Genomic DNA, 57,671 nt, shown 5'->3' on the forward strand with positions numbered 1-57,671 from the left:
GTTCGGGGACTGGTCCCCGACGAGGGCCCGCACACTGCGGGGTGTTTCGCCTGTGCGGCGGGGCAGGGTCCTGGTCCGTCCTCAAGCGCCGGACCGGCTGGATGTGCTCGGGTCGTCGTCGGCGAGGCTGAGTTTTCCGGGTTGCCGCAGGGGCGGACAGGTTCCCGGGCACATGGCATGTGCGGCCCCTCGTCGGGGGCCAGCCCCCGAACCTCCGCGCCTCAAACGCCGGCGGGGCTAGATTTTGTGCGGGTCGACCCGGCCCCGGGTGGTGGTGCGGGTTGGCGGGGCCTCCGGGCTCACCTCCTCGGGGTCGGCGAGCGTACTCACGAGGTTGTGTGCGGGGCGGGCTCCGCCGATCCCCTGCGGGGGCGACCCTGCACCCCCGCCCACGGACCACGCGAGGCCGGACCATACCCCCGGCGGGGGGGAAGAAGGGTGCGGGACCCCGTACCGACGCGGGCGGGCCACCGGGACCCCGGACGAGCGCAAGGAATCCGTACCGACGCGGGTCGGGCAGCGCGAGGCCACCCTCGCGCAGGTGCGGGCCACGCGGCCCCGGACCCCGGACGATCGCACCCCGCCCGCATCGACGCGGGCCCCGCAGCGCGAGGCCGCCCCCGCCCGGGCGAGGGCTCCGCGCGCGGGAGGTGCAGGGGGCGCACCCGGATCGGGGCCCCATAACGCGCCCGGAGGTGAGAGACTATGCAGAGGGGCGCAAAGGTAGCCGTAAGTCGCCGGTTTCGAGGGCGCGAGCACGGGGCATGAGCCGAAGGCGCCGCGGGCAATGAAGCCCGCTCTGCGAAGATCCTGTGGATCCCATTCTGTTCGACGGCCGCCACGCACTGTCACCCAAGGTGTCCGCATACTGGAATGACTAATCCGCTTCCCGAGATTGTCCCCATCATGTAATCTGCACGAAATTTCCGCGGAGGGCCAACGTCGTCCCTCGGCAATCACCATGCCACGACGACGACGGGAGAGCCGATGCGTGCCGACGCCTGGTCGCCCATGGACGGTCGCCCCGCCCCCCAGGGGATGTACGACCCCCGCAACGAACACGATGCCTGCGGCGTCGGGTTCGTGGCCACCCTGACCGGTGTTGCCAGCCATGAGCTGGTGGAACAGGCGCTGACCGTGCTGCGCAACCTGGAGCACCGGGGTGCCACCGGCTCCGAGCCCGACTCGGGTGACGGGGCGGGAATCCTGCTCCAGGTCCCGGACGCGTTCCTGCGCGCGGTCAGCGGTCTGGAGCTGCCCGGGGCGGGCGCCTACGCGGTCGGTATCGCGTTCCTCCCGGAGGAGGGCACGGACGACGCCGTCTCACGGATCGAGACGATCGCGGAGGGCGAGGGCCTGCGGGTCATCGGCTGGCGCGAGGTCCCGGTCACGCCCGATCTGCTCGGCAACGGCGCCCGCGCCACCATGCCGGTTTTCCGCCAGCTCTTCGTGGCCGACGCAAGCACGGACGGGAGCACGGACGGAGGCGCGGACGGAAGCGCCGACGGCCGCACGGACGGGACGCCCGCCACCGGTATCGACCTCGACCGCAAGGCCTTCGTCCTGCGCAAGCGCGCCGAGCGCGAGGCCGGCGTCTACTTCCCGTCGCTCTCCGCCCGTACCGTCGTGTACAAGGGCATGCTGACCACCGGCCAGCTGGAGCCCTTCTTCCCGGACCTCTCCGACCGCCGGTTCGCCACCGCCGTCGCCCTGGTCCACTCGCGGTTCTCGACGAACACGTTCCCGAGCTGGCCGCTGGCCCACCCGTACCGCTTCGTCGCCCACAACGGTGAGATCAACACCGTCAAGGGCAACCGCAACTGGATGCGGGCCCGGGAGTCGCAGCTGCTCACCGACGCCTTCGGAGCCGGCGAGCTGGACCGGATCTTCCCCGTCTGCACCCCCGACGCCTCCGACTCCGCCTCCTTCGACGAGGTCCTGGAGCTGCTGCACCTCGGTGGCCGTTCGCTGCCGCACTCGGTGCTGATGATGGTCCCCGAGGCGTGGGAGAACCACGACTCGATGGACCCGGCCCGGCGGGCCTTCTACCAGTACCACTCCACGATGATGGAGCCCTGGGACGGCCCCGCCTGCGTCACCTTCACCGACGGTGTCCAGGTCGGCGCGGTCCTGGACCGCAACGGTCTGCGTCCGGGTCGCTACTGGGTCACCGACGACGGCCTGGTCGTCCTCTCGTCCGAGGTCGGCGTGCTCGACATCGACCCCGCCAAGGTGGTCCGCAAGGGCCGGCTCCAGCCGGGCCGGATGTTCCTCGTCGACACCGCCGAGCACCGGATCATCGAGGACGACGAGATCAAGGCCGGGCTGGCCGCCGAGCACCCCTACCAGGAGTGGCTGGAAGCCGGGACGATCCAGCTGGAGGACCTGCCCGAGCGGGAGCACATCGTGCACACCCACGCCTCGGTCACCCGCCGCCAGCAGACCTTCGGTTACACGGAGGAGGAGCTGCGTGTCATCCTCGCGCCGATGGCGAGGACCGGCGGCGAGCCCCTCGGCTCCATGGGAACCGACTCCCCGATCGCGGCGATCTCCGAGCGCCCCCGGCTGCTCTTCGACTACTTCACCCAGCTGTTCGCGCAGGTCACCAACCCTCCGCTGGACGCGATCCGGGAGGAGCTCGTCACCTCCCTGCGCTCGTCGCTGGGCCCGCAGGGCAACCTCCTGGAGCCCACCGCGGCCTCCTGCCGCAGTGTGACCCTCCCCTTCCCGGTGATCGACAACGATGAGCTGGCCAAGCTCATCCACATCAACGCCGACGGCGACATGCCCGGGATGAAGGCGGTCACGCTCTCCGGCCTCTACCGGGTCAGCGGCGGCGGCGACGCCCTCGCCGACCGGATCGACGCCATCTGCGCCGAGGCCGACGCGGCCATCGAGGACGGCGCCCGGCTGATCGTGCTCTCCGACCGCCACTCGGACGCCGAGCACGCCCCGATCCCCTCCCTGCTCCTCACCTCGGCCGTCCACCACCACCTCATCCGCACCAAGCAGCGCACCCAGGTGGGGCTGCTGGTCGAGGCGGGCGACGTCCGCGAGGTCCACCATGTCGCGCTGCTGATCGGCTACGGCGCGGCCGCCGTCAACCCGTACCTGGCGATGGAGTCCGTCGAGGACCTGGTCCGCGCCGGAACGTTCATCCAGGACATCGAGTCCGAGCAGGCCCTGCGGAACCTGATCTACGCCCTCGGCAAGGGCGTCCTGAAGGTCATGTCCAAGATGGGCATCTCCACCGTCGCCTCCTACCGCGGCGCGCAGGTCTTCGAGGCCATCGGCCTGGCCGAGGGCTTCGTGGAGAAGTACTTCAACGGCACCACCAGCAAGATCGGCGGCGCGGACCTCGCGATCGTCGCCGGCGAGGTCGCGGCCCGCCACGCCAAGGCGTACCCGGTCTCCGGGATCGCCCCGGCGCACCGCGCGCTGGACATCGGCGGCGAGTACCAGTGGCGCCGCGAGGGCGAGCCCCACCTCTTTGACCCGGAGACGGTCTTCCGCCTCCAGCACTCCACCCGCAGCCGCCGCTACGACGTCTTCAAGCAGTACACGGACCGGGTGAACGAGCAGTCCGAGCGGCTGATGACGCTCCGTGGCCTCTTCGGCTTCCGCTCCGAGCGGGACGCGATCCCGCTGGACGAGGTCGAGCCCGCCTCCGAGATCGTCAAGCGGTTCTCCACCGGCGCCATGTCGTACGGCTCGATCTCCCGCGAGGCCCACGAGACGCTGGCCATCGCCATGAACCGGCTGGGCGGCAAGTCCAACACCGGCGAGGGCGGCGAGGACCCGGAGCGCCTGTACGACCCGGAGCGCCGCTCCAGCATCAAGCAGGTCGCGTCCGGCCGCTTCGGTGTCACCAGCGAGTACCTGGTCAACGCCGACGACATCCAGATCAAGATGGCGCAGGGCGCCAAGCCCGGCGAGGGCGGCCAGCTGCCCGGCCACAAGGTCTACCCCTGGGTGGCGAAGACCCGGCACTCCACCCCCGGCGTGGGCCTGATCTCCCCGCCGCCGCACCACGACATCTACTCCATCGAGGATCTCGCCCAGCTGATCCACGATCTGAAGAACGCCAACCCGAAGGCCCGGATCCACGTCAAGCTGGTCTCCGAGGTCGGCGTCGGCACGGTCGCCGCGGGCGTCTCCAAGGCCCACGCCGACGTGGTCCTGATCTCCGGCCACGACGGCGGCACCGGCGCCTCCCCGCTCACCTCGCTGAAGCACGCGGGCGGCCCCTGGGAGCTGGGCCTCGCCGAGACCCAGCAGACCCTGCTCCTCAACGGGCTGCGGGACCGGATCGTCGTCCAGACCGACGGCCAGCTCAAGACCGGCCGCGATGTCGTGATCGCCGCCCTGCTGGGCGCCGAGGAGTTCGGCTTCGCCACCGCGCCGCTCGTCGTCTCCGGCTGCGTCATGATGCGCGTCTGCCACCTCGACACCTGCCCGGTCGGCATCGCCACCCAGAACCCGGTGCTGCGCGACCGCTTCTCCGGCAAGGCCGAGTACGTCGTCAACTTCTTCGAGTTCATCGCCGAGGAGGTCCGCGAACTCCTCGCCGAGCTGGGCTTCCGCACGCTGGAGGAGGCCGTCGGCCACGCGGAGCTGCTCGACACCGAGCGGGCCGAGCGCCACTACAAGGCCCAGGGCCTGGACCTCGCCCCCCTCTTCCATGTGCCCGAGCTGCCCCGGGGCGCGGTCCGCCACGCCCTGATCGAGCAGGACCACGGCCTGGCCAAGGCGCTCGACAACGAGCTGATCGAGCTGGCCGCCGACGCGCTCGCCGCCGAGTCGGCCGAGAGCGCCCGGCCGGTCCGCGCCCAGGTCCCGATCCGCAACATCAACCGCACGGTCGGCACCATGCTCGGCTACGAGGTGACCCGGAAGTTCGGCGGCGCCGGACTGCCCGACGACACCGTCGACATCACCTTCACCGGCTCGGCCGGCCAGTCCTTCGGCGCCTTCGTGCCGCGCGGAGTCACCCTCCGGCTGGAGGGCGACGCCAACGACTACGTCGGCAAGGGCCTCTCCGGCGGCCGGGTGATCGTCCGCCCGGACCGCGCGGCCGACCACCTCGCCGAGTACTCCACCATCGCGGGCAACACCATCGCGTACGGCGCCACCGGCGGCGAGATCTTCCTGCGCGGCCGCACCGGCGAGCGGTTCTGCGTCCGCAACTCCGGCGCCACCGTGGTCTCGGAAGGCGTGGGCGACCACGGCTGCGAGTACATGACCGGCGGCCACGCCGTCGTCCTCGGCGAGACCGGACGGAACTTCGCGGCCGGCATGTCCGGCGGTGTCGCCTACGTCGTCGACCTCGACCGGGACAACGTCAACTCCGGCAACCTGGCCGCCGTCGAGTCCCTGACCGACACCGACCGGCAGTGGCTGCACGACGTCGTGCGCCGCCACCACGAGGAGACGGGCTCCACCGTCGCGGAGAAGCTGCTCGCCGACTGGCCCGCCGCCGCCGAGCGCTTCAGCAAGATCATCCCGACCACCTACAAGGCAGTGCTCGCCGCCAAGGACGCCGCTGAGCTGGCCGGTCTCTCCGAGCAGGAGACCACCGAGAAGATGATGGAGGCGGCGATCAATGGCTGACCCCAAGGGCTTCCTGACCACCGGGCGCGAGGTCGCCAAGACCCGCCCGTGCGGCGAGCGCGTCAAGGACTGGAACGAGGTCTACGTCCCCGGCTCCCTGCTGCCGATCATCAGCAAGCAGGCCGGCCGCTGCATGGACTGCGGCATCCCGTTCTGCCACAACGGCTGTCCGCTGGGGAACCTCATCCCCGAGTGGAACGACTACGCCTACCGCGAGGACTGGTCCGCCGCCTCCGAGCGGCTGCACGCCACCAACAACTTCCCGGAGTTCACCGGGCGGCTCTGCCCCGCGCCCTGCGAGTCGGCGTGCGTGCTCGGCATCAACCAGCCCGCCGTCACCATCAAGAACGTCGAGGTCTCCATCATCGACCAGGCGTGGGAGGCCGGGGACGTCACCCCGCAGCCCCCGGACCGCCTGTCCGGCAAGACCGTCGCCGTCATCGGCTCGGGCCCGGCCGGGCTCGCCGCCGCCCAGCAGCTCACCCGCGCCGGCCACACGGTCGCCGTCTACGAGCGCGCCGACCGCATCGGCGGACTGCTGCGCTACGGCATCCCCGAGTTCAAGATGGAGAAGGTGCACATCAACCGCCGCATCGAGCAGATGCGCGCGGAGGGCACCAAGTTCCGTACGGAGGTGGAGATCGGCCGGGACATCGACGCGGCCCAGCTGCGCCGCCGGTACGACGCGGTCGTCATCGCCGCCGGTGCCACCGTCTCCCGCGATCTGCCGGTCCCGGGCCGGGAGCTGAACGGCATCCACTTCGCCATGGAGTACCTGCCGCTCGCCAACAAGGTCCAGGAGGGCGACTTCATCGCCCCGCCGCTCACCGCCGAGGGCAAGCACGTCGTCGTCATCGGCGGCGGCGACACCGGAGCCGACTGCGTGGGCACGGCCCACCGGCAGGGCGCCGTCTCCGTCACCCAGCTGGAGATCATGCCCCGGCCGGGCGAGGAGCGGAACGCGAACCAGCCCTGGCCCACCTTCCCCATGCTCTACAAGGTGACCTCCGCGCACGAGGAGGGCGGCGAGCGGGTCTACTCCGTCTCCACCACCCGCTTCGAGGGCGACGAGGACGGCAACGTCCAGGCCCTGCACCTGGTCGAGGTCGAGTTCAAGGACGGCAAGCTGGAGCAGAAGCCGGGCACCGAGCGCCGGATCCCGGCCCAGCTGGTCACCCTCGCCATGGGCTTCACCGGCACGGACCGCTCCAACGGCCTGGTCGAGCAGTTCGGCCTGGAGCTGGACGCGCGCGGGAACGTCGCCCGCGACGACGACTACGCCACCAACGTCGACGGCGTGTACGTCGCCGGTGACGCCGGCCGGGGCCAGTCCCTGATCGTCTGGGCCATCGCCGAGGGCCGCTCGGCCGCCCGCGCGGTGGACCGCTTCCTCACCGGAGCCAGCGATCTGCCGGCCCCGATCCGCCCGACCGACCGTGCACTGACAGTCTGACAGTCTGACTGTCTGACCGACAGCGTACTGACCGCTTGACCGCTTGACCGCGTCGCGCGGCCGGCCGGACCCCCGGCCCGCCGCGCGCGCCCAGACGTCCCGTACAACGGCGTACGGAACTGGGTACGGCGCCTGCTGCGTCCCCGACCGGACCCGGGCAGGCGCCGTACCGCTGTCCCGTGCTGTTCCTGTCGATACGGGTACGGGGTCACACGCCGGCCCGCCGGGCCGGCGCCTTCGGGGTGCCGCCCGTGCCGCCCGTGCCGTCCACCGGGGCCACTCCCGCCGCGGGGCCCGGCCGCAGCAGCCGGTGGCGGCCTCGCCCCGCCGCTCCCTCCAGCACAGCACGTACTCACGGGGAGGGGAACCGGGCCGGCCGCCACCACCCGGCGGGACCGCAACGTATGAAGGCCCGTGCGGAAGGCCGCCGGAAATTCCGACAGAAGGTGGCTGCTTTTCGCGGTGGGATGGACCCATGAGCACGAACCCCGCCCCCGCCTCCGTATCCGTGACCACCGGGACCCCCGCCCGCTCCTGGGCCGCCTTCGCGCGCGCCGAGCCCGCGCTCGCGACCGCCGTCCGTGACCGGTTCGCCCGCCACCGCCACCATGTGCTCGCCACCCTCCGCAAGGACGGCTCGCCGAGGGTGAGCGGTCTGGAAGTGGACTTCCGCGACGGAGAGCTGTGGCTCGGGATGATGCCCGGCTCCCTCAAGGCCCGTGACCTGCTCCGGGATCCCCGTCTCGCCGTCCACGCCAACCCCGGGGACGACGAGTCCCTGGCGGACGGCCTCCCGGAGAGCGGCGATGTCAAGATCTCCGGCCGGGCGGTGGAGGTGACCGATCCGGCGGTGCTGGAGGCGTACGCGGCCGCCGTCGCCCACCCGCTGCCCTTCCACCTCTTCCGGGTGGAGCTGACCGACGTGGTCCGCACCCGGGTCGAGGGCGACCGGCTGATCGTCGGCCGGTGGCAGCCGGGGGAGCCGGTGGTGACCCGGAGCCGCGCCTGAGGCCCTGGCCGGCCGCGCCCGGGACACCGGCCGGCCCGGGTCGTACGGGGGCCGGCCGGTCACCCCGCCGAGCCGGGCGCTTCGGCCCGGTCGGCCGCGTACGCGTCGAGCACCACCCCCCGGCACACCGACGGCGTCCCCCACGCGTCCCGCAACGGCCGCGCCTTGCGCAGCCACAGCGCGAGATCCAGCTCCTCCGTGTACCCGATCGCGCCGTGCGCCTGGAGGGCCGCCCGCGCGGCGGCGTACGCGGCCTCGCCCGCCGCCGTCTTCGCCGCCGCGATGTCGCCCCGCGCCCCCGTGACGGCCGCCCCGAACACCAGCGGACGGGCGAACTCCAGCCCGATCAGGACATCCGCGAGCCGGTGCCGTACCGCCTGGAACGAGCCGACGGGCCGGCCGAACTGGCGGCGCTGACGCACATACGCCACCGTCCGCTCCAGCAGCGCGAGACCCACCCCGAGCGACTGCGCGGCGGTCAGCAGCCGGGCCAGCTCCCCGGCGCGGGCCGCCGCCCGCACCACCCCCGGCCCCGAGGCGAGGAGCGCGCCCCCGGCGGCAGGCCGCGCCCGCCGCCGTACCGGATCGGCGGAGATCCGCAGCGGACCGTGCCCGGGGGCCGCCCGCAGCACCCCGGAGCCCGGGCCCGCCTCCTCCACCACCAGTACCGTTTCGGACACGTCCGGATCCAGCGCGTACCCGCTCCCGCCCGGCAGCACCAGCGTGACCGGCGCACCGGACGACACCCCCGCCACCAGCCGCCCGACCGCCTCCCCGACGGCCGTACCGGTGCCGGTGGCGGCGCCGGTGAGCAGGGTGCCCGCCGCCGCCGTCTCCACCACCGGCCCCGGCACCGCGTACCGCCCCAGCTCCACGAACGCCGTCACCAGCTCCACCGGCAGCACACCCGCCCCGCCGTGCTCCTCCGGTACCGCGAGCGCGAAGAGCCCCGTGGCCGCCAGCCGTTCCAGCAGCGCACGGCCCGGCGCCGGGTCCCCGGCCGCCCAGGCGCGCGCCACGGCCGGTACCCGCGCCGCCGTCAGCAGCTCCGCCAGCGTCCGCCCGAACGCCGTCTGTTCCTCCGTCGGCAGAAAACGCATCAGCGGCGGTCCCTCTCCAGGCCGAGCAGCCGCTCGGCGACGATGTCCCGCTGGATCTCGTTGGTCCCGGCGTAGATCGGACCCGCCAGCGCGAAGACGTACCCCTCCGCCCACGCCGTGTCGGCGAACTCGGCCCCCTCGCCCAGCAGATCGAGCGCCGTCTCGTGGAGGGCGATGTCGTACTCCGACCAGAAGACCTTGTTCAGACTGGACCGGCCGGCCGGAGCCCCGCCCTCCGCCACCCGGGCCGCCTCCGCCCACGCGAACAGCTCGTACGCCCGCGCCCCGGCGACCGCGTCCGCGACCCGGTCCCGTACCCCGGCGGGCGAGCCGGCCGCCCGCCACGCCGCCACCAGCCGCCGCGCCGCCGCCCGGTACCGCCCCGGGGCGCGGAGCATCAGCCCCCGCTCGTGCCCCGTGGTGGACATCGCGATCCGCCACCCCCGGCCCGGCTCCCCGATCACGTCCGCGTCCGGTACGAAGACCCGGTCCAGGGAGAGTTCGGCGAACGCGGGCCGCCCGTCGAGCCGCCCGATCGGCCGGACCGTCACCCCCGGCGCGGCCAGGTCGAACATCAGATACGTCAGCCCCTGGTGCGGCTTCGGCGCCGCCGGGTCCGTACGGAAGATCCCGAACGCGCGGTCGGCGAAGGCGGCCCGCGACGACCAGGTCTTCACCCCGCTGAGCAGCCAGCCGCCCGGCGCGCGCACCGCCCGCGAGCGCAGCGCGGCGAGGTCCGAACCGGCCTCCGGCTCCGACCACGCCTGCGCCCAGACGACCTCGCCGCGCGCCATCGGCGGCAGCACCCGGGCCCGTTGCTCCGCCGTCCCGTGCTCGAAGAGGGTGGGCGCGAGCAGGGTGATCCCGTTCTGCGAAACCCGGCCGGGGGCGCGCGCCGCCCAGTACTCCTCCTCGAAGAGCAGCCGGCGGACGAGCCCGGCGCCCCGTCCCCCGTACTCCCCGGGCCAGGACACGGCCGACCAGCGGTCCGCCGCCAGCTCCGCCTCCCAGGCCCGGTGGGCCGCGAACCCCTCCCGGGTCTCCAGTGACGGCAGCGGCTCGGAGGGCACATGCCGGGCCAGCCACTCCCGGGCCGCGTCCCGGAAGGCCAGGTCGCCGGGGGAGAGGTCCAGATCCATGGGTACGCCCATCCTTCCCTAACAAGTGTTTGGTAGGTTAGCGTGGGGCCGTGACGGACGACAGGGCCACGACGGGCGGGGACGGGGCCGGGGGCGTGAGCGGCGCAGGCACGGGAAGCGGCGCGGATCCGTACGACCGCACGGCGGCCCGGCCCGTACCGGGACACGGACTGCTCATCGGACGGACCGCCGCGATCACCGCCGCCGCCGGATCGGGCATCGGCGGCGCGACCGCCCGCAGATTCCTCCAGGAGGGCGCCCGGGTCCTCGTCGGCGACGTCCACGAGCGCCGCCTGAGCGCCACCGGCCGGGCGCTGGCCGCCGAGTTCGGCGCCGACCGGGTCCGCTCCCAGCCCTGCGACGTCACCGACGAGGAGCAGGTACGGGCCTTCTTCGCCCGGGCGGCGGCCGAACACGGCGGGCTCGACATCGTCGTCAACAACGCCGGCCTCGGCGGCACCGCGACGCTGGTCGAGATGGCGGACGAGCAGTGGCACCGGATCCTCGACACCACCCTCACCGGCACCTTCCGCTGCGTCCGCGCCGCCCTGCGCGCCTTCAGGGAGAGCGGCCGGGGCGGGGTGGTCGTCAACAACTCCTCCGTCGCCGGCTGGCGCGCCCAGGCCGGCCAGGCCCACTACGCCGCCGCCAAGGCCGGGGTCATGGCCCTGACCCGGTGCGCGGCCGTCGAGGCGGCCGCGTACGGGGTACGGGTCAACGCGGTCGCGCCCAGCCTCGCCATGCACCCCCACCTGGTGAAGGTGACCTCAGCCGAACTCCTCGCCGACCTGACCGCCCGCGAGGCGTACGGCCGGTACGCGGAGCCGTGGGAAGTGGCCAACACCATCGTCTTCCTGGCGAGCGACTACTCCTCGTACCTCACGGGCGAAGTGGTCTCCGTCAGCAGCCGGCACCCGTAGAACAGGCCGACATGTCCGGCGGTCATCCGCACCCCCGCGACAGGCGGAGAATGGTGCCGTGCCACAACGAAAGACCCAGCCCCAGCGGGCGTCCGCCCCCGGGCGCCGCCGTGAACTGCTCTCCCTCGCCGCCGAGGTGTTCGCCGCCCACGGCTACGACGCGACCACCGTCCGCCGGATCGCCGACGAGGCGGGCATGCTCGCCGGCAGCCTCTACTACCACTTCGACTCCAAGGAGTCGATGCTGGACGAGATCCTCTCCACCTTCCTCGACGAGCTGTGGGAGGGGTACGACACCGTGCTCGCCGCCGGGCTCGGCCCCCGGGAGACCATCGAGGCGCTGGTCACGGAGTCCTTCCGGGAGATCGACCGGCACCGTGCCGCCGTCGCCATCTACCAGAAGGAATCCCGGCAGCTCGCCGCCCAGCCCCGGTTCCGCTATCTCACCGTCTCCCAGGAGCGGTTCGAGCGCGCCTGGCTCGGCACGCTGGAACGCGGGGTGGCCGACGGGTGTTTCCGGGCCGACCTCGACGTCCGGCTCGCCTACCGGTTCGTCCGCGACACCGTGTGGGTGGCCGCCTCCTGGTACCGGCCCGGCGGCGGCCACACCCCGGAGGAGATCGCCCGCCAGTACCTGTCGATGGTGCTGGACGGGATCGCCGTACGGGCCTGAGGGCGCCCGCCCGGGTCCGGCACTCCCCTTCCCCGGAACGGGTGACGGACCCGGTCCGGCCGACCCGAGGAGGCCTCATGGGTGAGGCGTACATCGTCGAAGCGGTCCGCACCCCGGTGGGCAGACGGCGGGGCGGGCTCGCCGCCGTCCACCCCGCCGACCTGGGCGCGCATGTGCTCACCGCGCTCCTGGAACGCTCCGGCGCCGACCCGGCCGCCGTGGACGACGTGATCATGGGCTGTGTGGACGCCGTGGGGCCGCAGTCCGGGAACATCGCGCGGACGGCGTGGCTGGCCGCCGGGCTGCCCGAGGAGGTGCCCGGCGTCACCGTCGACCGGCAGTGCGGATCGTCCCAGCAGGCCGTCCACTTCGCCGCGCAGGCGGTGCTCTCCGGCACCCAGGACCTGGTGGTCGCGGGCGGGGTGCAGAACATGTCCCAGATCCCCATCGCCTTCGCCGCCCTGGGCGCCACCGAACCCCTGGGGCTGACCGACGGCCCCTTCGCGGGCAGTACGGGCTGGCGCGCCCGCTACGGCGACGCGCCGGTGGACCAGTTCCACGGCGCCGAGCGGATCGCGGCCGAGTGGGGCATCACCCGGCGCGACCAGGAGGAATTCGCGCTGACCTCGCACCGGCGGGCCGTCCGCGCCCTGGACGGCGGGCGCTTCGCGCGGGAGACGGTCCCATACGGGGAGGTCACCGCCGACGAAGGGCCGCGCCGGGACACCGACCTGGAACGGATGGCGGCGCTCCCCCCGGTGCTGCCGGGCGGGACCATCACGGCGGCCTGCTCCTCGCAGATATCCGACGGCGCGGCCGCGCTGCTGATCGCGGGCGAACGGGCGGTCCGGGACCACGGGCTCACCCCGCGGGCCCGGATCCACCATCTGTCGGTCCGGGGGGAGGACCCGCTGCGGATGCTCTCCGCCCCGATCCCGGCCACCGCCCACGCCCTGCGGAGGACCGGACTGAAACCGGCCGACCTCGATCTGGTCGAGATCAACGAGGCGTTCGCGCCGGTGGTCCTGGCCTGGCTGAAGGAGACCGGCACGGATCCGGAACGGGTGAACGTCAACGGCGGCGCCATCGCCCTCGGCCATCCGCTGGGGGCGACGGGCGCCCGGCTGATGACGACGCTGGTGCACGAACTGGAGCGGGTGGGCGGCCGGTTCGGGCTCCAGACGATGTGCGAGGGCGGCGGCCAGGCCAATGTCACCATCGTCGAACGCCTCTGACGCCTCTGACGCCTCTGACGCCTCTGACGCCTCTGGGTCTCTGACGCCGGGTGCCGGGCCCGGTCGGCGGGATCAGACGCCGGAGCGCTCCGGCAGCCCGATCGGGTTGGGGAAGCGGAGGGTCCGTGCCACCGTCCGCGCCAGCGGCTCCAGCGCCCGGTGCAGCCGCCCGGTGTCCACCCCCGCCCAGGGCCGGGCCGCCGCCCGGTCCGTCCCCTCCTCGATCTCCGTGAGCAGCGCGCGGCCCGCGTCCGTCGCCTTCCCCTCCGGGGTGAGCAGCCCCCGCTCGGCCAGCCGCTCCACCGAGGCGTCCCACTCCTCGTCGCTCCACCCCCGGTAGGGCTGGAGTTCACTGCGCGGCAGGTCGATGCCGACCCGCAGGGCCAGGATCTCGCAGCCGTCGAGATCGGCCGCCACCTGCGCCGCGACATGGCCGTCCCCCCGGTGCTCGCGCAGCACCGTGGCCGTGTGCCAGAGCAGGTCCAGCGGGTCCTTCGGGACTTCCAGGGCCGCGTTGGCGGCGGCCAGCGGGCGGCCGGTGAGGTCGGCCGCCTCCGCCGCCTCCGCGAGCAGCCCGGCGGCCTCCGCCACCCGCTCCTCCTGGTCCCCGAGGAGCCGGGCCAGCGCCGCGCGGGCCCCCGCCCTGCGCACCTCCAGGGTCTGCCCGGGGGTGACGACGTCCCAGACCGCGGGCAGGGACTGGGCCACCATCGACGGCGCGAACGAGCAGAAGGCCGCGGCGACCGGCCGGGGCCCCGTCACGCCCAGCGGAGCGGACCGCCCGGCGAAGTAGCCGCGCCAGAAGCCGCGCAGACCGGCGTCCTCGAAGGCCGTCACGGCCTCGGGCGAGAAGTAGGTGACGGCGTGGACCGGCTCGAACAGCGTCCACAGCTCACGAGGGGTGACTGCCGTGGTGTCAGCGGTAGTTGTCATGACTGGCATTGTGCCGAAATCAGTGATCAGGGAAACACCTTCGGTCACAGCGGCGGGAATACGGTGGCAATACGAAGGAGAAGGCCGCCTTCATGGACAAAAGGGGGACCGACAAGGACAGAAGGTTGCCGGGAACGCGCGCTGGGGCGATCCCACGGTCGCCTGGCTGCGGACGTCGTACGCACCGGGCCCGGCGATCGCCGCCCCTCCGGCTGTGCCCTCCCGCCGGGGTCATTCCGCGCCGGCTCCACCTGCTCCCGCGTCATCCGCTCCGTCCGCCCGGCGGCCCGGCAGTCCCGCCGTCACCCGCTCCGCCTCCGCCATGATCGACGCGATCAGCTCGGCACAGCTCGGCAGATCCTCGATCACGCCCGCCACCTGCCCGGAGGCCATCACCCCGAGGTCGGCGCGCCCCTCCACCATCGCGGCCCGCAGCAGCATCGGCGTATTGGCCGCCAGCAGCACCTGACCCCAGCTCAGCTCCCCGCCCCGGCGCAGCGCCCGCCCCTCGCGCAGCAGCGCGGGCCACGAACGGCCCGACAGCCGGCGGAAGGCGGCCGCGTGCCGCAGCGACCGGAGCAGGGTGCGGGCGGGGCCCTGTCCCTCCAGCGAGCGGACCAGCGGGGTACGGAGCATCCGGTGCGGCACTCCGTCCACGGCCGTCGTGACCGTCACATCCCGGACACCGGCGGCCAGATATCGCGCCTTCACGGCGTCGGGGACCGTCGAGTCCGACGTGAGCAGGAAGCGGGTGCCCATGGCGACGCCGGCGGCGCCCAGCGCGAGGGCCGCGACCAGTCCCCGGCCGTCCCGGAAGCCCCCGGCGGCGATCACGGGGAGCGGTACGGCGTCCACCACCTGGGGCAGCAGGACGGTCGTCGCGACCTCGCCGGTGTGACCGCCGCCCTCGGCGCCCTGCACGATGACGGCGTCGGCGCCCCATGCGGCGACCTTCTCCGCGTGCCGCCGGGCCCCGACGGTCGGGATCACCACCACGCCCGCGTCCTTCAGTTCGGCGATCAGCTCCCGGGACGGCGCCCGCGCGAACGACGCGACCCGTACGCGCTCCTCGGTCAGGACCCGCACCCGGTCGCGGGCGTCGTCGGCGTCCGCGCGGAGATTGACCCCGAAGGGGGCGTCGGTACGGGAGCGGACCTCGCGCACCGCCCGCCGCAGCTCGTCCACGGACATCGTCGCCGAGGCGAGGATGCCCAGCCCGCCCGCGCGGGCGGTGGCGCCGACCAGCCGGGGGCCGGCCACCCAGCCCATCCCGGTCTGGACGACGGGGTGCCGCACGCCGGTGAGCCGGGTCAGGGCCGTCTCCATCCCGCCCCCTGCCTCCCTGGTCACGGCCGGGCCCCGAGGGCGCGGTCCCGGAGCCCCTGCGGATCGATGACCCCTCTGATCAGCTCCAGCTCCCCGGCGGTGGGCTCGCGGGTGCACGGCACGTCGTCCGGGACGTCGAGGGGGAAACCGGTGGCCTCCCGGACCTGCGCCGCCGTCACCCCCGGGTGGAGCGAGAGAGTCCGCATCGCGTGGCCGGGGGTGTCGAAGTCGAAGACCCCGAGGTCGGACACGACCCGGTGGATCCGGTGGAAACGGGTGGCGCTGGGGCCCGCCGCCCGCGCGCTGTCGTAGCCCACACCGCACACCAGGTCGACGCGGGGGACGAAGACCCGCGCCGAGTGCCGGGGGATCCAGTAGCTCACCGGGTGGTTGAGGGTGTTGACGGGCGCCCCCCGCACCCCGAGCAGCTGACGGGTCGGCCGCTCCCAGTCGCCGACGCAGGAGATGTTCTGGTTGCCGTGGCGGTCGAGCTGGCTCGCGCCCATCATCACGTGCCGCCGCCCGCCGGTGACCAGCGTCAGATGACGACGGTACGGAAGCCAGCCCTCCGTCCCTCCGCCGGCGTCGAGCAGCCTGGCCTCGCCGTCCGTGAGCAGCAACTCGGGGGCGAAGGTGGCACGGGCGAGCCGCGCCCCCATGGCGGGGATCGCACCGATCGGACTCGCCAGCACCTCACCCGCGCCGCGCCAGACCTCGGCGCAGGCGACCACGCAGTACTCGGCGCGGGACACCTGCCCCGCCGGGGCGATCGTGCGCGCCGCGGCGCCGCCGGGTTCCCCGCTCATGGCCGCCCCTCCTGCCGCCAGGCCCTGACGGCCGTCCGGTAGTCGTCCTCGTCCCCCTGGAGGAAGCGCCCCGCGAACTCCTCCCAGGGTGTGGCCGCGTACATCCGCAGAAACCTCTCGTCGGTGTCGTGGTCCGGTACGCAGGAGGTGAAGTGGGCGCCGCCGGGAATCTCCGCCACGCCGGTGACGGAGTGCCGGCTGACCAGCAGCGTCTGCGGTACCGCGGCGGCGAAGTCCTCCACCAGCCGCTCGCAGGAGACGTAGGCGTCGTCCGCCGCCTCGCAGAACAGGTCGTCGAAGTACGGATCGGGGCCCAGGTACTGGGCGTTGCCCCGGCGGTCGGCGCGGTTGAGGTGCACCAGCGCCGCGTCCATCCGCAGCGCGGGCGCGGCGACGAAGACCTCGCCGTCCTCGTAGGGCGAGGTCACCGTGCGCAGCTCCGGGTTGATCCGCATGACGTCGGAGCCGATGCCGGTCCGTACCGGCAGGAAGGGCAGCCGGTTGGCGGCGGCGGTGAGCCCCCACAGGAACATCGCCTCGTCGATCTCGGTGAGCGCGAGGGTGCCGCCCTCGCGGGCCGCCCGGTAGTGCGGTTCCAGCAGTACGGAGTCCAGGGTGACGAAGGGGGTGACCAGCCGGCGGATCCGGCCGGCGGCGGCGAGGAGGCCGACGTCGGGGCCGCCGCAGGAGATCACGGTGAGATCGGTGACGGGCGACCGCAGCAGCGCCCGGACCAGCGCCATGGGTTTGCGCCGGGCACCCCAGCCGCCGATCCCGACCGTCATGCCACTGCGCAGCCGCCCGGCGACCTCGTCGGCGGTCATGGTCTTGTCCCTCACGGAGCACTCCCTTCGCCGCGGGTGTGCCTGACGGCGGGGGAGCGGCCCGCCGGGTATCCCGTCTGCTGTCCGCCGGTACGGGGGTGCTTTGCCTGGGGCGCATCGGTGCGGGGCTCGTCCGCGCGGGGGCGGTCCGTCCGGATCCCGTCGGCCCGGGGCGGGTCGTTCCCGGGCCCGTCCCGGTTGTCGCCCGCCCGGCGCTCGTTGGTGCGAGCCCGGTCCCCCGGGGGCCTGTGCCCGGGATCGTCCGAAGGGGTCCCGTTGGTAGGGGAGTGGCCTGCCCGGGTTCCGTCCGCCGGGGCCCCGTCCTGGGAGCCGTCCGCCAGGGTGCTGCTGGTGCGGGAGTCTTCCGCCTGCGGTCTCTCCGAGGTCCCGGTTGCCCGGGGCTCGGCGGTCAGGGCCCCGTCCGTCTGCTGCCCATCGGTACCGGGGTGGTCCGGCGGGGGCCGCTTGCTCCCGGGCCCGGCGCGGGAGTCGTCCACCGGGGTTTCGTCGGCCCGGGGTCGCCTCGCCTGTGAACCGTCCGTCGAAGTCCCGTCCGTCGGGGGCTCGTTGATACGGGGGCCTTCCGCCCGGGGCGTCTCCTGGTGTCCGTCGGTCCGGGGACGGTCGGTTCCGGACCCGTCCCGGTTGTCGCCCGCCCGGCGCTCGTCGGTACGAGCCCCGCCCCCCGGGGGACCGTCGCCCCGGGGCCGGTCCGTCCGGGGCCCGTCGGCCGGTGTCCCGTCCGCCGGGGGTCTGCCCTGGGAGCCGTCCGCCAGGGTGCTGCCGGCGCGGGAGTCTTCCGCCTGGGGCCCCTCCCGGGTCCCGGTTGCCCGGGGCTCGGCGGTCAGGGCCCCGTCCGTCTGCTGCCCGCCGGTAGCGGGGTGGCCCGGCGAAGGCCGTTCGCTCCTGGGCCCGGCGCGGGAGTCGTCCACCTGGGTCTCGTCGCCCCGGGGCCGGCCTGCCCGGAATCCGTCCGCCGAAGTCCCCTCTGCCGGGGGCCCGTCGGTACGCGAGCCTTCCGCCCGGGGCGTCTTTCGGGCTCCGGCTGCCCCGGGCCCGCCCACCGGGTGCCTGTGCCCGGGAGTGTCCACAGGGGTCCCGCCGGTACGGGAGTGGCCCGCCCCGGTTTCGGCCGCCGGGGGCCCGCCACGGGAGGCGTCCGCCAGGGTGCTGCCGGTGCGGGAGTCGTCCACCCGGGTCTCGCCGGCCCCGGGCCGGGCCGCCCGTGAACCGCCCGCCGGGAGCCCGCCCCCGGAACCGTCCGCCGGAGCCCCGTCGGTACGGGAACCCGCCGCCCCGGGCGGCCCCGCGCCCCCGCCGAACGTGCCCCGCACCCGCCCCGCCACCCCGCTGAGCGCCGCCTCGAAGGTGAACCCCTGCTCGAAGCGGTAGTCCCGGCGCACGTCGACGGGGTCGATGCCGTTGATCGCCGCCTTCGCCAGCCGGATCAGGGTGCCGTCCTTGCGGGCCATCTCGGACGCCAGCTCCAGCGCGGCCGCGGCCAGCGCGGCGCGCGGGACCACCCGCCAGGCCGAGCCGTACCGGTGCAGCTCCCCGGCGGTGACGGTCCGGGAGGTGTAGTAGAGCGTCCGCATCAGCTGTGGCGGGACCAGCCGGGCCAGATGGGTGGCCGCGCCCAGTGCGCCCCGGTCCAGCTCCGGCAGGCCGAAGACCGCGTCGTCGGCGGCGACGATCGCGTCCGCGCAGCCCGCCAGGCCGATCCCGCCGCCCAGGCAGAAGCCCTGGACCGCCGCGACCACGGGCACCTCGCACTCGTACACGGCGGCGAACGCCTCCGCGCAGCCCCGGTTGGCGCTCAGCAGCGCCCCGTGCCCCGGGTCCCGCTGGATCTCCTTGAGGTCCACCCCCGCGTTGAAGCCGCGCCCGGCCGCCGCCAGTACCACGCACCGGGCCGACGGGTCGCGGCCCGCCGCCCGGACCGCGTCGGCGAGCGCGTGCCAGCCGTGCGCGGGAAGGGCGTTGACGGGCGGATAGTCGGCGGTGACGAGTCGGACGCCGTCGGCCGGTGCCGTGGTGGAGACACCCATGGGCGCATCAGCTACCTTTCCACCAAACGTTTGTTAGGTGGAAGGTAGCAGCGGATGGAGCTGGACGGGAGGGTCGTCGTCGTCACCGGAGGCACCCGGGGTGTCGGCGCGGGCATCGCCGGTGCCTTCCGCCGCGCGGGCGCCCGGGTCGTGGTCTGCGCACGCCGCCCCCCGGACCCCGATCCGGACGCCCCGTGGCCCGGCGGCGGGGGCCACCGGGACTTCCACGCCGTCGACCTGCGCGACCCCGCCGCCGTCGAGGAGTTCTTCGCCACCGTCGCCCGGCGGTACGGCCGGCTGGACACCCTCGTCAACAACGCGGGCGGCACCCCTTTCCGCCCCCTCGCCGAGGGCGGCCCGGCCCGGCACGCCCGGGTGATCGGGCTGAATCTCATCGCTCCGCTCACCGCGTCGATCGCCGCGTACCGGCTATTGCGAGCCACCGGTGGCTCGATCGTGATGGTCGGCAGCGTCAGCGGCGGACGGCCGTCACCGGGGACGGCCGCCTATGGCGCGGCCAAGGCCGGGCTGGAGGGCCTGGCCCGCTCCATGGCCGTGGAGTGGGCTCCCGAGGTACGGGTGAACACCCTGGTCCTCGGCATGGTCCGGACCGAGGCCGCGGCCCCGCACTACGGCGACGAGGCCGGGGCCGCCGCCGTCGGCCGCACCGTCCCCCTCGGGCGGCTCGCCGAACCGGACGAGGTCGGCGAGGCCGCCGTCTTCCTCGCCTCCGGCCGCGCCGCGTACATCAGCGGAGCGGCGCTCCATCTGCACGGTGGCGGGGAACGCCCCGCCTTCCTCGACGCCGCGACGGCCAACGGAGCGTCCGGGACACCCGGTACGGCCGGGACGCCCGGTACGGCGGCCGCCCGGACCGTCGACCGGACCGCCGACAAGGAGGCATGAGATGGCCGGAATCTGTAGGGAACGGGTGGTCGTGGTGACGGGCGCGGGGCGGGGACTCGGCCGCGCCCACGCCCTCGCCTTCGCCGCCGAGGGCGCCCGGCTCGTCGTCAACGACCTGGGTACGGGCCTGGACGGCGCGGGCGCGTCGGTGGGCCCCGCCCACGCCGTGGCCGACGAGATCCGCGCGGCCGGCGGCGAGGCCGTGCCGCACACCGGCGACATCGCCACCGGCGCCGGGGCCGCCTCGCTCGTCGCGACCGCCCTGGACGCCTACGGCCGGCTGGACACCCTCGTCAACAACGCCGGCTTCCTGCGCGACCGGATGCTCGTCAACCTCGCCGAGGACGACTGGGACGCCGTCCTCCGGGTGCACGCCAAGGGCCACTTCCTCCCCCTGCGGCACGCCGCCGCCCACTGGCGCGCGGAGGCGAAGGCGGGCCGTCCGGTCGCCGCCCGGGTCGTCAACACCACCTCCGGCGCCGGCCTCCTCGGCAGCGTCGGCCAGGGCAACTACGCCGCCGCGAAGGCCGCCGTCGTCGCGCTCACCCTCGTCGCCGCGGCCGAGCTGACCCCGTACGGCGTCCAGGTCAATGCCATCGCCCCGGCCGCCCGCACCCGGATGACCGAGGAGGCGTTCGCCGGGCTCACGGCCCGGCCCGAGGACGTCTCCCCGCTGGTCGTGTGGCTGGGCTCCGCCGACTGCGCCGGCGTCACCGGGAGGGTCTTCGAGGCGGAGGCGGACCGGATCACCGTCATGACGGGCTGGCGGCCGGGACCCACCGCCAGGGCCCCCAGGCCAGACGGACCCACCGCCAGGACTCCCCGCGCTCACGGCCCGGCCACCGGTCCCGGCCCCGGCCCTGGCCCTGGTCCGCACTGGACCCCCGCCGGCGCCGGCGCCGCCGCCCGCGCCCTGCTCGCCCGCGCGGAGCCGCCCCTTCCGGTCTACGGGACCCGACCCCCGTCCCCATGAGGACCCCCATGAGGACCCCCATGAGGACCGCCATGAGGAGCCCCATGCCCCCGGCCCCGGCCCCGTACTCGACTCACCGCTCGGGCCGCTCAGGTGTCGCACTCCAGGAGCGACCGGCAGAGCCCGCACCGCGCCCGCACCCGCCCCCGTACCGGAACCCGGATCCGCTGCCGGCACGTGGGGCACGGAAAGGAGACGCACGGCCCGCCGTCCCCCCGCTCGAAGGCGTAGCCCAGGTCGTCCCGCCCGGCCGCACGCCCCCTGTCCCGGGCGTAGCGGCGCCGGTCCGCCCAGCCCGCCCCGGCCAGCGGCGGCCGGCGCAGATCCGCCAGGGCGAGGCTCCGCCCCCTGGTGTACGCGGTGTACGCCTGCGGGCTCGTGAACCACGGCGAGGGGTCCTCGTCGAACACCAGCGCCCGCTTGGCGAGCACGTAGCCGAACTCCTCCGGCGTCAGATAGCCCAGCTTCTGGCTGCTCACCCGGGACTCGCGGAAGGCGTCCAGCAGCAGCCAGCCCGCCCCCAGATAGGTGGTCGCGGTGTCGGTGAGGATCTCGTTGTCCCGGGTGCCCGGGAACGACAGGCCGAGCCGGTGCAGCAGCACATGCGTGATCTCGTGGGCCAGCGCCGCGCCGATGTCCCGCCGATGCGTACGGAAGCGGTCGTTCAGCTCGATGAAGTACTCCGGTCCGGCCGTCAGTTCCACGCTCGCCGCGTGCCGCATCTCCCGGAAGCTCACGATCATCCGCGCCTCGGGCAGCCGCAGATGCCGCGCCAGCGCACCGGCCACCCGCTGCGCCCCCAGGTGCAGGTCCTCCCCGTCGTCGAAGGCGGCGTCCACCGGCGGCACGCTGAGGCCGTACGCGAGCACCCCGTCGGGGCTCAGCCGCCGGTACAGCGCGGTGAGGGCCGCGCGCACGGTGTCCAGATGCGGATAGCCGTGCACGACATCGCCGTCACCCCCGCGCGCCACCATCTTCCGCACCCCCTGAACGACGGCCGGGCCCGTTCCACTGTACGGCGAAGGGGCGCCGGAACCCCGAAATCACCCGGGCGGACGCGGTGTTGACGGGTGGTCCGGCCGGGTCCGCCGGGGGCCGTCCGGGGCGCTGTCGCGGCGCCCTCTCCCGTACCCCCGCATCCCCCTGGCCGAAAAACGCTCCTTGTGGCCCGGGTCACCCGCTCCCCATAATCCCGATCATCAGATTGTCGGGCTCATGTCAGATGGCGGGTCCGCCGACCCTGTCATGTCTCCGTCGGCCCGATGCTTCCACCCCCCACGAAGGGCGATCCGTTGAAGCTTCTCCGTACGCTCAAGAGGTGCGCCGCCGCCGGTGCGGTCGTGCTCGCCGCCATCAGCCTCCAGCCCTCCTCCGCCTCGGCCGCCGCCTCGTCCTCCCCGACCCCGCCGGTCGTCGGCGGCACCCGCGCCGCCCAGGGCGAGTTCCCCTTCATGGTCCGGCTCTCCATGGGCTGCGGTGGCTCCCTGCTCACCCAGCAGATCGTGCTGACCGCCGCGCACTGCGTACCCGCCACCGGACCCAACACGGGCATCACCGCCACCGCCGGAGTCGTGGACCTCAACAGCTCCGCGGCCATCCGTGTCCGGTCGACCTATGTGCACCGGGCCCCCGGGTACAACGGCACCGGCAAGGACTGGGCCCTGATCAAGCTGGCGCAGCCGATCAACCTGCCCACCCTCAACATCGCCGAGACCAGCGCCTACGACAACGGCACCTTCACCGTCGCCGGCTGGGGCTCCGCCCGCGAGGGCGGCCCGCAGCAGCGCTACCTGCTGAAGGCCACCGTCCCGTTCGTGTCGGACGCCTCCTGCTCCTCCTCCTACCCGGAGCTGGTCGACAGCGAGGAGATCTGCGCGGGCCTCCCCCAGGGCGGGGTCGACACCTGCCAGGGTGACTCCGGCGGCCCGATGTTCCGCCGCGACAACGCCGGGGCCTGGATCCAGGTCGGCATCGTGAGCTGGGGCCAGGGCTGCGCCCGGCCGAACTACCCCGGTGTGTACGCCGAGGTCTCCCACTTCGCCGCCGAGATCAAGGCCACGGCCGCCGCCCTGCGCTGACCCGGCCCCGGACCCGGACGCTGATCCGGCTCCGGACCCGGACCCGGACGCGCAGGTGAACGTGAACGTGAACGGCTGACGGCCGGGCGGCCCGCTGACGCGACCGCCCGGCCCCCAGGCCCACCACTCACCGCCCACCGGCAGGGGCAGGTGCCGGACCTCCCAGGAGCCCCCCCCGAACTCCTCGGAAGTCCAACACCTGCCCCTGCTTTGTCCATGGGCCCCACCCGCCTCCACCCGCAGATTGTTCCTACGAGGACCTGCCCGGAGGAGAAGACGCGTGGACGCGAACGATGCCCGCCCGAGCCGCAGAACCGTGGTGGCGGCCACCGCCCTGGCCGGAGCGGGCACCGCGCTCGGCACCGCCGGGCAGGCCCTCGCCGCCCCCGCCAGGACCGCCCGGCTGCGCTCCGCCACCCTCGACGTCCTGGTCGACAGCGGCTTCCCGCGCGTCGTCTCGTACACCGACCGCGCCACCGGGGCGGTCCTGTACGGGCAGGAGCGGCCCATCACGTCCGTACTGATCGACTCCGTCGCCCGCACCCCCGGCGGTGTCGCCGCCCGCATCCGCGCCGACCGCGCCGCGTACACCCTCTCCTTCGGCCCCACCGAGATCGACGTCGAGATCCGGGTCACCGACAGCGTCGTCCACTGGCGCGTCACACGGATCGCCGACACCGACGCCCTGCGGGTCGGCACGCTCCGGATCCCCGATCTCGCCCTGCTCTCCGTCCGCGCCGACCAGCCCGGGGCCACCCTCCACGCCGCCCGTATCCACCTCGACAAGGCGGCCGACGGCGACACCCTGGTCGCACTGACCCCCGACACCCCCGCCGAGGCCCGGCCGACCGGCTGCGCCTACGCCGTCGTCGCCCACGACCGGCTCGGCGGCGCGATCGAGACCAACACCGTCTGGGACAAACCCTCCGGCGCCGACGGCACCACCTGGGAGAACGGGCGGCTCTGGCGCCAGGTCACGACGGGCGAGGGCGGGGTCCGGGCCCAGCTCGTCCCCGGCCAGTGGACCCACCGGGCCGCCACCGCCCCCGCCGGCGCGACCGAGCCGCTCCCGTACGCGACCGTCGTCATCACCGGCGACCGCAACGACGACGGCGTGGTCGACTGGCAGGACGCCGCCATCGCCTTCCGGGACATCATGGTCGACCCCCTCGGCTGGGACGAACAGCATCTGCGGGTCGTTCCGCACATTCCGTTCAACTTCGCGTCGCAGGCGACCAACCCCTTTCTGGCCACTCTCGACCAGGTGAAGCGGATCCATCTCGCCACCGACGGGCTGCGGCAGTACACCCTCCTCAAGGGCTACCAGTCGGAGGGGCACGACTCGGCCCACCCCGACTACGCGGGCAACCACAACAAGCGCGCGGGCGGCCTCGCCGACCTCAACACCCTGCTGCGCGAGGGCAGCCGCTGGAACAGCGACTTCGGCGTCCACGTCAACTGCACCGAGTCCTACCCCGTCGCCCACGCCTTCTCCGAGACCCTGGTCGACAAGGACAACGAGCAGTGGGACTGGCTCGACCAGTCGTACCGCATCGACCAGCGCCGCGACCTCGTCAGCGGCGACGTCGTCCGGCGCTTCGCCGATCTGCGGGCCGAGACCCACCCCGCCCTCAACACGCTCTACATCGACGTCTTCCGGGAGTCGGGCTGGACCTCCGACCGGCTCCAGCGGGAGCTGCGCGCCCAGGGCTGGCAGATCACCACCGAGTGGGGCCACGGCCTGGAGCGGTCGGCGCTCTGGGCGCACTGGGCCACCGAGACCGACTACGGGCCCGACACCTCCCGGGGCATCAACTCGAAGCTCATCCGGTTCATCCGCAACCACCAGAAGGACGTCTTCGCCGACAAGTGGCCCACCCTGCTCGGCATCCCCCGCACCGGGAACTTCGAGGGCTGGGTCGGCAAGACCGACTGGACCGTCTTCTACCGGCTGATCTGGACCGAGTCCCTGCCCGCGAAATACCTCCAGGCCCACCCCGTCAAGAGCTGGGGCGAGCACGAGATCACCTTCTTCGGCCCCACCTCCGTCCACGACCACGGCGGCACGCGGACCATCGTCACCGACGGCCGCACGGTCTACGAGGGCGGCACCTACCTCCTCCCGTGGGAGCCCAGGCGCGCCGGCGACCCCTCCCGGCTCTACCACTACAACCCGGAGGGCGGCACCACCACCTGGCGGCTGCCGCGCGGCTGGGAGCGCCGCTCGTCCGTCGCGCTCTTCCGCCTCACCGACCAGGGCAGGGTCTTTGAACGGACTCTCCCGGTCCGTTCAGGGCGGATCACCGTCGAGGCCGAGCCGGACCAGCCGTACGTCGTCCACCGCACCCGGTCGGTGCCCCGGCCCGAGCCCCGGTGGGGGCAGGGCACCCCGCTGCACGACCCCGGCTTCTCCTCCGGCACGCTCGACGGCTGGCAGGTCAGCGGCCCGGCGTCGGTGGTCCGCAGCCCCCTCGGCGACCACGAACTGGTCATCGGCGCGGGCGCCGCCTGCGCGGTCGGCCAGCGGCTGCGCCGGCTCAAGCCCGGCACGTACGCGGCCTCCGTCCAGGTCGAGGTGGGGGAGCGGGCGGGCGAGCTGCGCCGGGCCGCCCTGGAGGTCCGTACCGCCGACGGCGTCGAAGCCGTCAACTGGACCGACATCTCCACCGCCGTCAACCACGTCGCCGCCGACCGCAAGCACGGCACCCGCTTCCAGCGGATGTTCACCTGGTTCACCGTCCCCGAGGGCGGCGGCCCGGTCCATCTCACCCTGCGGGCGGCGGCGGGCGACGCCCGGGTCCGCTTCGACAACGTCCGGGTCGTCCCCGGCCGCCCCTGCGTGCGGCCCGGCACCGTCGTGTACGAGGACTTCGAGAACGTCCCGCAGGGCTGGGGCGTCTTCGTCAAGGGCGACGCGGGCGGCGCCACCGACCCGCGTACCCACATCGCGCAGCGGAACGCCCCGTACACCCAGCGCGGATGGAACGGGAAGGCGATCGACGACGTGATCGACGGGACCGAGTCCCTGAAGTCGCGCGGCGAGAACCAGGGGCTCGTCTACCGGACGGTGCGGCACCTGGTCCGCTTCGCACCGGGCCGCCGCTACCGGGTCGCCTTCCGCTACCAGAACGAGCGCCCGGACCAGTACGCCTGGGTCACCGGAGTCGACGACCGCGAGCTGGACCGGGTGCCGGTCCCGGTGGCGACCGCGCCGACGCGCTGGGAGTACGAGTTCACCGCGCCCGGCGCGGGCGAGGCGTGGGTGGGGCTGCGGAAGACCGGGGACGCGTGGGGCGCCGAGTTCGTCCTCGACTCCTTCGAGGTCCGCGAGGTCTGACCGCCGCCGAGCCCCCGAGCCCCCGCCGATCCCCCCGAGCCCCGCCGATCCCCCCGAACCGCCCTGTCCGTCCGCCACTTCCCCCCGGGGCGGACGGACAGGGCCCTTCCGGTTCCTTTGACGTCCACGGGTCCCGGTTCCGCGCTGTCACGCGCAGGGGGCCGTGCCGGGGGCGGCGAGGCAGATCTCGCCGCCGGCCTCCTCCAGCTCCAGCACCCAGACCTCGTTCGCCCCCTCCCGCAGGACCGGACCCGGGACGAAGAGCGACTCCTGCGCGCCCACCCACCAGTACCGGCCCAGACAGTGGCCGTTGACCCAGGCGAAGCCCCGGCCCCAGCCCGGCAGGCTCAGCCGGGCGTCACCCGGCGCGGGCACGGTCAGCGAGCCCCGGTAGAGCCCGGCCGGCCGGTCCCGGGGCGCCTCGCCGAACGCGAGCCCCGCCACCGCGACCGGCACGAAGGACGACAGCCGCAGCCCCCGGGCGCGCACCCCGTGCAGATACTGCCGCTCGTGCAGCAGCCCCCCGGTCAGGCCCTTGGACTCGGCGAGCCGGGGGCCGTAGTTGACCCGGCCCAGCGACTCCACCCACAGCTCCACCCCGGCCGGGCCCGCGACGGGCTCCGGCAGCGTGTCGTGGTCCTCGCTGAGCACACCCGCCCGCACCCCGTCGACGTACACGACGGCCCGGTCCCGCAGCCCCGGGGCCCGCAGCGGATATGGCCGGCGGGGCCCCGGGATCCGTACCCGGTAGCGGACCAGGCCCCGGTCCACGTCCAGTTCCTCGAAGGACGGCGGGACGCGGCCCTCCCGCTCCGGGCCGCCGAGCGCGTCGCAGACCGTCCCCAGCGGGACCCAGCCGGCCGGCTCGGTCCGGGCCGGCGCCCCCAGCACGGGCGGCGCCCCGGGCAGCGGCGCCCCGGCCGCCTGCTCCGCGTACTCGGCCTGCCCGGCGCCGGCGGCGTACTCGGCGAGCACCGCGCGGAAGGCGTGGAACTTCGCCGTCGGCCGGCCCTCCTCGTCGATCGGCGCGTCGTAGTCGTACGAGGTGACCGTCGGCTCCAGCGCCCCGTCCTGGACGCTCCCGGAGCGGTTCGCCCCGGCCCAGCCCCCGGCACTCGTGCCGCCGTGCGCCAGATAGATGTTGACGGAGGCACCCGCCTCCAGGATCTCCCGCAGCGCCTTCGCGGCCTCCCCGGGGTCGCGCGCCGTGTGCTCCTCGCCCCAGTGGTCGAACCAGCCGCACCAGAACTCCATGCACATCAGCGGCCCGGACGGCCGGTGCTGCCGCAGCGTCTCGAACGCCCCCCGCGCACCCGAGCCGAAGTTCACCGTCGCCAGTTCCCCCGGCACCGAACCCGCCGTCAGCATGTGGTCCTCGGGCCCGTCCGATGTGAACAGCGGCACCCGTACCCCGAGCGACCGCAGCAGCGCGGCGATCCGGCGCAGATAGACCGCGTCACTGCCCCAGCTGCCGTACTCGTTCTCGATCTGCACCATCAGCACCGGGCCGCCCCGGTCGATCTGCCGCTCCACCACCTGTGGCAGCAGCCGGGCGAACCAGCGCTCCACCGGGCCGAGGAAGTCCTCGTCCGCCGTGCGCACCCGGCGCCCCAGCGGACCGGTCAGCCAGTGCGGCAGGCCGCCGTTCTCCCACTCCGCGCAGATGTACGGGCCCGGCCGGACGATCGCCCACAGGCCCGCCGCCCGCGCCGCGTCCAGGAAGCGGCCCAGCGCCCCGGGATCCGCGTACGTCCCCGGCGACGGCTCGTGGAGATTCCAGGGGACGTACGTCTCGACGCAGTTCAGCCCCATCGCGCGCAGCATCGCCAGCCGGTGGCCCCACTGCTCCTCGTGGACCCGGAAGTAGTGCAGCGCACCGGACAGGAGCCGCACCGGCCGCCCGTCCAGCAGAAAGTCCTTCTCACCCACGCTGAATTCCGCCATTGCCCCACCTTCGGCTCTGGCGGCGGACCGGTCCATGGACAAAGATCGGCGCTGTTTGGACGCAAACGCGCGCCGGGGCGCGGGCCGGGGCGCACCGGACCGGCCGCCGCGCCGATGACAGGACGCGGCACGACGGGCGGCATGACGCGGCACGGCGTGACGCGCGGCGACGTCACTGACGGCCGTGCCGAGGGCGGGAACAGGGGCAGAGGCGGATGTACCACACCTGGATGCGTTACTTCACTCCCGGCCCGGTCCACCACCGGCTCGGCCTGGTCTGCCTCGGCGTCGGGCTCCAGCACGGCGCGCTGCCCACCGTCGGCCCCCGGACCCTCGACCACCATGTCGCCGTGGTGATCAGCGCCGGGGGCGGCTGGCTGGTCGCTCCCGACGGCCGCCGCACCCGGATCGCGGCCCCCGCCCTGATCTGGCTGCGGCCGGGGGAGCGCCACCACTACGGACCCGACCCCGGCGGCTGGGACGAGAGCTTCGTCGACTTCGCCGGGCCCGCCGTCGCCACCTACACCGAGCTGGGCTACATCGACACCGACCGGACCGTGGTCCCGCTCTCCGACCCCGCCGGGCCGCGCGCCGTCATCGGCCGCATCGCCCGCGCCGCCCGCCGGGGCAACCCTCTCCTTGAGGTCGAGACCTCGGCCGCCGTCCATGAACTCCTCGTCGCGCTGCGCCGTGCCCGCGCCGACACCAACCCCGCCGGGGACCCCGTCCTCTCCGCCCTCGCCCGGGACGCCTTCCTGCCGCTGTCCGTCGCCGAGCACGCGGCCCGCCACGGCATGACCCCCGCCGAGCTGCGCGCGGCGGTCCGCCGGGGCGCCGGCTGCTCCCCCAAGGACTATCTGCTCTCCATCCGCCTCGGCCGCGCGAAGGAGCTGCTCGCCGCCACCGAACTGCCCGTCGCGGCCGTCGCCCGCCGGGTCGGCTACGAGGACCCCGCCTACTTCTCCCGGCTCTTCACCCGCCGGGTCGGCGTCCCGCCCGTCCGCTTCCGGGAGCAGCAGGGGCGTACGGTCCCGGGCGGCTGGAGCGACCGCGTCCCGGACCCCGAGCACCCGCCGACGATCGCGACCCGGGCCACGTAAGCTCGACGACCATGACCACCAGGGACATCGACGAGAACGTGCGGGCCGAGCTGGACCGGCTGCGGGGAAGTATCGACAACATCGACGCGGCCGTCGTCCATATGCTCGCCGAACGCTTCAAGTGCACCCAGCAGGTCGGCATGCTCAAGGCCCGCCACCACCTGCCCCCGGCCGACCCGGCGCGCGAGGCCCGCCAGATCGAGCGGCTGCGGGAACTCGCCGAGAGCGCCCGGCTGGACCCGGCATTCGCGGAGAAACTGCTCAATTTTATTATTGCGGAAGTGATCAGGCACCACGAGACACTCGCCGCCCACGCGGACCCGGAGCCCGGCCCCGGCGCGTGAACCGGGGGACCGGGACCGGTGGGTGAACCCGGAGTCGCCACTATCACCGGCCCGGTGTCTGGTGCGGGCCGAGGTCCCGGCGGAAGGATGGGAGGGGACGGGCTCCGATCGTGTCCGACCCACCGCGAGGATCACCCATGAAGCTGATCAAGCGCGCCCAGTGGGGCGCTCCCCCCACTTCCGCCGCCGCCCCCATAGCCCGGACGCGGGGGGTGAAGGTGCACTACCTGGGCACCGCGTACGCCTCCCGGTCGCACGACCGCTGCGACGACAAGGTCCGCGACATCCGCCGCGCCCACCTCGACCACCCCACCGAGGACTACAGCGACATTGCGTACAACCTGCTCGTGTGCGAGCACGGCCATGTCTACGAGGGCCGGGGCGCCAAGCGCCGCACCGGGGCCAACGGCACCGCCGCGCTGAACTCCGCGCACTACGCGGTCTGCGCGCTCCTCGGCAACAGCGGACTGGTCAAGCCCACCCCGGCGATGCTGGACGGGATCCGGGACGCCATCGAGTACCTGCGCGAGCACGGGGACGCCGGGACGGAGATCAAGGGCCACCGCGACGGGCACGCCACCTCCTGTCCGGGGGACGAGCTGTACGCGTGGGTGAAGCGCGGCGCACCCCGCCCGGACGCCCCGGGCAAGCCCGAGCAGCCCACGAAGCCGCCGACCAAGCCCACCAAGCCGGTCAAGCCGGTCAAGCCGAAGCCGGTCGCGTACGAGCCCTTTCCCGGCGCGTCCTTCTTCGCCCCCGGCCGCCGCAGCTCCGTCATCACGGCGATGGGCCGGCGCCTGGTCGCCGAGGGCTGCGGACGGTACGAGGTCGGCCCCGGGCCCCAGTGGGGCGAGGCCGACCGCCGCTCGTACGCCGCCTGGCAGCGCAAGCTCGGCCACACCGGCAAGGCAGCCGACGGCATCCCCGGCAAGGCGTCGTGGGACCGGCTCAAGGTCCCGAACACCTGAGCCGACATCCGACCCGACCTGACACCCGACCCGACCCGACACCTGACCTGACACCCGACCCGACCCGACACCTGACCCAGGCCCCTCATCCGACACCTGGATCCACCGGCCCCGGGTGCCCCGCCCGCCCCCCGGACACCCGTCCTCGCCGGGGGCCCGGCGGCCCCGCCACGTGGCCGCGCTCACAGCCCGCCCCATTCCCCGTGTGCTCGACCGCCCCCATCAGGCAGCATGGCCTCCATGTCCGTACTCACGCGCGATGAGGCGCAGACCCGTGCCCAGCTTCTCGACGTCCACCGGTACACGATCGCCCTCGATCTGTCCGGTGGAGCAGGCACCCCTCCCGATCCGGCCGCAGGCGGCGAGACCTTCGGCTCCCGGTCCGTCATACACTTCACCGCCCGTGCGGACGGGGACACCTTCGTCGAGCTGAAACCGGCCGCACTGCACTCCATCACCCTGGACGGACACCCCCTCGACCCCGCGCTCCTGGACGGGAACCGCTTCCCCCTCACCGGCCTGGGCGCCGGGGAGCACGAGCTGACCGTCGTCGCGGACATGCGCTACTCCACCACCGGCGAGGGCATGCACCGCTTCACCGACCCCAGCGACGGGGAGGTGTACGTCTACACCCAGCTCTTCATGGAGGACGTCCAGCGGGTCTTCGCCGCCTTCGACCAGCCCGACCTCAAGGCCGTCTTCGAGGTGACCGTCACCGCCCCGGAGAACTGGACCGTCCTCGGCAACAGCGTCGCCACCCACCAGGGCGACGGCGTCTGGACCTGCGCCCCCACCCCGCCGCTCGCCACCTACTTCGTCGCCGTCGCCGCCGGCCCCTGGCACTCCGTCCGCACCGAGCACGCCGGACTCCCCTTCGGGCTGCACTGCCGGCGCTCGCTCGCCGAATATCTGGACGCGGACACCGACGAACTCTTCGAGGTCACCCGGCAGTGCTTCGACCGCTTCCACGAGAAGTTCGACGAGCCGTACCCCTTTGACTCCTACGACCAGGCGTTTGTCCCCGAGTTCAACGCGGGCGCGATGGAGAACCCCGGCCTGGTGACCTTCCGCGACGAATTCGTCTTCCGCTCCGCCGTCACCGACACCGAGCGGCAGACCCGCGCCATGGTCGTCGCCCACGAGATGGCCCACATGTGGTTCGGCGACCTCGTCACCATGGTCTGGTGGGACGACCTGTGGCTGAACGAGTCCTTCGCCGAGTACATGGGCTACCAGATCCTCACCGAGACCACCCGCTTCACCGACACCTGGGTCGACTTCGCCGTCAACCGCAAGGGCTGGGGGTACGACGCCGACCAGCGGCCCTCCACCCACGCCGTCGCCCCCGACCCGCTGGCGGTTCCCGACACCGCGTCCGCACTGCTCAACTTCGACGGCATCTCCTACGCCAAGGGCGCGTCCGCGCTGCGGCAGCTCGTGACCTGGATGGGCGAGAAGGACTTCCTCGCCGGGATCAACGACCACTTCGCCCGGCACAAGTTCGGCAACGCCACCCTCGCCGACTTCATTGACTCCCTCGCCCGCGCCACCGACCGCGATGTGCACGCCTGGGCCGAGTCCTGGCTCCGCACCACCGGCGTGGACACCCTGCGCCCGGCCGTCACCGAGACCGGCGGCACCTGGTCGCTCGACATCGGCCGGGAGGGCGCCCGCCCGCACCGGATCACCGTCGGCGCCTACGACCTCGACCCCGTCGACCCCGAGCGGGTCCTCGTCCGGGGCCGCTTCGACCTGGACGTGCCGCAGGCCGGGCCGTCCGGGCCGCACCCCGGCCGCCGCCCCGCGCTGGTGGTCCTCAACGACAACGACACCACGTACGCCAAGATCCGCTTCGACGCGGCCTCGTGGGACACGGTCGTACGGGTCCTCTCCCGCATCCCGGAGCCGCTGACCCGCGCGGTCGTCTGGAACGCGGCCCGCGACCTGGTCCGCGACGGCGAACTCGCCCCCATGGAGTACCTGGACGCCGCCCGCGCCCAGCTGCCCCGCGAGAACGACCTCGCGATCGTCCAGAACGTCCTGGCCTTCACCGCCACCATCGCCGACCGGTACCTCCCCGCCGACCGGCGGCCCGCCGCCCTCGCCGCGATCCGGGACATCTGCCGGGCCCTGATGCGCCGCACCGAGGACGGCAGCGACCCGGGGCTGCGGCTGATCGCCGTACGCCACGCCATCGCCGCCGCCGCGCAGCCCGAGACCATCCAGGAGTGGCTGGCCGACGGCAGCGTCACCGGGGGACCCGAACTCGACCCCGAACTGCGCTGGCGCATCCTCTACCGGCTCGCCGTCCTCGGCGCGGTGGACGACCGGGCCATCGAGGCCGAACTCGACCTCGACCCCAGCGCCACCGGCCGCGAGGGCGCGGCCCGCTGCCGGGCGGCCCTGCCGACGCCCGAGGCGAAGGCCGAGGCGTGGAAGCAGCTCTTCACCTCGGACTCCCTCACCAACTACCTGCTCTCCGCCACCGCCCAGGGCTTCTGGCAGCCGGAACAGGCCGAGCTGGTCGAGGAGTACCTGCCCCGCTTCTGGGGCGCCGCGAGCGAGCTGGCGGAGCGCCGGGGCCCGGCCATCGCCGAGGCGCTGGGGCGGTACGGGTTCCCGCTCCACGCCGTCGACGCGGCCACCCTGCGGCAGGGCGAGGAAGCACTCGCCGTGCCCGGCATGCTGCCCGCGCTCCACCGCAAGCTGGCCGACCAGCTCGACGACCTCCGCCGTGCCCTCGCGGTCCGCGAGGGAGCCTGACCGCGGCTTCCGCAAGCCGTACCAGCCGTACCAGCCGTACAAGCCGCACACGCCGTACGAGCCACACACGCCATACGGGCTGTACGGGCTCTCCAGGCTGAATGCGCTGTACGGGCCGGACGCGCCGCACACGCCGTACGAACCGTCCGCCGACGCCCCGGGGCCACCGCCCCGGGGCGTTCTGCTTCCCCCGCTTCTCCCGCTTCCCCCGCTTTTCCCATGCGTCCCCCTCCGCCGGACCGACAGCCACCACCCCCGCTCCTCACCCCTGTGCCGGGCGCACCCAAAACCCCGCCGCCCCCCAGTCGTTGTGCACACGACGCCCGGCCAAAGGACCGCCCATGCCCGCCACCACCGGCTCCATCCCCGCCCCCCGCCCCCCGCTCGCCGGCGGTCGCACCGGGCCCGACGCGCTGCGGCCCCTGCTCGACACCGTGCTCGACGCGCTGCGCGGCGGCGCCGCCGACCGGGGCGGGCCGCTGCCCGCCGGGGGCCCCGACGCCGTCGCCGACCGGATCCGCCGGGCCGTCGGCGACGTGCTCCCCGAGCGGGGCGTGGGCGCAGCCGAGGCACTCCACCGCCTCGTCCACGCGGTCGCCGCCGGGTCCGCCGACCCGGCCGACCCCGCCTGCGCGGCCCATCTGCACGCCCCGCCGCTCGCCCTCGCCACCGCCGCCGACCTCGCCGCGTCCGCGCTCAACCCCTCCCTCGACTCCTGGGACCAGGCCCCCGCCGCCTCCGCGCTGGAGGAGACGGTCACCGACGCCCTCGCCGCCGAGGTCTTCCCCGAGGCCACCGCCCCCGCCGCCCTCGTCACCACCGGCGGCACCGAGTCCAACCAGCTCGCCCTGCTGCTCGCCCGGGAACGCCACGCCCACCGGGCCGGCGCCGACGCGGTCCGCGTTCTCACCGGGGCCGGCGCCCATCACTCCGTACGCCGCGCAGCCTGGCTCCTCGGCCTGCCCGAACCGCTCGCCCTCCCCGGGCCCGGCGGCGGTCTCGACCCGGCGGCACTCGACGGCGCGCTCACCCAGGTCCCCGGCCCCCACCTCGTCGTCGCCACCGCCGGCACCACCGACACCGGCCTGATCGACCCGCTCGCCGATCTCGCCGACCTCTGCGCCCGCCACGGCGCCGGACTCCACGTCGACGCGGCCTACGGCGGCGGCCTGATCCTCTCCCACCGGCACCGCACGCTCCTCGACGGGCTCGACCGCGCCGACTCCGTCTCCCTCGACCTGCACAAACTCGGCTGGCAGCCGATCGCGGCCGGACTGTTCGCCGTCGCCGACCGCGACCGCCTCGCCCCCCTCGCCCTCACCGCCGACTACCTCAACGCCGCCGACGACACCGACGCCGGACTCCCCGATCTGCTGGGGCGCTCCCTGCGCACCACCCGCCGCCCCGACATCCTCAAGATCGCCGTCACCCTCGCCGCCCTCGGCCGCGACGGACTCGCCGACCTCGTCGACGGAACCCTCGCGACCGCCCGGCACTTCGCCGACCTCGTCGCCGCGCACCCCCGCCTGGAACTGTGGGACCGCCCCACCCTCGCCACGGTCCTCTTCCGCCCCCTCGGCGCCACCGACGACCGCACCGCCGCCGTCCGCCGCGCCCTGCTCACCGAGGGCCGCTGCGTCCTGGGCCGGGCCCGCGCCGACGGCCGGCTCTGGCTGAAGGCGACCCTGCTCAACCCCCACACCACCCCCGACGACCTGGCCCGCTTGACCGACCTCGTGGAAGGCAGCAACCCCCGATGAGCGCCCCGCCCCCAGCCGCCCCCGACCAGCCCCACGACCTGGTGGGCATCGGCATCGGCCCCTCCAACCTCTCCCTCGCCGCCCTCGCCCACGGCGTCCCCGGCGGCCTCGCCACCGCCTTCTTCGAACAGCGGCACCGCTTCTCCTGGCACGCCGGACTGCTCATCGACGGCACCACCCTCCAGGTGCCCTTCCTCGCCGACCTGGTCACCCTCGCCGACCCCGCGAGCCCCTGGACCTTCCTCAACTACCTGCGCCGCCGCGAGCGGCTGTTCCCCTTCTACTTCGCGCAGAACTTCCACGTCCACCGGGGCGAGTACGACGCCTACTGCCGCTGGGTCAGCGACCACGTCCCCGGCCTCCACTTCGGCCACCAGGTCGACGCCGTCCGCTGGAACCCGGAACGCGCCCTGTTCGAAGTGGACTTCACCCGGCTCGACCCCGACGGCCGGGCCGACACCCTCGGCCGCGTCCACGCCCGTAACATCGTCCTCGGCGTCGGCACCGAACCGTATGTCCCCGAACCGTTGCGGCCCCTGACCGCCGCCCACGGAGCCCCCGTGCTCCACTCCGCCGACTACCTCGACCACCGGGACACGCTGCTCGCCGCCGGACACGTCACCGTCGTCGGCTCCGGCCAGTCCGGCGCGGAAGTCTTCCTCGACCTGCTGCGCCACCGCCCCGCCGGGGCCGAGCGGCTGCACTGGATCTCCCGCAGCGCGGCGTTCGCCCCCATGGAGTACTCCAAGCTGGGCCTGGAGCACTTCACCCCCGACTACACCCGGTACTTCCACGGCCTGTCCGAACCGACCCGGGACCGGCTGATCCCCGGGCAGTGGCAGCTCCACAAGGGCATCGACGGCCGCACCATCGCCGCCATCCACGACGAGCTGTACCGGCGCACCCTGCACGGCGGCTGGCCCGACACCGTGCTCACCCCCGGGGTCACCGTCCGCACCGCCGGCCGGCTCGCCACCACCCGGGTCGAACTCCATCTGGAACACGCCCAGCAGGGCGCCCGCAGCCGGCTCACCACCGACGCCGTCGTCCTCGCCACCGGCTACCGCGACCGCCCGGTCGGCGTGCTGCTCGCCGCCCTGGAACCGTATCTGCGCCACGACTCAGGCGGCCGGCCCCGTATCGACCGCGACTTCCGGCTGGTGCTCGACCCGTCGGTGACCGGAGCCGTGTACGTCCAGAACGCCGAGACCCACACCCACGGCGTCGGCGCCCCCGACCTCGGCCTGGCCGCCTGGCGCAGCGCCGTCATCCTCAACGCGCTCACCGGCAAGGAGCCCTATCCGATGCCCCGGCGCACCGCGTTCACCAGCTTCGGCCTGGACCCCCGGGCGACATACGCCATCCCCGGCCAGCCGGCCCGCCTCACCCCGCTCGCCGGAGGGTTCGACCGGTGAGCGCCTAGAGCCCCTCGTGTGACCCTAGGGTGGGTACGGGACGGGGCCGCGCCGCTCCGTCCCGTACCGGGTCCGTGCACTGCCGTACGAGGGAGCCACCGTTGACCGCCGAAGTCCCCGCCCCCGACTCCGCTTCCGCTTCCGTTTCTGATTCCGCTCCCGCTGCCGCTTCCGTTCCCGTTCCCGTTCCCACCGCCTTCGGGACCCCCGCCGCGCCCCGGGTCGCCGTCATCGGCGAGGCCCGGCTCGACGTCGATCCGGAGATCGCGCGGATCGGGGTCACCGTCAGTGCCCGGGGCACCGACCGGCGGGCCGCGCTGGACGACCTCACCCGCCGTAACGCCGCCGCCCTGGAGCTGATCAGGTCCTACGGCGACGCGGTGGAGAAGGTGGGGACGGGCGCCTTTGCCATCAGCCCCGAGCTGACCCGCTCGGGCCGGGGCGAGCGGATCCGCGCCTACCGGGGCAGCGTGTATCTCACCGCCGAGCTGGGTGACTTCACCGAGCTGGGCGAGCTGACGACCCGGCTCGCCGATCTGGAGCTGACCCGGGTGGACGGCCCGTGGTGGGCGCTGCGGCCGGATTCACCCGCGTACGGCGAGGCCCGGCGGGCGGCGGTACGGGAGGCGGTGCAGCGGGCCCGCGCCTACGCCGAGGCCCTGGGTGCCAGGCTGACCGCGCTGCTGGAGCTGGCGGACCAGGGAGCCGAGCACCCCGTGCCGTACGGAGCCCATGACTCCGTGCTGCGGATGGCGCCCGCTGCGGTGGCGGGGAGTCTGGAGTCCGCTCCCGCGCTCGATCTGGAACCGCAGCGGCAGACCGTTCAGGCGCAGGTCACCGCCCGTTTCCTGATGACTCCGCCGCAGCTGTGACGGACCGGGACCGGGGCGGTCCGGGCCGCTGTCGAGCCGTCGGCGGAGCCTCAAGAACCGTGTCCCCCAAGGTTATTGGGGACTCATCGGAGGCCCACGTCCTACCCATGGGTAAGGCGTAGGGTCGCCCCATGCGCCGAGCGAAAATCGTCTGTACCCTCGGGCCCGCCACCGACAGCTACGACCAGATCAAGGCAGTGGTCGAGGCCGGAATGGATGTGGCCCGCTTCAATCTCAGCCATGGTTCGTACGCCGACCACGAGGAGCGGTACCGCCGGGTCCGCAAGGCGTCCGACGAGACGGGCCGCAGCGTCGGCATCCTGGCCGACCTCCAGGGCCCGAAGATCAGGCTGGGGCGTTTCCAGGAGGGGCCCGTCCTGCTGGAGAAGGGGGACGAGTTCACCGTCACCGTCGAGGAGCGGGCGGGCGACCGCACCGGCTGCGGCACCACGTACGCCGGACTCGCCGACGATGTCACCGTCGGTGAGCGCATTCTCGTCGACGACGGCAAGGTGACCCTGGAGGTGACCGCCGTCGACGGGCCCCGGGTGCGCACCACTGTGATCGAGGGCGGCATGGTCTCCGACCACAAGGGCCTCAATCTGCCCGGGGTCGCGGTCTCGGTCCCCGCCCTCTCCGAGAAGGACATCGAGGATCTGCGCTGGGCGCTGGAGATCGGCGTGGACGTGGTCGCGCTCTCCTTCGTCCGCTCGGGCCGGGACATCGAGGACGTCCACCGGGTGATGGACGAGGCCGGGCGGCGGGTCCCGGTGATCGCCAAGATCGAGAAGCCGCAGGCCGTCGAGAACATCGAGTCCATCGTGGCCGCCTTCGACGGCATCATGGTGGCCCGGGGCGACCTCGGCGTCGAAATGCCGCTGGAACAGGTGCCGATGGTCCAGAAGCGGGCGGTCAAGCTGGCCAAGCGGAACGCCAAGCCGGTCATCGTCGCCACCCAGATGCTCGACTCGATGATCGAGAACTCGCGTCCCACCCGGGCCGAGGCGTCCGACGTCGCCAACGCCGTGATCGACGGCACCGACGCGGTGATGCTGTCGGGCGAGACCAGCGTGGGCAAGTACCCCGTGGAGACGGTCCGCACGATGGGCCGGATCGTGGCGGCCGCCGAGGAGGACGTCCTCGCGAAGGGCCTGCCGCCGCTGACCGAGCGGAGCAAGCCCCGGACCCAGGGCGGCGCGGTGGCGCGCGCGGCGGCGGAGATGGGGGACTTCCTCGGGGCGAAGTTCCTGGTGGCGTTCACGCAGTCCGGGGACACGGTCAAGCGGCTCTCCCGCTACCGTTCGCCGATTCCGCTGCTGGCCTTCACGCCCGACCCGGCGACCCGCTCCCAGCTCAATCTGACCTGGGGGGTCGAGACGTTCCTCGGGCCCCGGGTGGAGTCCACGGACGCCATGGTCGCCCAGGTCGATGAGGAGCTGCTGCGGATCGGCCGCTGCCGGCGCGGGGACATCGTCGTCATCACGGCGGGATCCCCGCCCGGAGTGGCCGGTTCCACCAACCTGGTGCGGGTGCACCGCATAGGGGAGAGCGAGAGCCTGTCCGGGTAAGGGGCGGAGCAGGACGGGGCAAGGGGGGCGGGGGTGGGTCCAGGGCCCGCCCCGAACGACCGAGGGCCCCCGTCCGGGGGCCCAGGTCGTGACCTTGGAAAGAAAGGTAAAGTACCCCGGGTGGGATTCGAACCCACGCTGGATGGTGTTTGAGACCACTGCCTCTACCGCTGGGCTACCGGGGTGCCCTTGGAAACAAAGGGCTTGGGACACCCTTTGTGTCCCCACCTTACAGGAGCTGGGTAGGCTCATGGGGAGCACCCTGCCTTGGAACGAGGAGTCCCGTGACCGCCCCCGACTCGCCCCAGCCCATCGCCGACGACGACGCATCACACATTCCTCCGCTGACGACCCGCGTGGTGATCGCGGAGGACGAGGCCCTGATCCGGCTCGACCTCAAAGAGATGCTGGAGGAAGAGGGATACGCGGTCGTGGGCGAGGCCGGCGACGGTCAGCGCGCGGTCGAGCTGGCCCGTGAACACCGGCCTGACCTGGTCATCCTCGATGTGAAGATGCCCGTCCTGGACGGCATCTCGGCCGCCGAGCAGATCGCCGCCGAGTCCATCGCCCCCGTCCTGATGCTGACCGCCTTCTCCCAGCGCGATCTGGTGGAGCGCGCCCGGGACGCCGGCGCGATGGCCTATCTGGTCAAGCCGTTCAGCAAGAGCGATGTCGTGCCCGCCATCGAGATGGCGGTCTCCCGCTTCACGGAGCTGAAGGCGCTGGAGCAGGAGGTCGCCGACCTCTCCCAGCGGCTGGAGACCCGCAAGCTGGTCGACCGCGCCAAGGGCGTGCTGATGAGCGAGTACGGGCTGACCGAGCCGGCCGCCTTCCGCTGGATCCAGAAGACCTCGATGGACCGCAGGCTCTCCATGCAGCAGGTGGCCGAGGCGGTCATCCAGGACTCGGAGGAGAAGAAGGCGGAGAAGAAGGCGGCGAAGAGCGAGGCGAAGGGCGAATAGCCCCGCCCCTCGGTTTCTGCTTCCGCTTCGTCTTCGGTTCCGTCTCCGCCTCCGTCTCCGGTTCCGTCTCCGGTTTCGGTTTCGTCTCCGGATAGGTCATGGACGAGGGCCCGCACCCTGGTTCCCGGGGTGCGGGCCCTCGTACGCCCGGGGTCAGTCCTCGCCCAGGTACGCCTTCCGGACCGACTCGTCCACCAGCAGGTCCCGGCCCGTGCCGGAGAGCACGATGCTGCCGACCTCCATCACATGGCCCCGGTCCGCGAGGGAGAGCGCGGCCTGCGCGTTCTGCTCCACCAGCAGGATCGTGGTGCCCTGGGACTTCAGCTCGCTGATGGTCGCCATGATCTTCTGCATCATGATCGGCGACAGGCCCATGGAGGGCTCGTCCAGCATCAGCAGCTTCGGGCGGGACATCAGCGCCCGCCCCATGGCCAGCATCTGCTGCTCGCCGCCGGAGAGGGTGCCCGCCGCCTGCCGGCTGCGCTCCCCGAGGATGGGGAACAGCTCGTACGCCCGCTGGATGTCCCGTTCGATGCCCGCCTTGTCGGACCGGAGGAATGCTCCGAGCTGGAGGTTCTCCACGATGGTGAGCCGGGGGAAGATATGCCGGCCCTCGGGGGAGTGGGCGAGACCCAGCGCCACGATCTTGTGCGCGGGGACGCTGCCCAGGGGCTTCCCGTCGAAGACGATCCGCCCGGTCGTGGGCTTCAGCAGCCCGGAGAGGGTGCGCAGGGTCGTGGTCTTCCCCGCGCCGTTGGTGCCGATGAGGGTCACGACCTGGCCGGCCTCGACGCTGAAGGAGATCCCCTTCACGGCCTCGATCTTGCCGTAGGAGACCCGCAGGTCCTCGACCTCAAGGAGTGCGGTCACTGCCCTTCCCCTTCCGGGCCGGTGGTGCTGTCCTTGCCGGCACCGGTGCCCGTGCTCTTGGCGTCGCCGCCCTGGGCCTCGGCGCTGTGTGCCTCCGCCGCCTCCACTTCGGCGAGTTCCTCCGCGCCCGGCGCGCCCTCGAAGGGCGTACCGAGATACGCGGCGACCACCCGTTCGTCGCCCTGGACCACCTCGGGGGTCCCCTCCACCAGCTTCTCGCCCTGGACGAGACAGGCCACCCGGTCGCAGAGGTTGAAGATGAAGCGCATGTCGTGCTCGATGACCAGGATCGCGATGCCCTGGTCCCGGATGGCGAAGATCAGTTCCTCGGCCGCCCGGGTCTCCTGCGGGTTCATGCCCGCCGTCGGCTCGTCGAGCAGCAGCAGGCCGGGGTCGCTGGCGAGCGCCCGCGCGATCTCCAGCTTGCGCTGCTCGCCGTAGGGGAGGTTGCGGGAGACGTGGTCGGCCTTGTTCTCCAGGCCGACGAACTCCAGCAGCTCCATGGCCCGCGCGTGGGACGCGGCCTCCGCCCGCTTGAAGCCGGGGCCGCGCAGCAGCGCCGACCAGAGCCCTTCCTTGGTCCGGGTGTGCCGTCCGACGAGGACGTTCTCCAGGACGGTCATATTGGCGAAGAGCCGGATGTTCTGGAAGGTCCGCGCCACACCCGCCGTGGTGACGAGGTGCGGCTTCGGCGGCAGGACGGTCCCCTTGAAGCGGACCTGGCCCTCGGTGGGGATGTAGAGGCCGGTGAGGCAGTTGAAGAAGGTGGTCTTGCCGGCGCCGTTGGGGCCGATGAGACCGACGATCTCGCCCGCCCCCACGGTGAGGTCGACCGAGCGGACGGCCGTGAGACCGCCGAACCGCATGGTGACGCCGCTGGCTTCGAGCACCGGCACGGCCGGCTTGTCGGTGGTGGTGGTCGTCATGGCGTTCACGCCCCCGCCTTGGTGGCACCGGCGAACGGCTTGTCCGGCACGTCGGCCTGGTCGGACTCGTGGTATTCGAGCTGCGCCCGGCGGTTGGCGATCAGGCCCTCGGGGCGGAAGCGCATCAGGACGATGAGCGCGATACCGAAGCCGAGCAGCTGGTAGTCCTGGAGGAACTGGAGCTTCGCCGGGATCATGTAGAGCAGGGTGGCGCCGAGCAGCGGTCCGCTGACGGTGCCCATACCGCCGAGGATCACGGCGGCGAGCAGGAAGGCGGAGTTGGGCGGCACCGGTCCGGCGAACTGATACATCTCGGGCACCACGGTGTGCTGGACATGGGCCTGCACGGTGCCGGCGACGCCCGCGAGGGTCGCGCCGAGGGCGAAGGCGATCAGCTTGACCCGGAAGCCGTTGATGCCCATGGCGGTGGCGGCGGTCTCGTCCTCGCGGATGGCGACCCAGGCCCGGCCCATCCGGGAGTTCTCGGCCCGGGTGAAGACCACGACGACCAGCACCATGGCGAGCAGCATCAGCAGGTAGTAGTTGGCGTAGCTGCCCAGCTCGAAGCCGAGGATCGTGTGCGGCTCCCCGAAGTTGTAGCCGAAGAACTCCAGGTCGGGGATGTTCGGGATGCCGTTGGGGCCGTTGGTGATGTGCGGTCCCGAGACGCCGTCGAGGTTGCCCATCGCGATCCGGAAGATCTCGCCGAAGCCCAGGGTGACGATGGCGAGGTAGTCGCCGCGCAGCCGCAGGGTGGGGGCGCCGATGACGACACCGAAGACGAGCGAGACCACCGCGCCGGTGAGGACGGAGGCCCAGAACGGGAACTGCACACCGAACGCGGACGCGGTGCTTCCGGAGACGAGCGCCGCGGTGTACGCGCCGACGCCGAGGAAGGCGACATAGCCGAGGTCGAGCAGGCCGGCGAGGCCGACGACGATATTGAGACCCAGGGCCACGGTCGCGAAGATCAGGATGTTGACCGCGATCAGGGTGTACGTGTCGGTGTTCTGGGTGAAGGGGAAGGCCGCGGCGGCGACGAAGGCCGCGATCATCGTCACCTGGCGGTACTTGGCGGTGAGCGCGGAGAGCCGGGCGATCGTTCCGGACTTGATGAGTCCGGCGGCGCCGAAGCCGACCGTGACGAGGTACCCGGTGAACAGCTCGGGGTCCTCGGTGTCGATGCCGTAGGTGATCACGTACAGGCCGAGGCCGAAGACGGCCACGATGATCAGGATCTCGGCCCAGGACGGCAGCTCCCGGGGGCGGGCGGCCTTGCGGGTGTCGTCGGGGAGCAGGAAGGCGACCAGGGGTACGGCCGAGGCCGCGGCGGCGACGTAGCCGCCCGGCTCCAGATTGACCAGGCCGTCGAGTTCGACGGCGATGGCGACGACGGTGAACCAGGTGGTGGCGAACGCCCCGAGGGCGTACATCCGCAGTGCCCTGGTGCCGCCGGCGGGGGCCAGCCAGCCGAGGCCCTTGACGCCGAGCGGGGCCAGGGCGCCGGCGACGACGAGGACACCGGCCACCAGGGTGAGGATCTGGAGGCCGCCCGGGTAGCCGTACACGGTCAGGTCACCGGGGAACGCGGAGGTCCAGGTCCAGGCCAGGAAGGTGCTCGCGACGGTGGCCGCGCCACCCGCCACGGCGGCCCAGCGCAGGGCGGTGGACCGGGATTCGGTGGCGGCGGCGGTGTCTTTCGTGGTGTCTGTGGTCATGGTTCTCACGCCCGATCCGCGACGCGCTCACCGAGCAGACCCTGGGGCCTGACGAGCAGCACGAGGATGAGAAGGACAAAGGCCCAGACGTTGGACCAGGCGCCACCGCCGAGCTGGTGCATGCCGGGGATCTCTTCGATGTACGCGATCGACAGGGACTCCGCGAGCCCCAGGACGATCCCGCCGACCATCGCGCCGTAGATGTTGCCGATCCCGCCGAGGACGGCGGCCGTGAACGCCTTGAGGCCGAGGATGAAGCCCATCTCGAAGTTGATCTGGCCCTTGTCCAGGCCGTAGGCGACGGCCGCGACGGCGGCGAAGGCGGCGCCGATGGCGAAGGCCATCACGATGATCCGGTCGGTGTTGATGCCCATGAGCTTGGCGGTGTCCGGGTCCTGCGCGGTGGCCTGCATGGCGCGGCCGCTGCGGCTCTTCGAGACGAAGAGGCCCAGCGCCAGCATGCAGAGCGGGGCCAGCACCAGGACGAACGCGTCCGCGCGCTGGATCAGCAGATCGTCGGTGATCTGGAAGGCGTCGCCGCCGAACTCGGGGAAGCTCTTGTGCTTCTTCGCGTCCGGGTAGAAGCCCCAGACGATCTGCTGGAGCGCGATGGACAGACCGATCGCGGTGATCAGCGGCGCGAGTCGGGGGGCCCCGCGCAGCGGGCGGTAGGCGAACCGCTCGGCGGCGGTCGCGACGGCGACGGCCGCGACCGCCCCGCCTATGATCATGAGCGGTATGGCGAGCGTCAGCGACACACTGCTGGGGAGCCAGGTGTAGATGGTGAGGGCTCCGAACCCCCCGATCATGAAGATCTCGCCATGGGCGAAATTGATGAGCTGCACGATGCCGTAGACCATGGTGTACCCGATGGCGATGAGACCGTAGAGGGCACCCAGGGCTAGGCCGTTCGCCAGCTGTTGCGGCAGTTCGTTCACCGCAGAGCCTCCGATGAGCGTGTCGGATATGACTCCGCGCGAGGGCGCGGTCTGCGCCCTCGCGCGGCTGGTTCAGGTGTTCACGGGGCGGGGAAGCCCGGGGTCAGTCCTTGAACGTGTCGCTCTTCAGGTCGGTCCACTTGCCGTCCTTGACGGTGTAGACCGTGAGCTGCTTGTTCGTGGTGTCGCCGAACTCGTCGAAGGCGACCTGGCCGGTCACACCGGAGAAGGAGACCTGGGACATGGCCTCGGTGACCTTGGCGCGGGCGTCCTCGGGCACCTTGTTCCCGTTGGCGCCGACGACCTGCTTGACGGCCTGGATGATGGCCCAGGCGGCGTCGTACGAGTAGCCGCCGTAGGCCGCGTACGGGTCCTTGTACCCCGCGGCCTGGTAGTCCGCGATGAAGGTCTTCGCGGTGTCCAGCTTCTCGATCGGGAAGCCGACGGAGGTGGCGATGTCGCCGTCGTTGGCCTCGCCGGAGGCGCTGATGTACGCCGGGTCGTAGAGCGCGTCACCGCCCATGGTGGGGATCTTCGCGCCGACCTTCTTGATCTGGTCCGCGAGGAGGCCGCCCTCGGGGTACTGGCCGCCGAAGTAGACCGAGTCCGCCTTGGACGCCTTGACCTTGTCGGCCGTGCTGGAGAAGTCGGTCTCCTTGACGGTGACATGGTCCTCACCGGCGATCTTGCCGCCGAGGCGCTTGAACTCGGCCGCGAAGATCTGGGCCAGGCCCGCGCCGTAGGTCTGCTTGTCGTCGACGACGTAGACGTTCTTCTTCTTGGCCTCGTTGAAGAGGTACTGGGCGGCGAACCTGCCCTGGATCACATCCGTGGTGGCGGTCCGGAAGTAGGTCTTGAACGGGCGCTTCTTGTCGTCCTTGGCCCAGTTGTCGCCCTGCGAGAGCGCCGGGTTCGTGTTGGCCGGCGAGACCTGGGTGAGGTTCGCCTTGGCGAAGTCGCCCTGCATCGACTGGGCGACACCGGAGTTCAGCGGGCCGACGACGCCCAGGACGTCCTTGTCGCCGACCAGCTTCTGGGCGTTGGCCTGCCCCGAGGCGGGAACCGCCTGGTCGTCGTAGGACACCATCTTGAACTCGACGTCCGGGACCTCGTTGTTCTTGTTCGCCGTCTTCACCGCGAGGTCGACGGAGTTCTTGATGCCCTGGCCCAGCGCGGACAGGGATCCCGTCAGCGGGCCGTCGACACCGATGACCACCGTGGTTTTCCCACTGCTGCCGCCATCGGACTTGTTGTCGTCGTCGCGGGATCCGCAGGCGGTGAGCGAGAGCGCCCCCGTGGTGAGCACGGCGGTCAGTATGAGCAAGGAACGGTTGCGCACGATGAGTCCTTTCCCTGGCGCGGCCCCTCCCCTGAGGTGCCGTGTGGTCGCCGGGCCGTACGGAGGTACACGGGCCGTGCTGACAGCGCCCGGCGGCGCGGTAACTGGCCGTGACTCTAGGCGTACGCCAGGGGGAGGGGCACTACGGACGTCAGGATGTGACGTTCTTGTTATGACCTGAACAGAACTCGGTGCCGGGAGTGGGGCAAGTCGGGCGATCCGGGAAATGAAACAGGGGTTCAAAACTCCAGAACACGCAGTGCTGCTAAGGGCCTTGAGGGGATCATGGTGCTGACAGGGTCCTCGGCCTCCCGGGTGTCCGGTGGCCGCTCCGGGGAGCGGGGGGCCGGGTACGGAATGCGGATGCCGCGCCCGGGTGGTGAATACGGAGAGTCACGGTGATGGGGGTGGCGGCCCGCGCCGGGCGCTCCCGGATCGCGCCGGGACGGCCTGCGGCCGCGTCGGTTCGCACCGGTTCCCGTCGATTCCCGACGGTCGGCTCCGGGGTGCGGTCCGCGCCGGTTCGTCGGCTTTCGCCGGTTCTCGTCGGCGCGGGTCGCGGTGTCAGGGGCCGGGGGAGGGGCTGCGGTCCTCGCCGGGCGGACGCCAGTTCTGCGACCCCTCGGTCGCGCCGTTCCGGGCGGTGCACCCCTCGCGGGTCCGCCGCGCGATCAGCTCCAGGGCCGCCGTGCGCCCCCGTCGGCGCTCCTCGGTCCGAGCGGCGGCGACGATCTCCTCATGGAGGGCGTACTGCCCGTTGGAGAGGCCCTTCTGCTCCCAGTCGAGCCCGGACCAGCGGCCGCCCCGGAGGGCGTCCGCCGCCCAGTGGCCGACCAGGCGGACGCAGAGGCCGACGGCATCGGCCGTGGCGGACAAGGGAGTTGACGGGCGCTCATCCGGCGGGGCGGGAGCGCTCCCGGTGCCGGTGCAGGCGGGGAGGGGCAGGCAGAGCAGCAGGGCGACGGCGGCGGACGCGGCGCGCGGGAGCGCGGAGGGGGTGGCTCCGGAATGCCGTCCGGGCCCGCCTGGTGCCGGCCGTCCAAGGCGCATACGGCGGACGGTAGGGGCCGGGGGCCCGGCCCGGCAACCCCTCGCGGGCGGTCCGGTACGGGGCCGGGGGACCGGGGCGCGATCGCCCCGCCCGCGGCCCGGCCCCCGGACGACGGCCCCCGGCACTCCGGCGGCCGGCCCGCGCCGCCGGCCCGCCGCTCGGCCCGCGGGCGCCGTGCGCAGGCCCCGCTGTCGCTGTGCGTAGGGGCCGGGCGGGGTGAGGGGAGGGCTCGGGAGGGGGCCGGGGGGTGCTGGGGAGAATGCGGTCGACGTCCGGGGGAGGGGGGGGCCGCGGTCGGCGTCCGGCGAGGGCCGGCCGGGGCCCTGCCCTCGCCGGATGCCGGAAGGCGGGCCGGGCGCCGGGCCGGGCGGCTCAGCTCCCGCCGTGCGCCCGCCCGCCGTCCGGCGCGGGCGCGTCCCGGAGCAGGCAGGTGAGGCGCGCGGTGCAGACCCGCTTCTCCCGCTCGTCCGTGATCACGATCTCGTAGGTGGCTGTCGACCGCCCCCGGTGCAGCGGCGTCGCCACCCCCGTGACCAGGCCGGACCGTACGCCCCTGTGGTGGGTGCAGTTGAGGTCGACACCGACCGCGATCCGGGTGCTGCCACCGTGCAGCATCGCGCCGATCGAGCCCAGCGTCTCCGCCAGCGCGGCGGACGCACCGCCGTGCAGCAGCCCGTACGGCTGGGTGTTGCCCTCCACGGGCATCGTTCCGACGACCCGCTCCGCCGAGGCCTCGACCACCTGGACGCCGAGCCTGTTGCCGAGATGCCCGGCCGAGAAGAGCGAGGGCAGGTCCACCCCGAGGGCGGTGTACTCGTCGATGACTTCTTGCGGGAACTTCACGGAAGGCTGCTCGCCCATGGGCCGGCTCCGATCTCGGTGCGGGTGCTTCGCATGCGTGCTCTGTGCACCGTCTTATCAGATGACTGAGCAAACGCTTAGGGGGTGGATCACCGCTCCTCCTCCCCACCGGCTGCCGACCCGGGCGCCTCGAACCGCACCACCACCGACTTGCTGGCCGGGGTGTTGCTCGTGTCGGCCGTCGAGTCCAGCGGCACCAGCACATTGGTCTCCGGGTAGTACGCCGCCGCGCAGCCCCGCGCGGTCGGGTAGTGCACCACCCGGAAACCGGGCGCCCGCCGCTCCACCCCGTCCCTCCACTCGCTCACCAGGTCGGTGTACGCGCCGTCCGCGAGCCCCAGCTCACGCGCGTCCTCCGGGTGCACCAGCACCACCCGGCGTCCGCCTCTGATCCCCCGGTAGCGGTCGTCCAGACCGTAGATCGTGGTGTTGTACTGGTCGTGCGAGCGCAGCGTCTGGAGCAGCAGCCGCCCCTTCGGCACCCGCGGATACTCCACCGGCGCCGCCGTGAAGTTCGCCTTCCCCGTCGCCGTGGGGAAGCGGCGCTCGTCGCGCGGGGCGTGCGGCAGGGTGAAGCCGCCGGGCCGGGCGATCTTCTCGTTGAAGTCCTCGAACCCGGGGATCACCCGGGCGATACGGTCCCGGATCGCGCCGTAGTCCGCCGCGAACTCCTCCCACGGCGTGGCCGAACCGGAGCCGAGCACCGCCCGCGCCAGCCGCGCCACGATGGCCGGCTCGGAGAGCAGATGCGGACTGGCCGGGGGGAGGTTGCCCCGGGAGGCGTGCACCATCCCCATCGAGTCCTCCACCGTCACCACCTGCCGCTCGCCGCCCCGCACATCACGGTCGGTACGGCCCAGCGTCGGCAGGATCAGCGCCCGGGCGCCCGTCACCACATGGGAGCGGTTCAGCTTGGTCGACACCTGGACGGTCAGCCGCGCCCGGCGCAGCGCCGCCTCGGTCACCTCCGTGTCGGGGGTCGCCGACGCGAAGTTCCCGCCCATCGCGAAGAACACCTTCGCCTCGCCGTCGCGCAGCGCCCGGATGGCACGGACCACGTCATGGCCGTGATGGCGCGGCGGTGCGAAGCCGAACTCCTTCTCCAGCGCGTCGAGGAAGGCCGCGGACGGGCGCTCGAAGATGCCCATCGTCCGGTCGCCCTGGACATTGGAGTGGCCCCGCACGGGGCAGACGCCCGCCCCGGGCCGGCCCACGGCTCCGCGCAGCAGCAGCAGATTGACCACCTCGCGGATGGTGGCGACGGCGTGCTTGTGCTGCGTCAGCCCCATCGCCCAGCACACCACGGTCCGCCGGGAGCGGAGCACCATCGCCAGCGCCCGCTCGATGTCCGTACGCTCCAGGCCGGTCGCTGCCGCGGTCTCCTCCCAGCCGGTGGCCAGCGCGGCGGCGCGGAACTCCTCGTACCCATGGGTGAACGTCGTGACGAAGTCCTGGTCCACCCCGTCACCGGCCTCGATGACCAGCCGGTTCAGCATCCGGAAGAGGGCCTGGTCGCCGCCGACGCGGATCTGGAGGAAGAGGTCGTTGAGCGCGGTGCCCCGCAGCAGGCCCCGTGGCGTCTGCGGATTCCTGAACCGCTCCATGCCCGCCTCGGGCAGCGGATTCACCGAAATGATCTTTGCTCCGGACCGCTTGGCCCGCTCCAGCGCCGACAGCATCCGGGGGTGGTTGGTGCCCGGGTTCTGCCCGGCCACGATGATCAGATCGGCCTGGTGCAGATCCTCCAGCGAGACACTGCCCTTGCCGACGCCCAGGGTCTGGGTGAGCGCCGAGCCGGACGACTCGTGGCACATGTTCGAGCAGTCGGGGAGGTTGTTCGTGCCGAACTCGCGGGCGAACAGCTGGAACAGGAACGCGGCCTCGTTGCTGGTGCGGCCCGAGGTGTAGAACAGCGCCTCGTCCGGCGACGACAGCCCGTTCAGCTCCTCGGCGATGATCGCGAAGGCGTCCGCCCAGCCGATCGGCTCGTAGTGGTCCGCGCCCGGGGGCAGATACACGGGGTGGGTGAGCCGGCCCTGCTGACCGAGCCAGTACCCGCTGCGCCCGGCCAGCTCCGACACCGGGTGGGCGGCGAAGAACTCCGGCGTCACCCGGCGCAGGGTCGCCTCCTCCGCCACCGCCTTGGCGCCGTTCTCGCAGAACTCGGCCACATGGCGTTTCTCACTCTCCGGCCAGGCGCAGCCGGGACAGTCGAAGCCGTCCTTCTGGTTGACCTTGAGCAGGGTCGCGGCCGTGCGCCGCACGCCCATCTGACGTCCGGCGGCCCGGAGGGTGTGTCCGATCGCGGGCAGACCGGCCGCCGCGTGCTCGGGGGCCGTGACCTCCGGGGCGTCCTGGACCGGATCACTTGCGGGTGGTTTGCGGGCCATCGTGCTCCCCCTTGAGCGCGGAGTCCTCTGCCGTGTACTGCCGTGTGCTGCCGGGGCCGTCTGCTTGTCGGCGGCTTTTCCATTCTCCGTTCCCGAATCCTGACACGCCCCACTGACAGCGGTGCCCGACCGGCCGGTGTGGACGGCATTGTCAGTGGTCCGTGGCAGGATCGGGGGCGTGGATCGGACAGCATCGAAGAAGACCCCAGACGACAACCGCCCCCGCCTCCTCCTCATGGACGGGCACTCCCTGGCGTACCGGGCGTTCTTCGCGCTGCCCGCGGAGAATTTCTCGACCGCGAGCGGCCAGACGACCAACGCCATCTACGGCTTCGCGTCGATGCTGGCGAACACATTGCGTGACGAGGCGCCCACGCACTTCGCCGTGGCGTTCGACGTCTCCCGCAAGACCTGGCGCTCGAAGGACTTCCCCGAGTACAAGGCGAACCGCTCCGCGACCCCGGACGAGTTCAAGGGCCAGGTCGAGCTGATCGGCGAGCTGCTCGACACGATGAACGCCGAGCGCTTCGCGGTGGACGGCTTCGAGGCCGACGACATCATCGCCACCCTCGCCACCCGGGCCGAGGCCGCCGGCTTCGACGTACTGATCGTCACCGGCGACCGGGATTCGTTCCAGCTGGTCAGCGAGCACACCACGGTGCTCTACCCGACCAAGGGCGTCTCCGAGCTGACGCGCTTCACCCCCGAGAAGGTCCAGGAGAAGTACGGGCTGACCCCCGCCCAGTACCCCGACTTCGCCGCCCTCCGCGGCGACCCGTCCGACAACCTCCCCGGCATTCCCGGCGTGGGCGAGAAGACCGCCACCAAGTGGATCAACCAGTTCGGTTCGTTCGCCGAGCTGATCGAGCGGGCCGACGAGGTCAAGGGCAAGGTCGGCCAGTCGCTCCGCGACCATCTGGAGTCGGTCAAGCTCAACCGCCATCTGACCGAGCTGGTCCGCGACGTCGAGCTGCCGAGGACCGTCGCCGACCTGGAGCGCGCGCCCTACGACCGCGAGGCGCTCAGGAGCTTCCTGGAGATCCTGGAGATCCGGAACCCGAGCCTGCGCGAGCGGCTGCTCGCCGTCGACCCGGGCGCCGCCGAGGACGAGGGCCCCGCCCCGGAGGCGGGCATCGAGCTGGACGGCACCGTGCTGGCCACCGGCGAGCTGGCCCCCTGGCTGGAGCGCCACGGCGACCGGCCGCTCGGTGTCGCCACCGTCACCAGCTGGGCGCTGGGCACGGGCAATGTCAGCGAGATCGCCCTCGCCGCCGCCGACGGCAGCGCGGCCTGGTTCGACACCACCCGGCTCGACGAGGCCGACGAGCGCGCCTTCGCCGCCTGGGTCGCGGACCCCGCCCGGCCCAAGGTGATGCACAGCGCCAAGGAGGCCCTGCGGGTCTTCCCGGAGCACGGCTGGCAGGTCGAGGGCGTCACCATGGACACCGCCCTCGCCGCGTACCTCGTCAAGCCCGGCCGGCGCTCCTTCGCGCTGGACGCCCTCTCCGTCGAGTACCTCCACCGCGAGCTGGTCCCGGCCGCCGCCGACGGGCAGCTCGCCTTCGGCACGGACGAGCACGCCGAGGCCGACGCCCTGATGGCGCAGGCGCGGGCCGTCCTCGACCTCGGCGACGCCTTCACCGGGCGGCTCGCCGAGGTCGGCGCCACCGAGCTGCTGCACGACGTGGAGCTGCCCACCTCCGTGCTGCTGGCCCGGATGGAGCGGCACGGCATCGCCGCCGACCGCGCCCATCTGGAGTCGATGGAGCAGCTGTTCGCGGGCGCCGTCCAGCAGGCGGTCAAGGAGGCCCACGCCGCGGTGGGCCACGAGTTCAACCTCGGCTCGCCCAAGCAGCTCCAGGAGGTCTTCTTCGGCGAGCTGAACCTCCCCAAGACCAAGAAGACCAAGACCGGCTACACGACGGACGCGGACGCCCTGGCCTGGCTCGCCACCCAGACCGAGCACGAGCTGCCGGTGATCATGCTGCGCCACCGCGAGCAGGCCCGGCTGCGCTCCACCGTCGAAGGGCTGATCAAGACCGTCGCTGCCGACGGCCGGATCCACACGACCTTCAGCCAGACCGTCGCGGCGACGGGCCGGCTGTCCTCGACCGACCCGAATCTCCAGAATGTGCCGGTCCGCACCGACGAGGGCCGGGCCATCCGGCGCGGCTTCGTCGTCGGCGAGGGCTTCGAGTCGCTGATGACGGCCGACTACAGCCAGATCGAACTGCGGGTGATGGCGCACCTCTCCCAGGACGAGGGGCTGATCCGGGCCTTCACCTCCGGCGAGGACCTGCACAACACGGTCGCCTCCCAGGTCTTCGGCGTGGCCACGTCCGACGTCGACGCGGAGATGCGCCGCAAGATCAAGGCGATGTCCTACGGGCTGGCGTACGGCCTCTCGGCCTTCGGTCTCTCCCAGCAGCTCAACATCGAAGCGGGCGAGGCACGGGCCCTGATGGACACGTACTTCGAGCGGTTCGGCGGGGTGCGCGACTATCTGCACCGGGTGGTGGACGAGGCCCGTGCCACCGGCTACACCGCGACCATGTTCGGCCGCCGCCGCTATCTGCCCGACCTCAACAGCGACAACCGGCAGCGCCGCGAGTCCGCCGAGCGCATGGCGCTCAACGCACCGATCCAGGGCACCGCGGCGGACATTGTGAAGATCGCGATGCTGCGGGTGGACCGGGCGCTGCGGGAGGCGGAGCTGACGTCCCGGATGCTGCTCCAGGTCCACGACGAAATCGTGCTGGAGATCTCACCGGGCGAGCGCGAGGACGTCGAGGCGGTCGTGCGCCGGGAGATGTCCTCGGCCGCGCAGCTCAGCGCCCCGCTGGACGTGTCGGTGGGCGTCGGCGCGGACTGGGAGTCCGCCGCGCACTGAGCGCACGGGCCCCCGGTCGTCGTACCGGGGGCCCGTCCCGCCGCTCCGCCGCCGGGTCCGGACGGCCCGGTGGCGCTGCCCGGCAGGACATCCGCCGTGCCCTTCCCCTCCTTGCCGGTATATGGAATCGGTGCAGGTCAGCGGGGTGACGCAACCGACACTCGGCTTTTGGCCTCCTTCGAGGTGGCGAACTGGTGAAAACCGGTCGAGGCGTGGTGTCCCCTGACAGGTACGTGTCGTAGGGTCGCCAGAGATATTTCCGTTATCGCACTGGGGAGCGCGAACAGCCGCTTTCGGGGAGGGAAACAGACGTATGGCAGCGGAACTCGGCCGACGGCTGCGCAGAGGAGCGACCACCACCGCCGTGGCCGCCGCCGCTGTGGCGGCCCTCTCCGCCTCGCAGGCGCCCGGAATCACCCATGCGAACCTCGGCGGCGGCAGCGAGGGCCCGGGACAGGGCAACTCCGAGCCGGACGCGGGCCCCGACCAGCCGGCCACCGGCAACTCCCCGTACTACACGGACCTTCCGCCGCTGACCACGCCCGACAAGCCGGGTGCCTCCATCGGCCTGCCCAGCGCGAAGGAGCAGCAGGCGGCGGCCCAGGCGGGCATCCCCGCCACCATCCTCGCCGCGTACAAGAACGCGGAGCGGACCATCTCGGCGTCGGACCCGGGCTGCCATGTGCCCTGGCAGCTGCTGGCCGCGATCGGCAAGGTGGAGTCCGGGCAGGCGCGCGGCGGCCGGGTCGACGGCAACGGCACCACCCTCTCGCCCATCCGGGGCCCGGTGCTCAACGGCGTCGGATTCGCCAACATCCCCGACACCGACAACGGTGTCCACGACGGCGACACGGCCTACGACCGCGCCGTCGGCCCGATGCAGTTCATCCCCTCCACCTGGGCCTCCTGGGGTCAGGACGCCAACGCCGACGGCCGCAAGGACCCCAACAACATCCATGACGCCGCGCTCGCGGCGGGCCGCTACCTCTGCGCCGGCGAGCGGGATCTGCGCGACAGCGCGGACCTGGACAGGGCGATCCTCAGCTACAACCAGTCCCGCACCTATCTGCGGACGGTGCTGTCCTGGTTCGAGTACTACAAGAAGGGCACGCACTCCGTCCCGGACGGCACGGGCGCACTGCCCGGCTCCGACGCGCCCGACAGCCCCGGCACGGACGCCACCGGCGACAAGCCGCCGGCCAAGGGGCCCGCGAAGCCCGGTGGCGACCAGGGCGGCCCGAGTGCGTCGCCGAAGCCCAAGCCCGGCGGTGGCGACAAGCCCGGCCGGCCGAAGCCCCCGACGACCCCGCCGGTGAAGCCGCCGACCCAGCCGCCCACCAAGCCGCCGGTCACCGCCCCCGGCGCGATCGAGAACGCGGGCGCGGAGACGATCACCGCCGTGGCCGGCCGCGACTTCGCCGGGCGGGTCACCGTCCGCGTCGAGGACGCCCAGGGCAAGGGGCTCGCCCGGCAGGCCGTGCGCTTCGAGATCACCGGGACCACGGACAGCCGCTTCCCCGGCGGCCGCACCAGCGCCGTCCTCACCACCGCCGCCGACGGCCGGGTCACCGCACCCGTGCTCCGGGCCGGCGAGACGCCCGGGGAGTTCATCATCCGGGCCACCGTCAGCGGCACCGACCTCGCCCCGGTGAAGGTCACCGCCAAGGTGACCCCGAGGGTGGCGGACGCGCTCGTCCGCGTCGGGGAGAAGCCGCTGACGGCCGTCGTGGGCGGCGAGTTCACGGACTTCGTGGAGGTCCGGGCCACCCACCGGGGCGCCGTCGCCTCCGGTGTCGGGGTCACCGCCACCCTGGTCAAGAGCGTCGAGGACCCGACCGAGAACGACAAGGGCCCCTACTTCAAGGGCGCCGAGGGCACCCCGCTGCGGAGCCTCGACCTCACCACGGACTCCCGGGGTGTGCTGCGGCTGCCCAAGCTCTTCGCCGACGGCACGGCGGGCACCTACGTCCTCCACCTCACCGCCGTCGGCGCCAAGCCCATCACGGTGGAGCTGACCGTGACCGAGGCGCCCACCACCGCTCCCAGCGAGTCCCCGAGCGCGCCCGCCGGGGCCTCCCCGAGCCCGTCCGCCGGCGCGTCGTCCCGCGCGAGCGCGACGCCCACCGGCTGAGCCGCACCGCCGGCCGCTCTCCCCGGACCGCCCCGCAGCCGCACCGGCAGCGGGGCGGTCCCATGTGTTCTCATCGAGCCGTCCGATTGCTACGGTGCCCTCTCCCTGACGCGTCATCAGATCCCCTCCGGGGGTCCCAGCACCGGGAGGCCGAACCATGCGCGCCTTCGCCGCCGCCGCCATCGGACTGACCGCCGCCGTCGCCCTCGTCCTCACCGTCACCGCCATCGGCCCGCCCCAGGACGGAACCTCACCCGAACCCCTGCTCACCACCGTCCCCGGCCCCAAGAAGTAGGGAAGGCCATGCGCAGCCGTGCCGGACTGGTGCTCCTCGCCCTCGCCGTCTTCTTCACCACCCTCTCCCCGCTGCTGCGCTGGTACGCCTTCCCCCGCCTCGCCAAGGTCCCGCCCGGCCAGTACCAGGAGGTCGTGATGGAGGCCCGGCCCGCCACCCTGCTCGACTACGGCACCCTCCGTGCCCGCCGGGTCGACAAGGTCACTATCGTCCAGACCCTGAAGGGCGACGTCGCCGCGTCCGAACGGATCGAACGGACCACCGGCCGGGATGTCGTCGTCTGGGACGCCCTCGCCCATGTGCAGGGCCCCGACGGCGCGATGATCTCCCAGATCCCCGAGCGCTACATCTTCGACGCCCACACCCAGGCGCCGGTCCACGCGCCCGGCGAAACGGTCGACGGCACCCCCGTCCGCCGCGACGGCATCGCCTTCAAATGGCCCTTCCTCACCGAGAAACGGGACTACCGGTACTTCGACGCCCAGACCCGCACCTCCGCCCCCATCCACTACCGGGGCACCCGCTCCTTCCGCGGACTGGACGTCTACTACTTCGAGCAGACCGTCCCGTGGACCAAGGTCCCCTACCCGCGCACGATGCCGATCCCCGGCATCGACGCCACCACCCTGGAACGCGACACCGGCACCACCCGCTGGTACACCACCCGCCGGATGTTCTGGGTCGACCCCGTCACCGGGGCCCCCGTCAACGGCGAGGAGATCCACCGCGAGGAACTGCGCGGCGGCACCCTCCTCGGCGGCCGGGACCGGGTCACCGTCTTCGCCGGCCATGTGAAGATGCGCCCCGACTACATCGACCACACCGTCGACCTGGTCAAGTCCCAGCGTCCGCTGATCCTCCTGCTCACCTCCTATCTCCCCTGGGGCTTTCTCGCCCTGGGCGGCTGCACCCTGACCCTGGCCCTCGTCCTGGAGGCCAGAAGCCGCGCCCCCGCCCCCCGCTCCACCACCCCCGGCTGACCCCCGCCTCCCATCACCCGCTCCGGCGGCCACGACCCTCCACCGGGCCGCCCCCGCCGGCGCCCGCCGCACCCGGGCGACAAGTCGACCCGACAGGAGCCGGCCCCGGCCCGTCCGGCGCCGACGCGCTCCGGCGACGCCGGCCCGGCCCTGATACACGCGGTGATCACGCGGGCCACCACCGATTCCTCAGCGTCTTCAGCACCTTCCTCCCTTTCCTCCCTTTCCCCCCTCCGCGTCCCGGCGGGCCGTCGTGTGCCGGGTCGGTACGGCGGTCGAGGGATCCTCCGGCCAGGGGTGCTTCGGATACCGCCCCCGCAGCTCCGCCCGCACCGAGCGGTATCCCTCCGCCCAGAACGAGGCCAGATCGGCGGTGACCGCCACCGGCCGCCGGGCGGGAGAGAGCAGATGCACCCGCACCGCCACCCCCGCCACCCGGGGAGTCTCCCGCAGGCCGAACATCTCCTGGAGCTTCACCGACAGCACCGGCTGCTCCCCGTCGTACTCCACCCGAATCCGCGAGCCGCTCGGCACCTCGATCCGCTCCGGGGCCAGCTCGTCCAGCCGGGCCCCCTCGCCGCTCGCCCAGGGCAGCAGCCGCCGCAGTGCTTCCCCCACGGGGATCCGGCCCAGATCGGCCCGCCGCCCGGCCCGCGACAACTCCGGCTCCAGCCACTCGTCGGCACTTCCGAGCAGCCGCTCGTCCGAGACGTCCGGCCAGGGCGATCCCAGCACCCGGTGGAGGAAGGCCAGCCGGTCCCGCAGCGACCGCGCCTCGGGTGTCCAGCGCAGCAGCCCCAGCCCCTCTCCGCGCAGCCCCTCCAGCAGCGCGGCCCGCACCAGCGCCGGATCGGGTCTGCGCAGCGGACGGGAGGCCAGCTCCACCGCGCCCAGCCGACGCACCTCCCGCGCCACCACGTCCCCGTCCTCCCAATGGACCTCCTCGCCCGCGCTCAGCAGATGCGCGGCCGCCGCGCACGCCGTCTCCTCGTCGACCACGGCCGCGAGCCGCACCCGCGCCGAGGCGGCCGACACGGGCCGGTCGGCGACCGCCACCGCCAGCCAGCGGGACCCGCGCAGCCCGGACCCGGCCGCCACCTCGGCCCCGGTCCCCGAGGCCATGAGGAACGCCCCCTCGCCCCGGGACCGGGCGACCCGCTCCGGGAAGGCCAGCGCCGTCACGAGCCCTGCCACAGCGTCGTCCCCGGAGCCCGCC

Annotated in this window: 40 protein-coding genes, 1 tRNA gene and 1 pseudogene (1 of these 42 running past the window's edge); 23 read left to right on the forward strand and 19 right to left on the reverse strand. The window is 73.1% G+C overall.

All coding sequences use genetic code 11. The annotated features are described in order from the left end of the window. Window positions 1–987: 987 nt before the first annotated feature. The 3 genes from gltB (at window position 988) to SYYSPA8_RS29825 (ending at window position 8,072) form a co-directional block, all read left to right on the forward strand. Complete coding sequence (gene gltB / locus SYYSPA8_RS29815; protein ID WP_323450498.1) at window positions 988–5,610, forward strand: glutamate synthase large subunit; 4,623 nt, start codon at window positions 988–990, stop codon at window positions 5,608–5,610. Then, window positions 5,603–7,063 (forward strand): glutamate synthase subunit beta, encoded by a 1,461-nt coding sequence (locus SYYSPA8_RS29820; RefSeq protein WP_323450499.1) that lies wholly within the window; start codon window positions 5,603–5,605, stop codon window positions 7,061–7,063. Before gltB ends, SYYSPA8_RS29820 begins: the two co-directional genes overlap by 8 nt. Before the next feature lie 475 nt (window positions 7,064–7,538). Next, the gene (locus tag SYYSPA8_RS29825) at window positions 7,539–8,072 is read left to right on the forward strand and encodes a pyridoxamine 5'-phosphate oxidase family protein (RefSeq protein WP_323450500.1); all 534 of its coding nucleotides are present in this window, start codon (window positions 7,539–7,541) and stop codon (window positions 8,070–8,072) included. A gap of 59 nt (window positions 8,073–8,131) precedes the next feature. Here SYYSPA8_RS29825 and SYYSPA8_RS29830 read toward each other — a convergent pair whose 3' ends face one another. Further along, the gene (locus SYYSPA8_RS29830; RefSeq protein ID WP_323450501.1) at window positions 8,132–9,172 is read right to left on the reverse strand and encodes an acyl-CoA dehydrogenase family protein; all 1,041 of its coding nucleotides are present in this window, start codon (window positions 9,170–9,172) and stop codon (window positions 8,132–8,134) included. Next, on the reverse strand, window positions 9,172–10,311 hold the full coding sequence (locus SYYSPA8_RS29835; protein WP_323450502.1) for an acyl-CoA dehydrogenase family protein: 1,140 nt from the start codon (window positions 10,309–10,311) through the stop codon (window positions 9,172–9,174). The genes SYYSPA8_RS29830 and SYYSPA8_RS29835 overlap by 1 nt, the downstream gene beginning before the upstream one ends. A gap of 95 nt (window positions 10,312–10,406) precedes the next feature. Between SYYSPA8_RS29835 and SYYSPA8_RS29840 the strand changes: the two genes are divergently transcribed. From SYYSPA8_RS29840 to SYYSPA8_RS29850, 3 genes are all read left to right on the forward strand, one after another. Continuing rightward, complete coding sequence (locus SYYSPA8_RS29840) at window positions 10,407–11,231, forward strand: SDR family oxidoreductase (RefSeq protein WP_323450696.1); 825 nt, start codon at window positions 10,407–10,409, stop codon at window positions 11,229–11,231. 58 nt (window positions 11,232–11,289) lie between these two features. Next, the gene (locus SYYSPA8_RS29845) at window positions 11,290–11,904 is read left to right on the forward strand and encodes a TetR/AcrR family transcriptional regulator (protein ID WP_323450503.1); all 615 of its coding nucleotides are present in this window, start codon (window positions 11,290–11,292) and stop codon (window positions 11,902–11,904) included. Between the two features lie 77 nt (window positions 11,905–11,981). Then, window positions 11,982–13,139: an acetyl-CoA C-acetyltransferase gene (locus SYYSPA8_RS29850; RefSeq protein WP_323450504.1), complete on the forward strand. Its 1,158-nt coding sequence runs from the start codon at window positions 11,982–11,984 to the stop codon at window positions 13,137–13,139. A gap of 72 nt (window positions 13,140–13,211) precedes the next feature. Here SYYSPA8_RS29850 and SYYSPA8_RS29855 read toward each other — a convergent pair whose 3' ends face one another. The 5 genes and pseudogenes from SYYSPA8_RS29855 to SYYSPA8_RS29875 form a co-directional block, all read right to left on the reverse strand. Further along, the gene (locus tag SYYSPA8_RS29855) at window positions 13,212–14,072 is read right to left on the reverse strand and encodes an SCO6745 family protein (protein WP_323450505.1); all 861 of its coding nucleotides are present in this window, start codon (window positions 14,070–14,072) and stop codon (window positions 13,212–13,214) included. Window positions 14,073–14,303: 231 nt separating this feature from the next. Then, entirely contained in the window at window positions 14,304–15,398 is a 1,095-nt protein-coding gene (locus SYYSPA8_RS29860) for an NAD(P)H-dependent flavin oxidoreductase (protein WP_323450506.1), read from the reverse strand. A gap of 20 nt (window positions 15,399–15,418) precedes the next feature. After that, window positions 15,419–16,204, reverse strand: a complete 786-nt coding sequence (locus tag SYYSPA8_RS29865) for a CoA-transferase subunit beta (protein ID WP_323450507.1) — start codon at window positions 16,202–16,204, stop codon at window positions 15,419–15,421. Continuing rightward, window positions 16,201–17,028, reverse strand: a complete 828-nt coding sequence (locus SYYSPA8_RS29870; protein WP_407706119.1) for a CoA transferase subunit A — start codon at window positions 17,026–17,028, stop codon at window positions 16,201–16,203. Before SYYSPA8_RS29870 ends, SYYSPA8_RS29865 begins: the two co-directional genes overlap by 4 nt. Before the next feature lie 1,265 nt (window positions 17,029–18,293). After that, a pseudogene (locus SYYSPA8_RS29875) lies at window positions 18,294–19,076 on the reverse strand (enoyl-CoA hydratase family protein); the annotation flags it as partial. Between the two features lie 54 nt (window positions 19,077–19,130). Between SYYSPA8_RS29875 and SYYSPA8_RS29880 the strand changes: the two are divergent. Together SYYSPA8_RS29880 and SYYSPA8_RS29885 are read left to right on the forward strand one after the other, a co-directional pair. Further along, on the forward strand, window positions 19,131–19,982 hold the full coding sequence (locus SYYSPA8_RS29880; RefSeq protein WP_323450509.1) for an SDR family oxidoreductase: 852 nt from the start codon (window positions 19,131–19,133) through the stop codon (window positions 19,980–19,982). 1 nt (window position 19,983) lies between these two features. Then, complete coding sequence (locus tag SYYSPA8_RS29885) at window positions 19,984–20,955, forward strand: SDR family oxidoreductase (RefSeq protein ID WP_323450510.1); 972 nt, start codon at window positions 19,984–19,986, stop codon at window positions 20,953–20,955. 89 nt (window positions 20,956–21,044) lie between these two features. Here SYYSPA8_RS29885 and SYYSPA8_RS29890 read toward each other — a convergent pair whose 3' ends face one another. Beyond that, a complete protein-coding gene (locus tag SYYSPA8_RS29890; RefSeq protein ID WP_323450511.1) occupies window positions 21,045–21,929 on the reverse strand; it encodes a hypothetical protein in 885 nt (294 codons plus the stop codon). 288 nt (window positions 21,930–22,217) lie between these two features. Here SYYSPA8_RS29890 and SYYSPA8_RS29895 point away from each other — a divergent pair, with 288 nt between their 5' ends. Both SYYSPA8_RS29895 and SYYSPA8_RS29900 read left to right on the forward strand, forming a co-directional pair. Beyond that, window positions 22,218–23,033 carry a serine protease gene (locus tag SYYSPA8_RS29895; protein ID WP_323450512.1) on the forward strand — a complete coding sequence of 272 codons (816 nt, stop codon included), beginning with the start codon at window positions 22,218–22,220 and terminating at the stop codon, window positions 23,031–23,033. 280 nt (window positions 23,034–23,313) lie between these two features. After that, the gene (locus SYYSPA8_RS29900; RefSeq protein WP_323450513.1) at window positions 23,314–26,370 is read left to right on the forward strand and encodes an endo-alpha-N-acetylgalactosaminidase family protein; all 3,057 of its coding nucleotides are present in this window, start codon (window positions 23,314–23,316) and stop codon (window positions 26,368–26,370) included. Window positions 26,371–26,517: 147 nt separating this feature from the next. Here SYYSPA8_RS29900 and SYYSPA8_RS29905 read toward each other — a convergent pair whose 3' ends face one another. After that, window positions 26,518–28,314, reverse strand: coding sequence for a glycoside hydrolase family 35 protein (locus SYYSPA8_RS29905; protein WP_323450514.1), 1,797 nt, complete (start codon window positions 28,312–28,314; stop codon window positions 26,518–26,520). Between the two features lie 215 nt (window positions 28,315–28,529). Between SYYSPA8_RS29905 and SYYSPA8_RS29910 the strand changes: the two genes are divergently transcribed. The 8 genes from SYYSPA8_RS29910 (at window position 28,530) to pyk (ending at window position 39,104) form a co-directional block, all read left to right on the forward strand. Further along, on the forward strand, window positions 28,530–29,414 hold the full coding sequence (locus SYYSPA8_RS29910) for a helix-turn-helix domain-containing protein (RefSeq protein WP_323450515.1): 885 nt from the start codon (window positions 28,530–28,532) through the stop codon (window positions 29,412–29,414). Between the two features lie 11 nt (window positions 29,415–29,425). Beyond that, on the forward strand, window positions 29,426–29,758 hold the full coding sequence (locus SYYSPA8_RS29915) for a chorismate mutase (protein ID WP_323450516.1): 333 nt from the start codon (window positions 29,426–29,428) through the stop codon (window positions 29,756–29,758). A gap of 137 nt (window positions 29,759–29,895) precedes the next feature. After that, window positions 29,896–30,726: a peptidoglycan-binding protein gene (locus SYYSPA8_RS29920; RefSeq protein ID WP_323450517.1), complete on the forward strand. Its 831-nt coding sequence runs from the start codon at window positions 29,896–29,898 to the stop codon at window positions 30,724–30,726. A gap of 240 nt (window positions 30,727–30,966) precedes the next feature. Then, window positions 30,967–33,489, forward strand: a complete 2,523-nt coding sequence (gene pepN / locus SYYSPA8_RS29925) for an aminopeptidase N (RefSeq protein WP_323450518.1) — start codon at window positions 30,967–30,969, stop codon at window positions 33,487–33,489. Window positions 33,490–33,830: 341 nt separating this feature from the next. Continuing rightward, window positions 33,831–35,249 (forward strand): pyridoxal phosphate-dependent decarboxylase family protein, encoded by a 1,419-nt coding sequence (locus SYYSPA8_RS29930; protein WP_323450519.1) that lies wholly within the window; start codon window positions 33,831–33,833, stop codon window positions 35,247–35,249. After that, window positions 35,246–36,664 (forward strand): lysine N(6)-hydroxylase/L-ornithine N(5)-oxygenase family protein, encoded by a 1,419-nt coding sequence (locus SYYSPA8_RS29935; protein ID WP_323450520.1) that lies wholly within the window; start codon window positions 35,246–35,248, stop codon window positions 36,662–36,664. The genes SYYSPA8_RS29930 and SYYSPA8_RS29935 overlap by 4 nt, the downstream gene beginning before the upstream one ends. Before the next feature lie 101 nt (window positions 36,665–36,765). Beyond that, window positions 36,766–37,536: an SIMPL domain-containing protein gene (locus SYYSPA8_RS29940; protein WP_407706113.1), complete on the forward strand. Its 771-nt coding sequence runs from the start codon at window positions 36,766–36,768 to the stop codon at window positions 37,534–37,536. Between the two features lie 131 nt (window positions 37,537–37,667). Further along, entirely contained in the window at window positions 37,668–39,104 is a 1,437-nt protein-coding gene (gene pyk / locus SYYSPA8_RS29945) for a pyruvate kinase (protein WP_323450521.1), read from the forward strand. 112 nt (window positions 39,105–39,216) lie between these two features. Here the strand turns inward: pyk and SYYSPA8_RS29950 are convergent. Continuing rightward, window positions 39,217–39,289: transfer RNA gene (locus SYYSPA8_RS29950), tRNA-Leu, on the reverse strand. Between the two features lie 99 nt (window positions 39,290–39,388). On the opposite strand from SYYSPA8_RS29950, the gene SYYSPA8_RS29955 reads away from it, so the two are divergent. Then, a complete protein-coding gene (locus tag SYYSPA8_RS29955) occupies window positions 39,389–40,066 on the forward strand; it encodes an ANTAR domain-containing response regulator (protein WP_323450522.1) in 678 nt (225 codons plus the stop codon). A 153-nt stretch (window positions 40,067–40,219) separates the two neighbouring features. Here the strand turns inward: SYYSPA8_RS29955 and SYYSPA8_RS29960 are convergent, their stop codons facing one another. The 8 genes from SYYSPA8_RS29960 to SYYSPA8_RS29995 all read right to left on the reverse strand — a co-directional run bounded on the left by SYYSPA8_RS29960 (window position 40,220) and on the right by SYYSPA8_RS29995 (window position 50,159). Beyond that, a complete protein-coding gene (locus SYYSPA8_RS29960) occupies window positions 40,220–40,936 on the reverse strand; it encodes an ABC transporter ATP-binding protein (RefSeq protein WP_323450523.1) in 717 nt (238 codons plus the stop codon). Further along, a complete protein-coding gene (locus SYYSPA8_RS29965) occupies window positions 40,933–41,862 on the reverse strand; it encodes an ABC transporter ATP-binding protein (protein WP_323450698.1) in 930 nt (309 codons plus the stop codon). Before SYYSPA8_RS29965 ends, SYYSPA8_RS29960 begins: the two co-directional genes overlap by 4 nt. Before the next feature lie 5 nt (window positions 41,863–41,867). Beyond that, complete coding sequence (locus SYYSPA8_RS29970; RefSeq protein ID WP_323450524.1) at window positions 41,868–43,580, reverse strand: branched-chain amino acid ABC transporter permease; 1,713 nt, start codon at window positions 43,578–43,580, stop codon at window positions 41,868–41,870. A 5-nt stretch (window positions 43,581–43,585) separates the two neighbouring features. Continuing rightward, entirely contained in the window at window positions 43,586–44,518 is a 933-nt protein-coding gene (locus tag SYYSPA8_RS29975) for a branched-chain amino acid ABC transporter permease (RefSeq protein ID WP_323450525.1), read from the reverse strand. 103 nt (window positions 44,519–44,621) lie between these two features. After that, a complete protein-coding gene (locus SYYSPA8_RS29980; protein WP_323450526.1) occupies window positions 44,622–45,857 on the reverse strand; it encodes a branched-chain amino acid ABC transporter substrate-binding protein in 1,236 nt (411 codons plus the stop codon). Window positions 45,858–46,421: 564 nt separating this feature from the next. Beyond that, on the reverse strand, window positions 46,422–46,907 hold the full coding sequence (locus tag SYYSPA8_RS29985; protein ID WP_323450527.1) for a hypothetical protein: 486 nt from the start codon (window positions 46,905–46,907) through the stop codon (window positions 46,422–46,424). Window positions 46,908–47,280: 373 nt separating this feature from the next. After that, complete coding sequence (locus SYYSPA8_RS29990) at window positions 47,281–47,769, reverse strand: PaaI family thioesterase (RefSeq protein ID WP_323450528.1); 489 nt, start codon at window positions 47,767–47,769, stop codon at window positions 47,281–47,283. 89 nt (window positions 47,770–47,858) lie between these two features. After that, a complete protein-coding gene (locus SYYSPA8_RS29995; protein ID WP_323450529.1) occupies window positions 47,859–50,159 on the reverse strand; it encodes an FdhF/YdeP family oxidoreductase in 2,301 nt (766 codons plus the stop codon). Window positions 50,160–50,337: 178 nt separating this feature from the next. On the opposite strand from SYYSPA8_RS29995, the gene polA reads away from it, so the two are divergent. From polA to SYYSPA8_RS30015, 4 genes are all read left to right on the forward strand, one after another. Next, window positions 50,338–53,049, forward strand: a complete 2,712-nt coding sequence (gene polA, locus SYYSPA8_RS30000; RefSeq protein WP_323450530.1) for a DNA polymerase I — start codon at window positions 50,338–50,340, stop codon at window positions 53,047–53,049. Window positions 53,050–53,362: 313 nt separating this feature from the next. Next, window positions 53,363–55,180, forward strand: coding sequence for a lytic murein transglycosylase (locus SYYSPA8_RS30005; protein WP_323450531.1), 1,818 nt, complete (start codon window positions 53,363–53,365; stop codon window positions 55,178–55,180). Window positions 55,181–55,337: 157 nt separating this feature from the next. Next, complete coding sequence (locus SYYSPA8_RS30010) at window positions 55,338–55,475, forward strand: SPW_0924 family protein (RefSeq protein ID WP_323450532.1); 138 nt, start codon at window positions 55,338–55,340, stop codon at window positions 55,473–55,475. Window positions 55,476–55,483: 8 nt separating this feature from the next. Then, window positions 55,484–56,455 carry a DUF3068 domain-containing protein gene (locus SYYSPA8_RS30015; protein WP_323450533.1) on the forward strand — a complete coding sequence of 324 codons (972 nt, stop codon included), beginning with the start codon at window positions 55,484–55,486 and terminating at the stop codon, window positions 56,453–56,455. 198 nt (window positions 56,456–56,653) lie between these two features. Here SYYSPA8_RS30015 and hrpB read toward each other — a convergent pair whose 3' ends face one another. Further along, a protein-coding gene (hrpB, locus tag SYYSPA8_RS30020; RefSeq protein WP_323450534.1) for an ATP-dependent helicase HrpB crosses the window boundary here: on the reverse strand, window positions 56,654–57,671 show its end. The gene runs 1,589 nt beyond the window's last position; 1,018 of the gene's 2,607 nt are visible here — the last part of the coding sequence; its start codon lies off the right edge, out of view; the stop codon is at window positions 56,654–56,656.

Origin of the sequence: Streptomyces yaizuensis (assembly GCF_034961445.1) — a bacterium.
Classification (GTDB): domain Bacteria; phylum Actinomycetota; class Actinomycetes; order Streptomycetales; family Streptomycetaceae; genus Streptomyces; species Streptomyces yaizuensis.

Excerpts from the sequence above, each read along its gene's own strand:
- SYYSPA8_RS29885 (WP_323450510.1), top strand. The coding sequence starts at position 19,984 with ATGGCCGGAATCTGTAGGGAACGGGTGGTCGTGGTGACGGGCGCGGGG.
- SYYSPA8_RS29905 (WP_323450514.1), bottom strand. The coding sequence starts at position 28,314 with ATGGCGGAATTCAGCGTGGGTGAGAAGGACTTTCTGCTGGACGGGCGG.
- SYYSPA8_RS29930 (WP_323450519.1), top strand. The coding sequence starts at position 33,831 with ATGCCCGCCACCACCGGCTCCATCCCCGCCCCCCGCCCCCCGCTCGCC.
- SYYSPA8_RS29915 (WP_323450516.1), top strand. The coding sequence starts at position 29,426 with ATGACCACCAGGGACATCGACGAGAACGTGCGGGCCGAGCTGGACCGG.
- SYYSPA8_RS30015 (WP_323450533.1), top strand. The coding sequence starts at position 55,484 with ATGCGCAGCCGTGCCGGACTGGTGCTCCTCGCCCTCGCCGTCTTCTTC.
- pyk (WP_323450521.1), top strand. The coding sequence starts at position 37,668 with ATGCGCCGAGCGAAAATCGTCTGTACCCTCGGGCCCGCCACCGACAGC.
- gltB (WP_323450498.1), top strand. The coding sequence starts at position 988 with ATGCGTGCCGACGCCTGGTCGCCCATGGACGGTCGCCCCGCCCCCCAG.
- SYYSPA8_RS30010 (WP_323450532.1), top strand. The coding sequence starts at position 55,338 with ATGCGCGCCTTCGCCGCCGCCGCCATCGGACTGACCGCCGCCGTCGCC.
- SYYSPA8_RS29835 (WP_323450502.1), bottom strand. The coding sequence starts at position 10,311 with ATGGATCTGGACCTCTCCCCCGGCGACCTGGCCTTCCGGGACGCGGCC.
- SYYSPA8_RS29965 (WP_323450698.1), bottom strand. The coding sequence starts at position 41,862 with ATGACGACCACCACCACCGACAAGCCGGCCGTGCCGGTGCTCGAAGCC.
- SYYSPA8_RS29995 (WP_323450529.1), bottom strand. The coding sequence starts at position 50,159 with ATGGCCCGCAAACCACCCGCAAGTGATCCGGTCCAGGACGCCCCGGAG.
- SYYSPA8_RS29910 (WP_323450515.1), top strand. The coding sequence starts at position 28,530 with ATGTACCACACCTGGATGCGTTACTTCACTCCCGGCCCGGTCCACCAC.
- SYYSPA8_RS29865 (WP_323450507.1), bottom strand. The coding sequence starts at position 16,204 with ATGAGCGGGGAACCCGGCGGCGCCGCGGCGCGCACGATCGCCCCGGCG.
- SYYSPA8_RS29870 (WP_407706119.1), bottom strand. The coding sequence starts at position 17,028 with ATGACCGCCGACGAGGTCGCCGGGCGGCTGCGCAGTGGCATGACGGTC.
- SYYSPA8_RS29890 (WP_323450511.1), bottom strand. The coding sequence starts at position 21,929 with ATGGTGGCGCGCGGGGGTGACGGCGATGTCGTGCACGGCTATCCGCAT.
- SYYSPA8_RS29990 (WP_323450528.1), bottom strand. The coding sequence starts at position 47,769 with ATGGGCGAGCAGCCTTCCGTGAAGTTCCCGCAAGAAGTCATCGACGAG.
- pepN (WP_323450518.1), top strand. The coding sequence starts at position 30,967 with ATGTCCGTACTCACGCGCGATGAGGCGCAGACCCGTGCCCAGCTTCTC.
- SYYSPA8_RS29935 (WP_323450520.1), top strand. The coding sequence starts at position 35,246 with ATGAGCGCCCCGCCCCCAGCCGCCCCCGACCAGCCCCACGACCTGGTG.
- SYYSPA8_RS29830 (WP_323450501.1), bottom strand. The coding sequence starts at position 9,172 with ATGCGTTTTCTGCCGACGGAGGAACAGACGGCGTTCGGGCGGACGCTG.
- SYYSPA8_RS29920 (WP_323450517.1), top strand. The coding sequence starts at position 29,896 with ATGAAGCTGATCAAGCGCGCCCAGTGGGGCGCTCCCCCCACTTCCGCC.
- SYYSPA8_RS29820 (WP_323450499.1), top strand. The coding sequence starts at position 5,603 with ATGGCTGACCCCAAGGGCTTCCTGACCACCGGGCGCGAGGTCGCCAAG.
- SYYSPA8_RS29895 (WP_323450512.1), top strand. The coding sequence starts at position 22,218 with ATGCTTCCACCCCCCACGAAGGGCGATCCGTTGAAGCTTCTCCGTACG.
- SYYSPA8_RS29860 (WP_323450506.1), bottom strand. The coding sequence starts at position 15,398 with ATGGAGACGGCCCTGACCCGGCTCACCGGCGTGCGGCACCCCGTCGTC.
- SYYSPA8_RS29825 (WP_323450500.1), top strand. The coding sequence starts at position 7,539 with ATGAGCACGAACCCCGCCCCCGCCTCCGTATCCGTGACCACCGGGACC.
- SYYSPA8_RS29970 (WP_323450524.1), bottom strand. The coding sequence starts at position 43,580 with ATGACCACAGACACCACGAAAGACACCGCCGCCGCCACCGAATCCCGG.
- SYYSPA8_RS29855 (WP_323450505.1), bottom strand. The coding sequence starts at position 14,072 with ATGACAACTACCGCTGACACCACGGCAGTCACCCCTCGTGAGCTGTGG.
- SYYSPA8_RS29985 (WP_323450527.1), bottom strand. The coding sequence starts at position 46,907 with ATGCGCCTTGGACGGCCGGCACCAGGCGGGCCCGGACGGCATTCCGGA.
- SYYSPA8_RS30005 (WP_323450531.1), top strand. The coding sequence starts at position 53,363 with ATGGCAGCGGAACTCGGCCGACGGCTGCGCAGAGGAGCGACCACCACC.
- SYYSPA8_RS29880 (WP_323450509.1), top strand. The coding sequence starts at position 19,131 with ATGGAGCTGGACGGGAGGGTCGTCGTCGTCACCGGAGGCACCCGGGGT.
- SYYSPA8_RS29850 (WP_323450504.1), top strand. The coding sequence starts at position 11,982 with ATGGGTGAGGCGTACATCGTCGAAGCGGTCCGCACCCCGGTGGGCAGA.